53 protein-coding genes and 2 pseudogenes (2 of these 55 cut by a window edge) are annotated in these 55,798 nt (G+C 66.3%); 27 read left to right on the top strand and 28 right to left on the bottom strand.

Translation table 11 applies throughout. The annotated features are described in order from the left end of the window. The 3 genes from TGR7_RS00775 to TGR7_RS00765 all read left to right on the top strand — a co-directional run. A protein-coding gene (locus TGR7_RS00775) for a DEAD/DEAH box helicase (protein WP_012636744.1) crosses the window boundary here: on the top strand, window positions 1–238 show its 3' portion. Its footprint begins 4,193 nt before the window's first position; only the last 238 of its 4,431 coding nucleotides appear in the window; its start codon lies beyond the left edge, outside the window; it ends in the stop codon at window positions 236–238. Between the two features lie 407 nt (window positions 239–645). Beyond that, window positions 646–921 (top strand): BrnT family toxin, encoded by a 276-nt coding sequence (locus tag TGR7_RS00770; protein ID WP_041442203.1) that lies wholly within the window; start codon window positions 646–648, stop codon window positions 919–921. Then, window positions 905–1,150, top strand: coding sequence for a BrnA antitoxin family protein (locus tag TGR7_RS00765; protein WP_012636742.1), 246 nt, complete (start codon window positions 905–907; stop codon window positions 1,148–1,150). Before TGR7_RS00770 ends, TGR7_RS00765 begins: the two co-directional genes overlap by 17 nt. Before the next feature lie 95 nt (window positions 1,151–1,245). Here TGR7_RS00765 and TGR7_RS00760 read toward each other — a convergent pair whose 3' ends face one another. Together TGR7_RS00760 and TGR7_RS00755 are read right to left on the bottom strand one after the other, a co-directional pair. Next, window positions 1,246–3,720 (bottom strand): cation-translocating P-type ATPase, encoded by a 2,475-nt coding sequence (locus TGR7_RS00760; RefSeq protein WP_012636741.1) that lies wholly within the window; start codon window positions 3,718–3,720, stop codon window positions 1,246–1,248. Between the two features lie 93 nt (window positions 3,721–3,813). After that, on the bottom strand, window positions 3,814–4,344 hold the full coding sequence (locus tag TGR7_RS00755) for a GNAT family N-acetyltransferase (protein ID WP_148211441.1): 531 nt from the start codon (window positions 4,342–4,344) through the stop codon (window positions 3,814–3,816). A gap of 84 nt (window positions 4,345–4,428) precedes the next feature. Here TGR7_RS00755 and TGR7_RS00750 point away from each other — a divergent pair, with 84 nt between their 5' ends. From TGR7_RS00750 to TGR7_RS00735, 4 genes and pseudogenes are all read left to right on the top strand, one after another. After that, window positions 4,429–4,842, top strand: coding sequence for a c-type cytochrome biogenesis protein CcmI/CycH (locus TGR7_RS00750; RefSeq protein WP_041440660.1), 414 nt, complete (start codon window positions 4,429–4,431; stop codon window positions 4,840–4,842). Window positions 4,843–4,938: 96 nt separating this feature from the next. Continuing rightward, on the top strand, window positions 4,939–6,345 hold the full coding sequence (locus tag TGR7_RS00745) for a DUF2868 domain-containing protein (protein WP_012636739.1): 1,407 nt from the start codon (window positions 4,939–4,941) through the stop codon (window positions 6,343–6,345). Beyond that, window positions 6,338–7,726, top strand: coding sequence for a GTPase/DUF3482 domain-containing protein (locus tag TGR7_RS00740; RefSeq protein ID WP_012636738.1), 1,389 nt, complete (start codon window positions 6,338–6,340; stop codon window positions 7,724–7,726). Before TGR7_RS00745 ends, TGR7_RS00740 begins: the two co-directional genes overlap by 8 nt. A gap of 18 nt (window positions 7,727–7,744) precedes the next feature. Further along, window positions 7,745–8,353, top strand: a pseudogene (locus TGR7_RS00735) (DUF2238 domain-containing protein). A gap of 8 nt (window positions 8,354–8,361) precedes the next feature. Here TGR7_RS00735 and TGR7_RS00730 read toward each other — a convergent pair. Both TGR7_RS00730 and TGR7_RS00725 read right to left on the bottom strand, forming a co-directional pair. Then, window positions 8,362–9,504: a patatin-like phospholipase family protein gene (locus TGR7_RS00730; protein ID WP_012636737.1), complete on the bottom strand. Its 1,143-nt coding sequence runs from the start codon at window positions 9,502–9,504 to the stop codon at window positions 8,362–8,364. A 218-nt stretch (window positions 9,505–9,722) separates the two neighbouring features. After that, window positions 9,723–11,072 (bottom strand): MFS transporter, encoded by a 1,350-nt coding sequence (locus TGR7_RS00725; protein ID WP_081434227.1) that lies wholly within the window; start codon window positions 11,070–11,072, stop codon window positions 9,723–9,725. A 97-nt stretch (window positions 11,073–11,169) separates the two neighbouring features. On the opposite strand from TGR7_RS00725, the gene TGR7_RS00720 reads away from it, so the two are divergent. The 5 genes from TGR7_RS00720 to ppk2 all read left to right on the top strand — a co-directional run bounded on the left by TGR7_RS00720 (window position 11,170) and on the right by ppk2 (window position 16,173). Next, entirely contained in the window at window positions 11,170–12,567 is a 1,398-nt protein-coding gene (locus TGR7_RS00720) for a dihydrolipoyl dehydrogenase (protein ID WP_012636735.1), read from the top strand. A 41-nt stretch (window positions 12,568–12,608) separates the two neighbouring features. Continuing rightward, entirely contained in the window at window positions 12,609–13,508 is a 900-nt protein-coding gene (locus tag TGR7_RS00715; protein WP_012636734.1) for a DMT family transporter, read from the top strand. A gap of 56 nt (window positions 13,509–13,564) precedes the next feature. After that, window positions 13,565–14,170, top strand: coding sequence for a DUF502 domain-containing protein (locus TGR7_RS00710; RefSeq protein WP_012636733.1), 606 nt, complete (start codon window positions 13,565–13,567; stop codon window positions 14,168–14,170). Between the two features lie 272 nt (window positions 14,171–14,442). Then, window positions 14,443–14,919, top strand: coding sequence for a macro domain-containing protein (locus tag TGR7_RS00705; protein ID WP_012636732.1), 477 nt, complete (start codon window positions 14,443–14,445; stop codon window positions 14,917–14,919). Between the two features lie 72 nt (window positions 14,920–14,991). Beyond that, entirely contained in the window at window positions 14,992–16,173 is a 1,182-nt protein-coding gene (gene ppk2 / locus TGR7_RS00700) for a polyphosphate kinase 2 (RefSeq protein ID WP_012636731.1), read from the top strand. 13 nt (window positions 16,174–16,186) lie between these two features. On the opposite strand, the gene TGR7_RS00695 is transcribed toward ppk2, so the two are convergent. Next, window positions 16,187–17,278 (bottom strand): hypothetical protein, encoded by a 1,092-nt coding sequence (locus TGR7_RS00695; protein WP_245523009.1) that lies wholly within the window; start codon window positions 17,276–17,278, stop codon window positions 16,187–16,189. Continuing rightward, on the bottom strand, window positions 17,241–18,080 hold the full coding sequence (locus TGR7_RS00690; RefSeq protein ID WP_012636729.1) for a hypothetical protein: 840 nt from the start codon (window positions 18,078–18,080) through the stop codon (window positions 17,241–17,243). Before TGR7_RS00690 ends, TGR7_RS00695 begins: the two co-directional genes overlap by 38 nt. Before the next feature lie 403 nt (window positions 18,081–18,483). Between TGR7_RS00690 and TGR7_RS00685 the strand changes: the two genes are divergently transcribed. The 5 genes and pseudogenes from TGR7_RS00685 to pgaD all read left to right on the top strand — a co-directional run bounded on the left by TGR7_RS00685 (window position 18,484) and on the right by pgaD (window position 25,437). Further along, complete coding sequence (locus TGR7_RS00685) at window positions 18,484–18,699, top strand: EAL domain-containing protein (RefSeq protein ID WP_049764578.1); 216 nt, start codon at window positions 18,484–18,486, stop codon at window positions 18,697–18,699. Window positions 18,700–19,192: 493 nt separating this feature from the next. Beyond that, complete coding sequence (gene pgaA, locus TGR7_RS00680) at window positions 19,193–21,589, top strand: poly-beta-1,6 N-acetyl-D-glucosamine export porin PgaA (RefSeq protein ID WP_012636728.1); 2,397 nt, start codon at window positions 19,193–19,195, stop codon at window positions 21,587–21,589. Continuing rightward, window positions 21,589–23,643: a poly-beta-1,6-N-acetyl-D-glucosamine N-deacetylase PgaB gene (pgaB, locus tag TGR7_RS00675; RefSeq protein ID WP_012636727.1), complete on the top strand. Its 2,055-nt coding sequence runs from the start codon at window positions 21,589–21,591 to the stop codon at window positions 23,641–23,643. Before pgaA ends, pgaB begins: the two co-directional genes overlap by 1 nt. A gap of 12 nt (window positions 23,644–23,655) precedes the next feature. Continuing rightward, a pseudogene (gene pgaC / locus TGR7_RS00670) lies at window positions 23,656–24,917 on the top strand (poly-beta-1,6-N-acetyl-D-glucosamine synthase). A gap of 4 nt (window positions 24,918–24,921) precedes the next feature. Beyond that, window positions 24,922–25,437 carry a poly-beta-1,6-N-acetyl-D-glucosamine biosynthesis protein PgaD gene (gene pgaD / locus TGR7_RS00665; RefSeq protein WP_012636726.1) on the top strand — a complete coding sequence of 172 codons (516 nt, stop codon included), beginning with the start codon at window positions 24,922–24,924 and terminating at the stop codon, window positions 25,435–25,437. A gap of 20 nt (window positions 25,438–25,457) precedes the next feature. Here pgaD and bioF read toward each other — a convergent pair whose 3' ends face one another. The 4 genes from bioF to TGR7_RS00645 form a co-directional block, all read right to left on the bottom strand. After that, window positions 25,458–26,636 carry an 8-amino-7-oxononanoate synthase gene (gene bioF, locus TGR7_RS00660; protein WP_012636725.1) on the bottom strand — a complete coding sequence of 393 codons (1,179 nt, stop codon included), beginning with the start codon at window positions 26,634–26,636 and terminating at the stop codon, window positions 25,458–25,460. Beyond that, window positions 26,629–27,399, bottom strand: a complete 771-nt coding sequence (locus TGR7_RS00655) for a class I SAM-dependent methyltransferase (RefSeq protein ID WP_012636724.1) — start codon at window positions 27,397–27,399, stop codon at window positions 26,629–26,631. The genes bioF and TGR7_RS00655 overlap by 8 nt, the downstream gene beginning before the upstream one ends. A gap of 531 nt (window positions 27,400–27,930) precedes the next feature. Then, window positions 27,931–28,935 (bottom strand): biotin synthase BioB, encoded by a 1,005-nt coding sequence (gene bioB / locus TGR7_RS00650; protein ID WP_041440650.1) that lies wholly within the window; start codon window positions 28,933–28,935, stop codon window positions 27,931–27,933. Between the two features lie 14 nt (window positions 28,936–28,949). Beyond that, complete coding sequence (locus TGR7_RS00645) at window positions 28,950–29,336, bottom strand: hypothetical protein (RefSeq protein WP_012636722.1); 387 nt, start codon at window positions 29,334–29,336, stop codon at window positions 28,950–28,952. A 59-nt stretch (window positions 29,337–29,395) separates the two neighbouring features. On the opposite strand from TGR7_RS00645, the gene TGR7_RS00640 reads away from it, so the two are divergent. Then, entirely contained in the window at window positions 29,396–30,109 is a 714-nt protein-coding gene (locus TGR7_RS00640) for a ComF family protein (protein WP_012636721.1), read from the top strand. 161 nt (window positions 30,110–30,270) lie between these two features. Here TGR7_RS00640 and ubiA read toward each other — a convergent pair whose 3' ends face one another. Further along, window positions 30,271–31,140, bottom strand: coding sequence for a 4-hydroxybenzoate octaprenyltransferase (gene ubiA, locus TGR7_RS00635; protein ID WP_012636720.1), 870 nt, complete (start codon window positions 31,138–31,140; stop codon window positions 30,271–30,273). A gap of 67 nt (window positions 31,141–31,207) precedes the next feature. Here ubiA and gorA point away from each other — a divergent pair, with 67 nt between their 5' ends. From gorA to TGR7_RS00615, 4 genes are all read left to right on the top strand, one after another. Next, the gene (gene gorA / locus TGR7_RS00630) at window positions 31,208–32,554 is read left to right on the top strand and encodes a glutathione-disulfide reductase (protein ID WP_012636719.1); all 1,347 of its coding nucleotides are present in this window, start codon (window positions 31,208–31,210) and stop codon (window positions 32,552–32,554) included. Between the two features lie 75 nt (window positions 32,555–32,629). Further along, window positions 32,630–33,151, top strand: coding sequence for a gamma carbonic anhydrase family protein (locus tag TGR7_RS00625; RefSeq protein ID WP_245523008.1), 522 nt, complete (start codon window positions 32,630–32,632; stop codon window positions 33,149–33,151). Between the two features lie 117 nt (window positions 33,152–33,268). Next, window positions 33,269–35,116, top strand: coding sequence for an ATP-binding protein (locus TGR7_RS00620; RefSeq protein ID WP_012636717.1), 1,848 nt, complete (start codon window positions 33,269–33,271; stop codon window positions 35,114–35,116). Then, complete coding sequence (locus TGR7_RS00615) at window positions 35,091–35,447, top strand: Hpt domain-containing protein (RefSeq protein WP_081434226.1); 357 nt, start codon at window positions 35,091–35,093, stop codon at window positions 35,445–35,447. The genes TGR7_RS00620 and TGR7_RS00615 overlap by 26 nt, the downstream gene beginning before the upstream one ends. Window positions 35,448–35,455: 8 nt before the next feature. Here the strand turns inward: TGR7_RS00615 and TGR7_RS00610 are convergent, their stop codons facing one another. From TGR7_RS00610 to hemB, 6 genes are all read right to left on the bottom strand, one after another. Beyond that, the gene (locus TGR7_RS00610; protein WP_012636715.1) at window positions 35,456–36,022 is read right to left on the bottom strand and encodes an isochorismatase family protein; all 567 of its coding nucleotides are present in this window, start codon (window positions 36,020–36,022) and stop codon (window positions 35,456–35,458) included. Between the two features lie 165 nt (window positions 36,023–36,187). Then, window positions 36,188–37,585, bottom strand: a complete 1,398-nt coding sequence (locus TGR7_RS00605) for a nicotinate phosphoribosyltransferase (protein ID WP_012636714.1) — start codon at window positions 37,583–37,585, stop codon at window positions 36,188–36,190. 18 nt (window positions 37,586–37,603) lie between these two features. Beyond that, window positions 37,604–38,140, bottom strand: coding sequence for a macro domain-containing protein (locus TGR7_RS00600; protein WP_012636713.1), 537 nt, complete (start codon window positions 38,138–38,140; stop codon window positions 37,604–37,606). Window positions 38,141–38,398: 258 nt separating this feature from the next. Continuing rightward, window positions 38,399–39,055 carry a YiaD family glycine zipper/OmpA-like lipoprotein gene (locus TGR7_RS00595; RefSeq protein ID WP_012636712.1) on the bottom strand — a complete coding sequence of 219 codons (657 nt, stop codon included), beginning with the start codon at window positions 39,053–39,055 and terminating at the stop codon, window positions 38,399–38,401. A gap of 108 nt (window positions 39,056–39,163) precedes the next feature. Beyond that, the gene (gene aroE / locus TGR7_RS00590) at window positions 39,164–39,985 is read right to left on the bottom strand and encodes a shikimate dehydrogenase (protein ID WP_012636711.1); all 822 of its coding nucleotides are present in this window, start codon (window positions 39,983–39,985) and stop codon (window positions 39,164–39,166) included. A 70-nt stretch (window positions 39,986–40,055) separates the two neighbouring features. Beyond that, window positions 40,056–41,060, bottom strand: coding sequence for a porphobilinogen synthase (hemB, locus tag TGR7_RS00585; protein ID WP_012636710.1), 1,005 nt, complete (start codon window positions 41,058–41,060; stop codon window positions 40,056–40,058). Between the two features lie 495 nt (window positions 41,061–41,555). Here hemB and TGR7_RS00580 point away from each other — a divergent pair, with 495 nt between their 5' ends. Next, entirely contained in the window at window positions 41,556–44,093 is a 2,538-nt protein-coding gene (locus TGR7_RS00580) for a GGDEF/EAL domain-containing response regulator (RefSeq protein ID WP_012636709.1), read from the top strand. A gap of 97 nt (window positions 44,094–44,190) precedes the next feature. Here the strand turns inward: TGR7_RS00580 and hemF are convergent, their stop codons facing one another. The 4 genes from hemF to TGR7_RS00560 form a co-directional block, all read right to left on the bottom strand. Further along, a complete protein-coding gene (gene hemF / locus TGR7_RS00575; RefSeq protein WP_012636708.1) occupies window positions 44,191–45,105 on the bottom strand; it encodes an oxygen-dependent coproporphyrinogen oxidase in 915 nt (304 codons plus the stop codon). Window positions 45,106–45,759: 654 nt separating this feature from the next. Then, a complete protein-coding gene (locus tag TGR7_RS00570) occupies window positions 45,760–46,266 on the bottom strand; it encodes a gamma-glutamylcyclotransferase family protein (protein ID WP_012636707.1) in 507 nt (168 codons plus the stop codon). After that, the gene (locus TGR7_RS00565) at window positions 46,263–46,589 is read right to left on the bottom strand and encodes a Rieske (2Fe-2S) protein (protein ID WP_012636706.1); all 327 of its coding nucleotides are present in this window, start codon (window positions 46,587–46,589) and stop codon (window positions 46,263–46,265) included. The genes TGR7_RS00570 and TGR7_RS00565 overlap by 4 nt, the downstream gene beginning before the upstream one ends. After that, complete coding sequence (locus tag TGR7_RS00560) at window positions 46,586–47,458, bottom strand: PfkB family carbohydrate kinase (RefSeq protein WP_012636705.1); 873 nt, start codon at window positions 47,456–47,458, stop codon at window positions 46,586–46,588. The genes TGR7_RS00565 and TGR7_RS00560 overlap by 4 nt, the downstream gene beginning before the upstream one ends. Before the next feature lie 351 nt (window positions 47,459–47,809). On the opposite strand from TGR7_RS00560, the gene TGR7_RS00555 reads away from it, so the two are divergent. Next, window positions 47,810–48,226 carry a YybH family protein gene (locus TGR7_RS00555; RefSeq protein WP_012636704.1) on the top strand — a complete coding sequence of 139 codons (417 nt, stop codon included), beginning with the start codon at window positions 47,810–47,812 and terminating at the stop codon, window positions 48,224–48,226. Then, entirely contained in the window at window positions 48,226–48,675 is a 450-nt protein-coding gene (locus TGR7_RS00550; RefSeq protein WP_012636703.1) for a YybH family protein, read from the top strand. The genes TGR7_RS00555 and TGR7_RS00550 overlap by 1 nt, the downstream gene beginning before the upstream one ends. 46 nt (window positions 48,676–48,721) lie before the next feature. Here the strand turns inward: TGR7_RS00550 and TGR7_RS00545 are convergent, their stop codons facing one another. Together TGR7_RS00545 and TGR7_RS00540 are read right to left on the bottom strand one after the other, a co-directional pair. Continuing rightward, window positions 48,722–50,080 carry an AmpG family muropeptide MFS transporter gene (locus tag TGR7_RS00545; RefSeq protein ID WP_012636702.1) on the bottom strand — a complete coding sequence of 453 codons (1,359 nt, stop codon included), beginning with the start codon at window positions 50,078–50,080 and terminating at the stop codon, window positions 48,722–48,724. A 191-nt stretch (window positions 50,081–50,271) separates the two neighbouring features. After that, window positions 50,272–51,057, bottom strand: coding sequence for an exodeoxyribonuclease III (locus tag TGR7_RS00540; RefSeq protein WP_012636701.1), 786 nt, complete (start codon window positions 51,055–51,057; stop codon window positions 50,272–50,274). Between the two features lie 90 nt (window positions 51,058–51,147). On the opposite strand from TGR7_RS00540, the gene pyrE reads away from it, so the two are divergent. Further along, window positions 51,148–51,789, top strand: a complete 642-nt coding sequence (gene pyrE / locus TGR7_RS00535; RefSeq protein ID WP_012636700.1) for an orotate phosphoribosyltransferase — start codon at window positions 51,148–51,150, stop codon at window positions 51,787–51,789. 48 nt (window positions 51,790–51,837) lie between these two features. Here pyrE and TGR7_RS00530 read toward each other — a convergent pair whose 3' ends face one another. Beyond that, entirely contained in the window at window positions 51,838–52,221 is a 384-nt protein-coding gene (locus TGR7_RS00530; protein ID WP_012636699.1) for a VanZ family protein, read from the bottom strand. Then, window positions 52,218–52,973: a sulfite exporter TauE/SafE family protein gene (locus TGR7_RS00525; protein ID WP_012636698.1), complete on the bottom strand. Its 756-nt coding sequence runs from the start codon at window positions 52,971–52,973 to the stop codon at window positions 52,218–52,220. Before TGR7_RS00525 ends, TGR7_RS00530 begins: the two co-directional genes overlap by 4 nt. 83 nt (window positions 52,974–53,056) lie before the next feature. On the opposite strand from TGR7_RS00525, the gene TGR7_RS00520 reads away from it, so the two are divergent. Beyond that, window positions 53,057–53,680, top strand: a complete 624-nt coding sequence (locus tag TGR7_RS00520; RefSeq protein ID WP_012636697.1) for a DUF4124 domain-containing protein — start codon at window positions 53,057–53,059, stop codon at window positions 53,678–53,680. 86 nt (window positions 53,681–53,766) lie between these two features. Here TGR7_RS00520 and argB read toward each other — a convergent pair whose 3' ends face one another. The 3 genes from argB to coaBC form a co-directional block, all read right to left on the bottom strand. Beyond that, a complete protein-coding gene (gene argB / locus TGR7_RS00515) occupies window positions 53,767–54,654 on the bottom strand; it encodes an acetylglutamate kinase (protein WP_012636696.1) in 888 nt (295 codons plus the stop codon). 142 nt (window positions 54,655–54,796) lie between these two features. Then, window positions 54,797–55,249, bottom strand: a complete 453-nt coding sequence (gene dut / locus TGR7_RS00510; protein ID WP_012636695.1) for a dUTP diphosphatase — start codon at window positions 55,247–55,249, stop codon at window positions 54,797–54,799. Window positions 55,250–55,330: 81 nt separating this feature from the next. Beyond that, window positions 55,331–55,798, bottom strand: partial view of a bifunctional phosphopantothenoylcysteine decarboxylase/phosphopantothenate--cysteine ligase CoaBC gene (gene coaBC, locus TGR7_RS00505; RefSeq protein ID WP_012636694.1) — the 3' portion only. Its footprint extends 762 nt past the window's final position; the window shows 468 of its 1,230 coding nt (coding positions 763–1,230); the start codon falls outside the window, past its right edge — the gene reads right to left on this strand; its stop codon occupies window positions 55,331–55,333.

Here is a 55,798-nt window from a genome sequence, read left to right as displayed (position 1 = left end):
CGATGGCCTGCCGGTGCTCTACCTCGGACCCGGCGGCAAGCACCTGGTGACCCTCGACCAGGAACCCCATCGCCTGCGCGCCGCCTGCCGCGCCCTGCACCAGATCCCGCGCACCGGCCGGAGACGCCTGATGATCATCGAACAGGTGGACGGCGTGCCAGTGAACGAGTCGCCCCATGCGGGCATGCTGCTGGAAGCGGGATTCGTGCGGGACTATCGGGGCTTCAGCAGGGCCTGAGGTCTCAAGGTACCCGGGCAGAAAACCTGTCCTCTCACGGGGCCACGGGGGCACGGGGATTTCATAACAGGACTTTCCCTTCGCCTCCGCGAGAGCATCATGCCTTTGGTTTTATTCCCGGCAGAAAACCGATCCTCTCGCAGAGACGCGGAGGCGCAGGGAGTTTCAAAATGAAGTCCTTTGCTCCGTGGCGCCGTGCCTCCGTGAGAAGACAGGCTTTACAGTCAAAATCATGATCTCTCGCCAAGACGCGAAGCCGCAAAGGCAAAACTTCCAATAGGTTTTCTTTGCGACTTCGCGTCTTGGCGAGAGCAAGAGTTTTTTATTTTCCCTGGCGAGCACCTCAGGCAACTCCACCGCTGGCGTCCAGGCGCACCCAATGCTATGCATATATAATGCATATCCACATGGACGTAGAGTACGATCCGGATAAGGCTGCCCGGAATCTCATGAAGCATGGTGTGAGCTTCGCACATGCCGAGCAGGCGCTTCGGGATCCCTGGGCGATCACCATTGATGATCCGGACGCAATGGGTGAGCAACGTTTCATCACGCTCGGCATGAACCCTCTGGGTCACGTGCTGGTCGTGATGCACACCCCGCGCGGACAACACACACGCATCATTTCGGCGAGAAAAGCGAGCCGTTCAGAGGTTAAGCAATACCATGCGCAAGGAATATGACTTCAGCAAGGGCAAGCGCGGTGCGGTCATCAAGTCACCCGGGAAAACCCGCATCACGATCATGCTAGACAACGATGTGATCGAGGCATTCCGCGAACACGCGGAGAAACTCGGCATCGGCTACCAAACGGCGATCAACGAGGCCTTGCGGCAGCACCTCACACAGGACCACGAACCGCTCACGGTGGAAAAGCTGCGCGAGGTACTGCGCGAAGAGCTGCAAGCCTGATGCCGACATCGCGATGCTTCGCTGATCATTCAGGGTCAGCGGAGCCCTGAATAAACCACAGCACCCGGCGCGCAGCACACCAGGCCGGACCCGCCTCAGGCGCGGCGATCCTTCCCAGACACACCCACAATCACAAGCACCGCCGCGAGCAGTCCGCCGCCCAGGGCGATCAGCCAGTCGTCCCAGTGCAGGGGATGCAGGTGCAGCAGCACGCGCAGGGCCGGGGTGTAGATGAAAACCGCCGACAGGAGCGGGGGCCCCACGACCATGACCCACGCCATGAGCCCGCGCATCCGGCTCAGCGCGCCGGTGATCCCGGCGCCGGCCATGATCAGTACGAGCAGGGCCATGGTTCGCGCATGGTCCACGGCGTAGTCGGCACCGAGGCTGCGGATGTAGGTGCCCAGCACCAGCAGCGTGACGACAGCCCCCACCACCACGATCGTCATCCACTGCATGTTGTCGAAAAACCTCGCCCGCGCCCCCTTGGCGGGCGGCGGGCCGAGGGGGCGGCGCGAGCGCAGGTTCTGAAACACCAGCAGCGCGGTGGGGTGGATGATCAGCTCCAGCCACACGATGTGAATCGGCAGGTAGAGCAGGGGATAGCCCAGCATGGGGATCAGCGCCGCGGTGGCCACCAGCGGCATGTGGATCATGAGCAGGTACTGGAAGCTCAGTTGCAGGCTGGTGAACAGCTCACGCCCCTCGGCAACCGCGCCGGCGATGCTGCGGAAGTTGTCGTCCATCAGCACCACCGAGGCCACCTCCCGCGCGCTCTGGCTGCCCCGCTCCCCCATGGCGATACCCACATCGGCGGCCTGCAGGGCCGGCACGTCGTTGACGCCGTCCCCGGTCACCGCGACGATCTCCCCGGCCGCCTGCAGTCCGCGCACCAGGGCGAGTTTCTGTGCCGGCACCGCCCGGGCGATCACGTCGAAGGCCCGCAGCGTGAGTGCCCCGCCGTGGCCCGTGTGCTGCGCCAGTTCGTCTCCCGTGATCAGCCGGGGCTCGCCCTCCCCCAGCCCGATCTCACGGGCGATGGCCGACGCAGTGCGCGGATGATCACCTGTGACCATGATGACGTGGATGCCGGCCGCCCGGCAGGCCTGCACCGCCTCGCGCACGCCCTCGCGCACCGGATCCTCGAACGCCAGCAGGCCGATGAACGCCAGCCCCCGATCCGGTTCGCCGCCCGGCCAGTGCTCGGCGTCGAGCTCGCACCCGGCGCAGGCAATCACCTTGTGGCCCGAGCGGGCGTATTCGTCCACCCGCTCCATCCAGTCCCGCCCGGCATCTTCGGAAAGCCCGCACAGCCCAAGCACCACCTCGGGCGCACCCTTGACCGCCACCAACAAACCCTCCGCCTGCTCCCAGACACCCGTCTCGCGACGCCGGTCCTCGGTGAATGGAAAACGGGCGCGCAGGGCTGCAACCGGCTGCCCCGGCGCCAGGATGAGTACTGCCTGATCCACAGGATCGCCGCTGTCCGCCCGCGAGGCCGCGGCGGCAGTCTCCAGGAGTCTGGCTTCAGAAACCCCGGGCGCAGGCTGCAGGTGTGTCAGACGCAGCCGCCCTTCGGTGAGGGTGCCGGTCTTGTCCGAGCAGATGCAGGTCACACGGCCGATGTTCTCCACCACCACCGCCCGGCGAACCAGGGCACGGCGCCGGGCGAGGCGATAGACACCGGCACCGAGGAAGATGGCGAGCACTACCGGAAACTCCTCAGGCAAAGCGGCGATGGCAAGCGTGAGCGCGCTGAGCAGTGCGTCGAGCAGGCCGTGACCCTGCTGGTAGCGCAGCCAGGCCAGCGCCAGACAGAACACGCCGGCCACGACCACCAGCGCCCGCACCAGTTGCCCGACCGCACGCTGCAGCGGCGTCAGGGGGTGGACACCGGCGATCGCCGAACGGACGATCTCGCCGTACAGGGTTCCGGCGCCGGTGAAGACCACCCGAACACCGGCACACCCGGTCAGCACCCGCGTGCCGGCAAGCCCCCAGTGCTGATCCGCCACCAGGGCCTGCGCACCGGCTCCAGGCAGTGCATCCAGGGCCTGCTTGCGCACTGGGTAGGCCTCGCCGGTCAGGGTGGATTCATCCACCTGCAAGCCGTCGCAGCTCACCAGCAGGCCATCTGCCGGGAACGATTCCCCGGACCGGACCATCACCAGATCTCCCGGCACGATCTCCTCGGCGGGCAGGGCTCGCTCCACGCCGTCGCGCACCACTCGGGCCTGCACGGCGAGCCGTCCGCTCAGGCCCTGCACCGAGGCCTGGGTACGCCGGTGCAGCCAGAGATCCATGCCAATCAGGGGAATGAGGGCCAGCAACAGCACAAGGGCCTCGGCATACTGTGCAACGATCCAGAAGAGCCCACTGGTGGCCAGCAGGAACCACAGCATCGGATCCCGCAGCGTGTCGCGCAGGGTGACCGTCCAGGCCCGTCCCGTGCCCGGGATGATCATGTTCGGGCCATACCGGCGCAGCCGCGATTCCGCCTCCGGTCCGCTGAGCCCGGCCTGTGCGTCGTGGACCCCCTCCAGCCGTTCCCCCGGCACACCGCGTCGCATCTCTTGTCCTCTTGGGTTGCGCACAGGGAGCAGGGTGACAGACGATTCCCGTCGCGAGAGAACGGGTCTCTCGATGATCGTAGAAACTGCCCGCTACTCCCGCCAGTATTCCGGCCTGGTCATGACATCCGCGCATACCACCCGGCCATGTACCGAACCCAGCAGGCCCGGGCGCAGGGCCCGCACCATCCAGGCCGCTTCCGGTTCGATGGGATAGGGCGCGGTCAGGCCCCGGGGCGTGGCGGGCTCGAAACCGTGGCGGGTGTAGTAGCCGGGATGGCCCAACACGAAAACCAGGTCCACGCCGCGCTGCCCGAGCAGCGCCAGGCCTTCCCGGATCAGCGCAGCGCCGATCCCACGCCCCTGGACGTCAGGCACCACGGCCAGAGGCGCCAGGATCATCCCGGAGACCGGCGCCGTGGCATGGCCCATGCGCACGGTGGTGAAGAGCACGTGCCCGACGGCGCGCCCCGCATCCCAGGCGAGCAGTGAGAGCATCGGCGCGGCACTGGGGTCCGCCAGCAGGTCGCGCACCAGGCCCGCCTCCACGTCACTGCCGAAGGCGGCGCGTTCCACCGTGAGCACATCGTCCAGATCCGACGGACGAGCTTCATAAATCTGCATGGGTCTATTCACTCTGAGGATCATGAGGCTGATGGCCGTATACGTTACACTGCGGCTCCCTCTCATGTCCTGACGGTGACCCCAATGCGCGCACCCCTGATCCTCGCCCTGCTGCTCCCCCTCCTGCTGGCGGCCTGCGGGGGTTCGGGCCCCGCCACGGGCATCAGTGGCACGATGAGCCTGGATCCGCAACTGGCCGACCAGGTCTCCGGCGAGGAGACCGTGTTCCTGTTTGCCCGGCGCCCCGCCGGCCCGCCCATGCCCCTGGCCATCCAGCGCCTGCAGGTCAGCGATCTGCCGTACCGTTTCCATCTGGACGACAGCCACGCCATGACCGACGTGATGCTCTCTTCCGTAGACGAGGTGATCGTCGTGGCCCGCGTCTCCCGCTCCGGGCAGGCCATGCCGCAACCCGGCGACCTGGAAGGGCAGAGTGGGCCGGTCAGCACTGCCGGCACCACGGATCTGGAAATCGTGATCAATCACGTGCGGCCTTGAGTTCCAGGCTCACCCACAGCCCCCCCGGACACACTCACATCCCGGCGCGTGTCCGCTATCCTAAGGCTTTGTTTTGTCCGCCAACCGGAAGCCCTTTTGAACCACCCTCGCCCCCCGCAGACCTCCGGCTTCGACGCGCGCTGGCTCGCGGAGGCCGTGCGCCTGCGTGAAACGGCCTCTGGCGCCCTCGAGGATGCTGACGCGGTGCGCGCCGCGCGCACCCGGGCAAACGATACCGAGCAGCGCGTCCTGATCCGGGCCGCCCTGCTCGGGGAGCGCGAAGGGCTGGCGCAGGCCATCGCCGCCTGGCAGCCACGCGCGCGCCTTTTTTTGCTGGTGCTGGCGGTCATCGCGCTGCTCAGCGGCTTCGGTGCCGCGCTCGCGGTGCTCGGCGACGGCAGCCGGCCGGTGAACGTGGTCTGGGCGCTGGGCGGGCTGCTCGGGGTGCACCTGTTCAGTCTGTTGCTGTGGCTGCTCAGCCTGTGGCAGGGCGGGCGCGATGCCGGCGGCGCGCTCGGCCAGGCGTGGCTTTGGTTGTCCACGCGTCTGGGCGGGGATCAAAACGGCCAGGTTGCCGCCGCGCTGGCCGCATTGCTGGGCCGTGCCGGCCTGACGCGCTGGTGGCTGGGCACGGTCACCCATGGCCTGTGGCTGCTGGCCCTGCTCGGCGCGCTGGCCGGGCTGCTGGTGACACTGGCTGCGCGGCGCTATGGCTTCGTCTGGGAAACGACCATCTTGCCCGCGGAGGCGTTTATACGCTTCATCCAGGGCCTGGGCTGGCTGCCTGCACAGTTCGGGTTTGCCGTGCCCGATGCATCGGCGGTGCATGCCGCCGGCAGTGGCGTGGCGGCCAGCGAGGACGCACGCCTGGCCTGGGCGTCATGGCTGATCGGCAGCGTGGTCATCTACGGACTGATGGTGCGGTTGCTGTTGTGGCTGCTGTGCGTGACGCTGTACCTGAAAGGCCGCCGAGGGCTGCGCCTTGATCTGGGCCTGCCAGGCTACGCGGTGCTGGCGGCGAGACTGGCGCCGTCCAGTGAACGCATCGGCGTCACCGATGCCGCGCCGGGGGTACTGCCCCATACCCCTATCGACAAGGCTCATGGGGTCTCCGGCCATGAGGCGCTGCTGCTCGGCCTGGAACTGCGTTCCGATCCGGCCTGGCCACCGGCATTGCCACCCGGCGCGCGCAACGCCGGCATCATCGACACCCGTGAGCAACGACGGAACATCCTCGCGCAACTTGCCAGCGCCCCACCGCGGCGCCTGCTGATCACCTGCGATCCGCGCCTGTCGCCGGACCGCGGCAGCCTGGAGTTCATCGCCGAACTGTCCCATCACGCCGGTGAGTGCCGTGTGTGGCTGCCTCGCCTGCTTGCGGACGGTGACCCCGAACGCCGCAGCCACTGGCGCGAGAGCCTGCGCGAATCCGGCCTGGACACGCGCGCCGTGTTCGAGGACGACGCAGCCGCCCTTGCCTGGCTGGGGAGGGGTCATGACTGAGCGCGCATCCGACACCGTGCGCATCGCGGTGGTCGGTCATACCAACACCGGCAAGACCTCGCTACTGCGCACGCTGCTGCGCGACACGGGTTTCGGCGAGGTCTCCAGCCGGCCGAGCACCACGCGCCACGTCGAAGGCGCGCGCCTGATCGTCGATGGCGAGGTGCTGGTCGAGCTCTACGACACCCCCGGGATGGAGGACCCCATCGCGTTGCTGGAACTGATCGAAGGCTTCGTTTCGAGTGATGGCGGTCGTCTTGACGGTCCGGCGCGCATTGTCCGTTTTCTTGACAGTCCGGAGGCGGCCACGCGTTTCGAGCAGGAGGCGAAGGTCCTGCGGCAATTGCTCGCCAGCGACGCGGCCTTCTATGTCGTCGACGCGCGCGACCCGCTGCTGGCCAAGCACCGCGACGAACTGGCGGTGCTTGGCAGCTGCGGCAGACCGCTGCTGCCGGTACTGAATTTCGTCTCCGACCCCGCCGCGAATGAATCTGTCTGGCGCGAGGCCCTGGCGCGTCTGGGCCTGCACGCGGTGGTGCGCTTCGACACCGTCGCCCCGGAGCGGGATGCCGAGCCGCGTCTCTACAGCGCGCTCGCGACACTGCTCGAACGCCATCGCCCGGCGCTTGATCGTCTGGTAGCCAGCCACGCGCGCGAGGCCGCAGCGCGCCATGCCGCGGCACTGCGGCTGATCGCCGACCTGCTGATCGACGTGGCCGCCTGCCGCCGTCAGGTACCCGGCAAGGCACCTGCCGACATCCAGGCGGCCGTCGGGGACCTCAATGGCCGCGTACGCGCCCGCGAGCAGGCCTGCGTCGATGCCCTGCTGGCCCTGTACGGATTTGGCAGCAGCGACCTCGATGCCACGCAGCTGCCGCTGATCGATGGCCGCTGGGAGGATGACCTGTTTCATCCCGAAACCCTGCGCGTTCTCGGCATCAGGATCGGTAGCGGCGCCGCCGCCGGTGCCGCCGCGGGTGTCGGTATCGACCTGATGGTCGGAGGCATCACCCTGGGCGCGGCCGCCGCGCTCGGCGCGCTGATTGGCGGCGGCTGGCAGACCCTGCGGCATGCCGGAGACCGCCTGCTCGGCAAGGTCACCGGGCGCATGGAACTCACCGTCAACGACGCCATCCTGCGCCTGCTCGCGCTGCGACAGCTCTATCTGCTCTCGGCGCTCGAAGCCCGCGGCCATGCCGCACCCAGACCCATCGGTCAGTTTGCCGATGCATCCTCCGCGCTTCGCGAAGGCAGCCTGCCCGATGCGCTCAAACGCGCGCGAGCGCATCCATCCTGGTCGGGACTGTTCGGGGATGTGCCCAGGGCGTCGGATCGCCAGGTGGCCGTCGACGCCCTGGCCGGCGAGTTGGAACAGGCATGAAGCTCCCGGGCACATCCCATGACCACGCCTAAGCTCCCTGCGATCCTGCTTACCATGTACTTTGTGGTCTTTTCCGTGGCAGGCATTTCGCCGCACAACCACCCGGACTGGTGGCTTGAGAACGTGATTCCGCTGGCGGCCATTAGCCTGCTGGTGATCACCTACAGGAAATTCCGCTTCAGCAACCTGGCCTACACGGCCGCGTTCCTCTTCCTGGTGTTCCATACACTGGGAGCACATTACACCTATTCAGAAGTCCCCTTGGGGCACATGGCTGCCGAACAGTTCGGCTGGGAGCGCAATCACTACGACCGCTGGCTCCACTTCCTGTATGGCTTTCTGATTGCCCCGATGGCGGTGGAACTGTTTGACACCAAGGCGCCCGCGCGCGGGATCTGGGCCTTGCTCCTGCCCACCCTGTTTCTTGCGTCCCACTCCATGATCTACGAGATCATCGAGTAGTGGGTTGCGGCAACACTCGGCGGGGAACTCGGCGCTGCCTACCTAGGCACACAGGGCGACGTCTGGGATGCGCAGAAGGACATGGCGCTCGGCCTTCTGGGTGCTGCATCGGGGGTCGCTGCCGTGCGGCTGGCGCGCAAGCCCCAGGACCTGAATCGCGACTGATTCAGGTCCTAACGCCGCGCACAGGGATGGGGAAAGTCCGCATCCGTCTCCCTGGGTGATGGCAGGGCATCGAGCCCTTCGAGCCAGGGAGATTCGACGGACACTGCGGTCCGGTAGCCGTACTCGTACTGGCACTGCATGAACGCGGGATTGAAGTAATCATCCGGTGGCGGATTAGGCTGGCAGGGCGTGCCGCTGGCCACCACGTAGCGCGTGCGCCAGCCTCGACGCTCGGCCTGCACGATGGTCAGGGCCACCGAGTCCACGGAGCGTTCACCGGTCCAGACATCGCCGGTCCGCAGGGCGATCAGGAGCACGTGATCCCGGATGCACTCCGGGATGGTCATGAGCGGGCTGTTTACGATCAGGTAGAGATTGACCTGCTGCGGGGCCTCTGAGTACACGCTCATCAATTCCTCGATCTGCCCAGGCGACGGGATGTGCTGGCGCAGCGCGCCATCCACGAGCATGCGCCCTTCCAGGAACACCGGCGGGAACGCCACGGGGCTCGCCGAGGACGCCATCAGGTAGTCGATGTAGCGGGATATCCGGTCCGGCCGGTCGCGCTCCAGGGCAACCGCCGTTAGATCAAGCAGCTCCGGGTTGCCGCAGTCCATGTCCACGGCGATCACGGCCACGCGCCGCCCTTCCCGTTCCCACGCCTCTGCCACCTGATCCAGCAGTTCGCGGGTGATCACGGCCTCCAGCATGCCACGCAGGGGGCGGGTGTCCGCGAGCGAGTCACCCAGCAGGATCGCGGGCAGAGAACGACGATGGAAAACATCACGCGTTGTCATCGATTTGATCTGCTCACGGATCAGATCGTCGTATTCGGGTCCGAGGAAGGCATGGGTCACGAACATCGCGCCCGTGGAGACGCCCACTGCGATGTCGAACTGCGGTCGTCGACGTTCGGGCGGTTCCTGGGCTTCCGACCAGCCGTTCAGAAAGCCGATGCCGTATGCGCCCCAGGGACCTCCTGCCGAGAGCGCGAGGACGTTGATCTCCTCCCGCGCAGCGACGGGACTCGGACCGACAAGGCGGGGCTCGAAGGATGAGCACGTCGGCTGGTCGACCTGCCGCGGCGTGACGCAGCCTGACAGCGACACCACGAGCAGCAGCAGGCAGACGCTGATGAGACGCTTACCCATGTCGAAGTGTCCTGCGCAGCGACCAGCGTGACTCTTCCAGCGGCAAAGAGGCCGCGCCCTCGATCACACCTTTGAGCTTCACGAAATCACCTCGGCTTGGAACGACCTTGTATCGAACCGGCTTCTACCCACCACCACATCCCACGGGCTCCGCGCATGGCGGATCGCCACCCCTTGAGCCTAACTGACCGGCCTGCCGAAACAAGCCCCCCCGCTTTCTAATCCGCGACCTTCTTCCTGCCGCCGCGGTCCTCCACCTTCACCTGCCTCAGCACCAGCAGCCCGCCCGCGAAGAACACCAGCGTCGCCAGCACCGCCACCCGCAGGTCGAACACATCGGCCAGCACCCCCATGACCAGCGGTCCGGTGATCGCGGCCAGCTTGCCAAACACCCCCCAGAAACCGAAGAACTCCGCTGCCCGATCCCGAGGCGAGAGCAGGGTCACCACCGCCCGGCTCGCCGCCTGGCTCGACCCGATGGCCAGGCCCGCCAGGTTCCCCACCAGGAAGAAGGCCGTCTTGGTCTCCGCGAAATAGGCGCCCAGTGCCACCAGGCACCAGAGCGCCAAGGCCACCGACAGGGCGTTCACTGAACCGGCCCGGTCCTGCCACCAGCCGCAGAGCAGCGCCCCCAACGCACTGCTGAGCTGCAGCGTGGCAAACAGCACCAGGTTCTCCGCCGTGGTGAATCCAAGCACCTGCTGGGAATAGATCGCCGCAAAACCCACCACCGCGCCCAGGCCGCTCATGTAGAGCAGGAAGGAGACAAAGAACTTCAGCAACTCCCGGTGCCGGGGCAGGCCTCGCGCCGCCCGCCCCATGCTCTCCCAGCCGAGCAGCCACCACGACCCGGCATGGGGTTCAGGCCGTTTGCGCTCCCGCAACAGCAGCACCACCGGGAGCGTGGCCAACACCATGAATACGGCCGTCGCCACGAACACCCACGGTACGCCGGCCGGTACCCGCGAGAGGACCAGCACGGCCATGCCCAGTGATGCCAGACCGCCCAGATAACCGAAGCCCCACCCGTAGCCCGAGATCCGCCCCACGTTCTCCGGCGTGCTCAGTTCGCTCAGGAAACTCGCGCAGAAATTCTCGCCGAAGGAGAACGCCGCATACGCCACAACCACCAGGCCCGCCGCCAGCCATACCGTCCCGGGTCCCGTGAACCACAGCGCCGCCGTGGCTGCCGCGCACACCCACATCATCCCCAGCAGGTAGCGCTTCTTCGTGGCCGTCACGTCCGCCATCACGCCCAGCACCGGGCCGGCCACGATCACGATGACCTGAGACACCGCCAGGATCAGCCCCCACAAGGTATTCGCCGCCGGGTCGCCTGCGGCGATCACGCCGATGAAGTAGGGTCCGAAGACCACCGTGATCACCACCGTGATGAATGCCGAGTTGGCGAAGTCGTAGAAGCACCAGCCGAAGATCTCCCTGCGTCGCACCCGTTCGCCCATGATGTCCTCACCCGCAGACCACAGCGCCCCAGCCTGAACCGCCCGGCAGCACCTGTCCGCGTCCTGGACCTGGTGGCCGGTGACACGCGCGGCTTTCTCAGGCATGCCCTCCACTTGCGCATGCCCCTCAGATTAGAGCCCACCGCACCCCCGGTGTACACTGGGTCCAAACCACCTGTCCGCAGCTCCCCTTGGAGATCACATGCCCAGACACGTCGACGTCGCCATCATCGGGGCCGGCACCGCCGGCCTTTATGCCCTCTCCCAGGTGCGCAAGGCCACGGACAGTTACGTGCTCATCGATGGCGGAGAGCTGGGCACCACCTGCGCGCGAGTGGGCTGTATGCCGTCGAAGGTGGCGATCCAGGTGGGCGAGGACTTTCACCGTCGCGGCATCTTCGAGCGCATGGGCATCGAGGGGGGCGAGGCCCTGGGCCTCAATGCCCGCGAGGCGCTGGAGCACATCCGCGACCTGCGTGACGTGTTCGTGGACAAGGTGCTGAGCGGCAGCACCGACGACATGGGCGAGGAGTTCATCCCCGCTCACGCCCGCTTCGTTTCGCCCACGGAACTGGAGGTGGACGGGGAGCGCATCCACGCCAAACGCATCATCATCGCCACCGGCTCCACGCCGGTGATCCCCGGCGACTGGAGAGCCTTCCATGATCGCGTCATCACCACCGATGAGCTCTTTGAACTGGAGGAACTCCCCGGCACCATGGCGGTGATCGGTCTGGGCACCATCGGTCTGGAGATGGGCCAGGCGCTCTCGCGCATGGGGGTGGAAGTCACCGGTATCGACCAGCTGGATCACATCGCCGGCCTGCAGGATCCGGAGGCGCAGAAGACGGCCCTGGAAATCCTCGGCAAGGAGATGCCCCTGTGGCTCGGCGAGGGAGCAACCATCAGCGAGGAAGACGGCAGGCTGCGCGTGACCGCCGGCGATCAGTCCGTGGTGGTGGACAAGGTGCTGGCCTCCATGGGGCGCCGTCCCAACGTGCAGGGACTGGGCCTGGAGCACCTCGGCGTGGAGCTGGATAAGCGCGGTCTGCCGGCCTTCGATCCTCACACCCTGCAGGTGGGCGATCTGCCCGTATTCATCGCAGGCGACGTGACCGGCGACCGGGCCATCCTGCACGAGGCGGGATGGGAAGGCCGCGTGGCCGGTTTCAACGCGGTACAGGACACACCCGTGGGCTTCCGCCGCCAGGTGCCGCTGGCCATCAATTTCTGCGATCCCAACATCGCCGTGGTGGGCCGGGCCTGGAATGATCTCGACCCGGACACCACCGCCATCGGCGAGGTCAAGCTCGGCCCCCTGGGCCGCGCCCTGATCATGGGCAAGAACAAGGGGATCATCCGCGTCTACGCCGACAAGCGCGACGGCCGCCTGCTGGGCGCGAGCCTGGTGGCGGTGAAGGGCGAACACCTGGCCCACCTGCTGGCCTGGTCCATCCAGCAGGGGCTCACGGTCTTCGACCTGATGCGCATGCCCTTCTATCACCCCTCCATCGAGGAGGGGCTGCAGTCGGCCCTCTATGACCTGAAGGGCAAGATCGAACAGCAGCCTGCGGAGCCGGTGGAACTGCAGCACCTCTAGCCCGCATATCTCACCACGCCACCGCTGACGAGACACTAGCCTTGCAGGGTTTCCACTTCCCTCCCACCCTGGCGCTGTCCCTGGCCTCCCTGTTCTGGGCGGGCAACTTCATCGTGGGCCGCGCCCTGCGCGACGCGGTACCAGCCATCGACATGAATTTCTGGCGCTGGACCATCGCACTGGTGATCCTGCTGCCCTTCGGCGCGCTGGCCCTGCGCCGGGACTGGGCCCTGATCCGCAGCCAGTGGCGCCTGGTGGTGTTTCTCGCGCTCACCGGCATCGTCGGCTTTCACGTGTTCGTCTACACGGCCCTGCAGACCACCACGGCGGTCAACGCCCTGCTGTTCCTGTCCGTCTCACCGGTGATGATCCTGGTGGGCAGCTGGCTGCGCTACGGCGACCCCATCTCCCGGGTGCAGGTGCTGGCCATGGGGATCTCGCTCGTGGGCGTGGTCGTGCTGGTCACCCACGGCGAGCTGGAACGTCTGCTGGGGCTGGAATTCAACATCGGCGACCTGTGGATGCTGCTGGCGGTGAGCCTCTGGTCCGCCTATTCCGTGGTGCTCAAGACCAAGCCCGCCGAGCTGAACCAGACGCCGCTGATCACCGGCACGGTGATCGTGGCCATGCTGGTGATGACGCCGGTGTATCTCGCCACCCTGCCCGGGGACGAACCGGTGGCGTTCACCGGCCCGGTGGTGGCCGGCCTGCTCTACATCGGCGTGTTCGCCTCGGTGATCGCCTACTTCTGCTGGAACTACGGCGTGGCGCGCCTGGGCCCCTCCCGGGCGGGGGTGTTCCTGCACCTCAATCCCCTGTTCGGCGCGGTGCTGTCGATCATCTTTCTGGGCGAAGGCATCGAGCCCTACCACCTGGCGGGCGCGGCCTTGATCGCCACGGGGTTGGTGTTCTCATCCCGCGGCGCTGTGAAACCCTGCTGAGTCGCGCGCCTGCAAATGCGCTAGCATCGGCCTGTCGAACCCACCCGGAGCCCAGCGTGCGACACCTGCCCAAAACCTTCTTCACCGGCCTGGCCGCCATCCTGCCCATCGTCATCACCCTCGCCGTGCTGTGGTGGCTGGGCAGCACCACCGAGCAGGTGCTGGGCGGGCTGTTGCGGGCGATGCTCCCGGACCTGCTGTATTTCCCGGGGCTTGGCATCATCGCGGGGATCGGACTGGTGCTGGTGGTGGGTGTGCTGCTTCGGGCCTACGTGGTACGCGGGCTGTTCGACTGGATGGAGCGGCAGATGCAGCGCATCCCGGTGGTGAAGACCATCTACGGCATGGTGCGCGACATCACCCGACTGATGTCCGGGGACATCAAGGAGCAGTTCGGCCAGGCGGTGCTGATCACCCTGCCCGGCACCGACTTCAAGCTGGTGGGGTTCGTCACCCGGGAGGACTTCGCCGGACTGCCGGCCAACCTGGGTGATGAGCAGACCATCGCCGTCTACCTGCCCATGAGCTACATGATCGGCGGCTACACCCTGATGCTGCCGCGCTCGCGGATCGAACCCCTGGACCTGTCACTGGAGGACGCCATGCGCTTCGCGCTGACCGCCGGCGTCTCGGCGCGCAAGGACAACGGCACCACATCCTGAACATCCACGCACGCAAGTGTTGTTCGTAGGTCGGCCTTCAGGCCGACGGCCGGTGCCCGCCGAAGCTGCGTTGTCGGCCTGAAGGCCGACCTACGGGGAACAGCATGGATCCGCGCGGTACATTCAGCGCGGCGCGCCAGCACCCCCGCAGGCGGTCCACGGGACGCAGGCTGGCCTGCACGGCCCTCTCATGATTTGGATCAATACCGGGGTGCTGTCCCGGCGAGATGATGGTTTAAAGACATCCAACATCATCCGGGAGCAAAGACAGCATGATCAAATACGTGAAGGGCGACATCCTGCTCGACAAGGCACAACTGGTCGCCCACGGGGTCGCACCCAATGACCATTTCAACCAGGGCCTGGCATTGTCCCTGCGCGAGAACTGGCCGGGCATGTACAAGGACTTCCGTCATTACTGCCAGACCCAGCACCCGGCCCCGGGCACCCTGTGGGTCTGGGTGGCTGCCGACGGCACGCGCTTTGCGAACCTGCTGACCCAGGAAGGCGTCCAGGAGCACGGTGCGAAACCCGGCAAGGCGAGCGTCAGCCATGTGAACCACTGCCTGCGCGAACTGCGCAAGCTCGTCGAATCGGAAGGCGTAAACACGGTCGCGTTGCCGCGCCTGGCCACCGGCGTGGGCGGGCTGGACTGGCAGGACGTCAAACCCCTGATCGAAAACCACCTGGGTGACCTGGGCGCCACGGTCCACGTCTACGAGACCTACGTCCCCGGTCAGGCGGCCTGAACCCCGGCGCCGCGGCCCGAATGCCGGGCCGCGACCATATGTACCCATTCCAGCAAGTGCAGGGAGACCCTCATGGCACTAAAAGACCCGAAGGCCAGCGATGGCAACGAGACCCTATCCACGGCCACCAGCCGCAGGGGCGCGCCGCGATCCCGCGTGCGACGCGCAACCGGGGGTGATGTGTCGCCCGACCAGTCGACTCAGGGCATCGAGCAGTACGTGACGAACGAGGCGATGCGCGCTGCCCGGACCTCAAAACAGATTGCCCTCGAGGACATCATCGAGACGGGTGCCCAGGGGGACATACAGTCCCTGGCCGATCACCTGGGCGCCATCCTCCAGGGGGCATCCCCCGACGACATCTCGGTGCTGCGTCGCACCCTGTTCCAGGATGAACTGGCGGCCACCTTCAGGACCGGCGTCAGGGCCGACGACGAGCTGGCCGACGACTGGCGCAGCGGCGGCTATCCGTACAAGAACCTGATGAGCCGCAAGAACTACGAGAAACAGAAATACCGGCTGCAAGTGGAATTGCTGAAACTGCAGAAGTGGGTGCGCGCCACGGGACAGCGGGTGGTGATCCTATTCGAAGGCCGTGACGCGGCGGGCAAGGGCGGCACCATCAAGCGTTTCATGGAACATCTCAATCCGCGCGGCGCACGGGTGGTGGCCCTGGAGAAGCCCACGGAGACTGAAAGGGGTCAATGGTACTTCCAGCGCTACATCCAGCACCTGCCCACCGCCGGCGAGATCGTGCTGTTCGACCGCTCCTGGTACAACCGCGCCGGCGTGGAGCGGGTCATGGGCTTCTGCACCGACGCCGAGTACGCCGAGTTCATGCGCCAGGCGCCGGAGTTCGAACGCAACCTGGCGCGCAGCGGCATCCACCTGATCAAGTTCTGGTTCTCCGTAAGCCGCGGGGAACAGAAGCGGCGTTTCAAGGAACGCGAGGCCCACCCGCTCAAGCAGTGGAAACTCAGCCCTATCGACCTGGCTTCCCTGGACAAGTGGGAGGATTACACCCGCGCCAAGGAGGCGATGTTCTTCTACACCGACACGGCGGACTCGCCCTGGACGGTGGTCAAGTCGGACTGCAAGAAACGCGCGCGGCTCAATGCCATGCGCTACGTGCTGCACAAGCTGCCCTATGCGGACAAGGTCCAGGCGGACATCGGCCCCATCGACCCGCTGCTGGTCGGACGGGCGAACGTGGTGTACGAACAGGGGGAAAAAGAGGGCGTGGCTATCCTCTAGGAGCCGGTGCTGTTCAGCGCTGCACCCCGGCACCGCGCAAACGATCCACGGGACGCAGGCTGGCCTGCACGCCCTCGGCCAGGATGTTCACGTCGGACTCGAACAGGGCAAGGAACGGCCGCGCGTATTCCACCTCCATGGTCCCGCGCAGGGCGTCCACGCTGGCGTGCAGCGCCCGCTCCAGGTCGTCGCGGTTGAGCGCCTCGTCGGCCTTCAGGAGTACCCACTCGGTGCCCAGGATGCCGCCCACGAACACCACCACGCCGCAGCCGATGGCCAGAGGGCCGGTGAAGCCGCAGGCGGCGGTGCTGGCCCCGGCAGTGCCCCGGCCTGCCAGGCGGGCGGCGGCCCGGGCGCTGGCGGCGGCGGCATTTACCCGGGTGATCGCCGCCCGGGCGAGCAGGGCGCCGGCGCCGGCACCCGCGGTCATCTGCAGGCCGATCGAGTCCCCATCCAGTAACCCGACCACGTGGCCCCGCAGGCGCTGCTGCACGTCGATGGGTTCGCCTGCCGCCGCAGAGCCCTCCTGGCGGAAGGGGGCAAGCTCCCGGGCCAGCCAGGCAAGCCAGCCGGCCTCCAGGGTGGCCAGCTCGCGGCTGTGCAGGGCCGCCACCGCCCGGTCCAGGGCCGCCAGTTCCTCACGCCAGATATCCTCGGGAAACAGCCGCTCAGTCACGGCGTCCACCAGCACATCACCCCTGCCAGTCCAGAACGGGTTTGGCACGGCGGCCAGCAGGCGCAGGGTCACGCCGGGCACCGAGTAGTACCACTCCGCGAACTCGGGCACACGCCCGTGCACCCGTTCGAACAGCAGGTCCAGCTCCCGGCTCACGCCCAGGGACAGGCGTTCCAGGGCCTCGGCTTCGGCCTGGTCGAGCCACGCGGGCCGGGTGCGGGACAGACGTTCGAGCTCGCGCTCCGGGACCCGGTAGACCTGCGCCTGGATCTCCACCTCCAGGTATCGGGGCATCAGCCAGCCCCAGGGATCCTCGGCGGTGAGCGTCCACAGCAGGGCGGCCATGGCGGCGAGCACCGCCAGCAGGTAGGGAAGGTGGAAACGGTTGGCGTCAGGCGACGCCGGGGCCGGACTCGGGACGGGCTGCATGTCCATAGACTACATGAGAGACGGCCTCCCACAGCAGCAGGCAGGGCCACACGAACAGCCATTCCTGGACCAGCACCACCATCCAGGCGACAAGACGCAGCCCCACACCCGGCAGACCCTCGAACCAGTGCTGGGCCAGCCAGTGACGCGCCCCGTCCAGGGCGGTGGTCAGGGTCAGCAGAAAGCGCAGCAGGGGGCTTTCCGCCTCCTGGCTGGCGGCGAAATGCCGCACCGCTTCGAACAGGCTTAGCTCGCCCAGATCCGGGAGCGGCCGCCACAGTCCCCAGGTGGCCAGCCCCAGCAGCAACAGGCCGGCGGCGCTCCAGACCAGCAGTCGCGCCGCGGTCACGGGCAGGAACTCCTCGCTGGCATGCCGATCCAGATACGTCTGAAGGCCGCGCCAGGCCATGGCCCAGAGCGGCACGCACAGCACCAGCACGATCCAGGTCAAGGGAGGGATCCCCCGGGCCAGGGACACCAGCAGGGCCAGGGCCAGGAACGCGGCCAGCAGGGCCTGGGTGATGAGCATCAGCAGGCCGCCGCGCAGGCGCCGCGTCCAGGGACTCTCGGGGCGCAGGTGCACCCGCAGCCAGGCACGGCGGGCCATGCGTCGGCGCCAGAACAGCAGGGCCAGCACGGGCAGCCACAGGACTGCGGCACTGAGCAGCACGGCGCCGTCGGCCATGCCCGGCAGGGCCCGCTCCAGGATCAGCAGCAGGGTGATCAGGGCCAGCAGCCCGAGCATCAGGCGCAGTTCGCGCTGGCGGACCAGCCAGCCGCCGGAGGATGGAGATTCGGACATCCCTACTCCCACAAGTGAGTTCCGATCACGGTATGCGAGTCCCGCCGCCGATACCAGGGCCCGGGGTCCGCATTAGGGGCGGCTCTCGGCGTCCGCCGGATAACTGGAATTTCTTTATGGTCAACAGCGATTACGCCCAGGGTGGCCAGATTTCTTAACTCAAGCCTGATAGACACCCTGCTTCGTTCGGCTGTCTTCGACCCAGAGACAGCCCAATCCCATAATCCAACCATCTGTCGCGTAGTTGTAATAGACACGAAAAATTGTATTTCTGCTGCTCCTTGAAGCCTGCTATAAGATTCCGAGGAGCAAATAACAAGAATCCAGCGCAAGCGGACAGGGACGTGGGACCAGGCAGGCCGCGACGACGGCGCCCTCCACCCCCGGGAGCACAACCCACACCATGCCAGTCTCTGACCTCAAGCCGCGTCTGCACAGCCTGGGCCTGGAGGTGGTGGCGGAGGGCGTGGAAACCCGCCAGACCTGGAACTTCCTCAGGGATCACGGCTGTGACGCCGCGCAGGGCTATCACATGAGCAAGCCGCTGCCCGCCGAGGAGCTGGAGATCTGGGTGAAATCCCGCAAGTCTCAGCGGCCGTCAACGGCGGCGAATCTCTGACCTGGATAGCGCACATCAAGGATCACGAATGCCGGCGACCAGGAACGCCTGACCACCACCACCTCACGGCCGCACAGGCCGATTGATGGCACTCACTCATCAACTCGCACTCCGCCGCATCCCCCCCGCCGTCCGGGCTCATTCACCCGCCATGCCAATTCATATAAATCTCGCATTGTCAATGACATGAAATTCATTCTGTGACGGGGTACACTTTCTCACCGCAGACCTCGCCCCCCTCGCGTTTAGTAAGTGCATGTGAAATATAGCTTTATTGCTCTACGCGCTGAGGCAGAGGGAATCCCCCATCGTATCGGTGAGATATGTCCTGGTACCCGACAGCCAATCCCGAGGCCCGCATCTCCCGCATGGCGCCCTCATCAAACGTGAACGATCTCGGGCAGCCGGGCTGATGGACGCGGCAAGGGAACATCGCCGGGGGCGGACACACCTTCGCTCGATCGCGGGATTCGCGCGGATCACCTGCGTGCTAATGCTGCCATGGGCCCTGTTGGCTCCCGGGTATGCCAGCAGCCTTGACCAGCAGCGGGAATCGGCCGTCGAACTCGCCCGTGAGGGACGCATAGACGAGGCCGCAGATCGACTGCGGACGCTGGATAATCAATTCCCGAACCAGCCTCTTCTGCAGGCAGACCTGATCGTCGTGCTGCGCCTGTCTGGCGACAATGCCGGGATTGCGGCACGAACGGCGGGCCTCGATCCCGAATCCGTGCCGGACTATGCCCACATGAGCTGGGCTGCTGCCCTGCGTGACCAGGGTGAATTCACGGCGGCGGCGGATGTCCTGCGCGAGTCCAGGAAGCGGGTGGGCACCTCCGCGCAGATCCTCTTTGCCGTGACCAGCGCCGAGGCTGGCGACATCCCGGCGGCACGCCAGGCCATTGCACACATTCACCCCTTGCCCGAATCGGCCCATGAACTGGCCCTGATGGCCTATGCCCTGCGCCAGTCGGGTGCATCGCACGAGGCACTGGCGCTGGCCAATCGAGCGCGTGCCCGCGACCCACAATATGCCCTGGCCTTTCAGGAACAGGCCATGGCCCTGTGGATGCTGGGGGCCAGCAACCGGGCGTTTGCCGCGATGCAGGAACGTCCGGATCTGTTCGAGGATGACATTCGCCATCAAGCCGATGCAGAGGCAATCGCAACGGACATCCGGCAGGCGCTCGACATCCGCGCCGAGATGGAGGCCGCAGGCCGCCACCGTGAGCGAAACCGGGCGCTGGATCAGGCCCTGGCGAGGGTAGACGGATTTCTTTCGCGTGTCCCTGATACGCACCCTCAACACCTTCGGGTCCGCTTCGACCGGGTTGCATTACTGCGCGAACTCGAGCGAATGCCCGAGGCCATCGATGCATTCGAGGCATTACCGGAGCCGACAGCAGCCCCGCCCTTTGTGCGCCGGGCAGCAGCGGATGCCTATCTGGCCGAGCAACAGCCGCGAGCGGCCCTGCCCCTGTACCAGTCCCTGATACCGGAGGATGAGCCGCCGGAGGCCTCGCTGTTGCTGGATCTCTATTACACGCACATCGCACTCGAGGATTATGCGGCAGCAGCGGATCACCTGGATGAGGCCTACCGTCACACCCCGGTGTGGCTGAGTGTTGGCCCGGACCGGGACCCGATCCCCAACTGGGAGCGGGTAGACATTGATCACCTTCACGCCTACGACGCAGCCTATCGGCAGGATCTTGGCCTGGCCTGGGAACGCAGTAGCGAATTGGTGCGTCAGGCGCCTGCGCACGCGGGGCTGCGCAACACCCAGGCACGCATCGCCCGCTGGCGAGGCTGGCCGGCCCGCTCGCGTGAGATCACCGAAATCGCCGAACGCTGGGCGCCCGATGCGCGGGATACACGGCTGAATCGGGCGGAAAATGCGCGGGACCTGGGTGAGCACGATGCCTGGAAGCAAGAGCTTGCCTCCCTGAGGGCCGACTACCCGCGCAGCCGGGATGTGCAGCGTCTATCCGCAGAACTGGAGGACCGTGACCGCCCCTCCATCGAGAGCGAGCTGATTTTTGGCCGAACCTCGGGTGGCGATGGCCTGGTCAGCGGCGATCGCGACCGGACGTGGCGTACGCGGCTGAATTCGCCCTGGTCCGCTCATGCGCACCGGGTCTTTCTGGAACACCGTGACTCTACAGCTACCTTCGATGAGACGCAGGCACGTCATGAACGCATCGGCGCAGGTGTCGAGTGGGCTGCCCGACGCAAGCAGGCCTGGGTACGTCTCGATCGTGATTTGACGAACGACACCAACCCCGGTGTCGCGGCCGGGTGGTCGCAGTGGCTCAATGACCACTGGCGTTTCGGCATCGAAGCCGACAGCGTCTCGATGGAAACACCCTTGCGTGCAATCGATGCGGGCCTGGAAGGCTGGGCGGTCTCGGCTTCCGTGGACTGGCGTGCCCACGAATCGCTGTCAGCCTACACCAGGCTCGGCCTGCTCTCGATCGATGACGGCAATCGCCGCACTTCGCTGGGCACTGGGGTGACCCATCGGGTGTTCGCCAACGCCCACCATGCCACCGACCTGGGCGCCGATGTCTATTTCCAGAACAACAGCCAGCCGGGCGGGCCCTATTTCAACCCGGAGCAGTCCGCCAGCCTGTCCATCCGGGTGGACCACCAGTGGATAACCTGGCGCCACTATGACCGCTCCTTGACCCAGCACTTCCATGCCGCAGCAGGGGCCGGCTACCAGTCCGGGTTCGGCAGCGATCCGGCCATCGCACTGCGCTACGAGCATCGCTGGAGCCTGGATCGCCGCTGGGGCTTCGATTACGGCGTGGGCTGGGGCTCCACCACCTACGATGGCGACCGGGAAAACCGTCTGTTCGGGCTTGTGCGCCTGCGAGGGATCTTCTGATGCGCCGTCTGCTCATGATCCTGATGGTGCTCCTGGGCCTTGGTCACAACCCTGTAGTTGCCCAGCAAACCTTCACCATCCCGGAGGGGCACTTCCTCGCGCTGTCCTATCACGATGTGCGTGACGACCTGGTGCCCGGGCTCGATCCGGATCCGTATGCCGTCAGCACGCGGAGACTGGCGGAATGGTTTGACTGGATGAAGCGGAACGGCTGGCAACCGGTTTCATTCCAGCAGATTGTCGATGCGCACGAAGGCAAACAGCCCTTACCCGAGAATGCTGTCCTGCTGACCTTCGATGACGGTCTTGCGAGCGTCTACAGCCATGTGTTCCCGCTGCTTCAGGCCTATGGCTATCCCGCGCTGGTCGCACTGCAGACCGGCTGGCTGGAGACTGTCTGGGCTGGCCAGGATATCACCTACAACCCCGATACCTTCGCCGTTACGGCCGTTGACGGCGTTGCGATGGGCCCGCTCCCGCCCGGGACGGTCGAGTACAACGAGGCGCCGCTCGGGGCGGAGGGCTTTCTGTCCTTGTCCGAGCTGCGCGAAATGCAGGCATCCGGACTGGTGGAGTTCGCCAGTCACAGCCACGACCTGCATCGGGGCATCCTGGCAAACCCGCAAGGCAATGTGCAGCCGGCGGCGATCACGCGCCAGTATGACCCCGATACGTTCCAATACGAGGATCACGAGGCATTCCGTCAGCGGATCCTCGAGGACCTGCTCACCAGCAGTGCCTCGCTGGAGGCGATGGTGGGCATCGCGCCGCGGGCCATCGTCTGGCCATACGGTGCCCACAGCCTGGAGGTGGATGCGCTCGCGGCCCAGGCTGGCATGCCCTGGTCGATCTCGCTGGGCTCGAACCCGGTCAATCACACCCAACATTTGCGCTTTGATCGTCTGCTGATCAGCCAGGATCCCGGCCCGATCGAGATCGCACGGAGCGCACTGCCAGAATCCGCGAGGCGCGCGGCATCCCCCCAACCGCAGCGCGTGATCCATATCGACCTGGACTACGTCTACGATCCCGATCCGGAGCAGACCAACCGCAATCTCGGTGTACTCCTGGACCGCATCCAGCGGATGCAGGTGCGCACGGTCTACCTGCAGGCCTTTGCGGATCCGAACGGCGATGGCAACGCGGATGCGCTGTATTTCCCGAACCGTCATCTGCCGGTGCGTGCCGACCTGTTCAATCGAGTCGCCTGGCAGTTGCGCACGCGTGCCGGGGTACGCGTATACGCCTGGATGCCGCTGCTCGCATTCGACCTGCCCGACACGGAACTTCATGCCGAGCTGTCGGTGCAACGACCGGGACCCGATGGCAACCCGGTGCCGTCCGATCGCGACTATCGCCGCCTGAGTCCATTTCTTCCCCGGTCACTCGAGATCGTGAGCGAGATCTATGCCGATCTGGGCATAGCGGCCAGTGGCATTGCCGGCATCCTGATTCATGACGATGCCTACCTGGCGGCCGACGAGGACTTGGCTGCTTGCCGAGACGAGGCACGCTGGCCCGGCACCGACCGCCGCCTGCCGACTTGTGATCTGGATCCGAAAGAGAAGACGCAAGCCTTGATTGATTTCGGAGAGGCGGTGATCGATCGCCTGCGCTACCACACCAACGCATCCATGGATTTTCGCACCGCGCGCAACCTCTACGCCCGCGTCATCCTGGATCCCGCGGCCGAAGCCCGTTTCGCCCAGTCCCTGCCCGCCTTCGTTGACGCCTATGACGAGGTCGCCATCATGGCCATGCCCTGGCTGGATGGCACCGATCTCGCGCCAGAGGTCTGGCTCGCCCAGCTCGCGGATGCGGTGGAACAGAAGCTCGGTGGCTTCGACGACGTTGTCTTCGAATTGCAGGCGCGCGACTGGCGTGGCGACGGGCGCTGGCTGGAGGCCACGCTACTGCGCGACTGGATGGAACAGCTGGTACGCCGTGGCGTTATGAATTTTGGCTATTACCCGGACGACTTTCTTCGGGACCAACCGGAATTCGGCCCCACCTTCGAGGGCATTTCGCTCAATGCCTTCCCGCACCGCCGATAGGGTGTTATCCGCATGATCCCCAACACCCTGATGCACTTTGTCTTTTTCTATCCGCTGATCATGGCCTGGGTCTGGATGATCGGCGGCATCGTGTTTTACTTCCACTGGGAACGCCGCAACAAGAGGGATCCCGACCACCTGCCCTACACCGGCCGCTCAGCACCGTGCAGCATCATCATCCCGTGCTTCAACGAGGCCGAAGTGATCCGCGACACCATCCACTACGCGCATTCGAGCGAGTACCCGGACTTCGAGGTCATCGCCGTCAATGACGGGAGCACGGACAGCAGCGCCGAGATCCTCGAACAACTGACCCGCGAGTACCCCGCCTGCGCGTCGTTCACCTGGCCAGCAACCAGGGCAAGGCCGTTGCCCTGCGCACAGGTGCGCTGGCCGCCAAGCACGATTTTCTGATCTGCATCGATGGCGATGCCCTGCTGCATCCCAATGCAGTGGCCTGGATGATGCATCACCTCACTTCCGGCCCCCGGGTGGGCGCCGTCACCGGCAATCCGAGAATCATCAATCGCAGCACCCTGCTGGGCAAGCTTCAGGTTGGGGAATTCTCGGCCATCATCGGATTGATCAAGCGCGCCCAGCGCATCTATGGACGGATCTTCACGGTGTCCGGTGTGATCGCGGGATTCCGTCGAACCGCGCTCGACCGTATCGGCTACTGGAGCAGCGATATGGTCACCGAGGACATCGACATTTCCTGGCGTCTGCAGCTGGACCATTGGGATATCCGCTACGAACCCAATGCACTTTGTTACATCTACATGCCCGAGACCTTCAAAGGTCTGTGGCGCCAGCGTCTGCGCTGGGCACAGGGCGGCGTGGAGACGGTGATGCGTCATGGTGCCAGCCTGTTCCACTGGCGCAAGCGCCGCTTGTGGGGTGTCGCTCTCGAGTACCTGACCAGTGTCCTCTGGGCGTACGTGATGTTTGCCGTCATCCTGTTGGCCCTGACGGGGCTGGTCATCGATCTGCCAGAAGGATGGGTCCGTCCTGGGCTCATTCCGCAATGGGCGGGCGTTATCCTCGGCCTGACTGCGCTCATGCAGTTCTTAGTCAGCTTGATGATCGACCGCCGCTATGAACCTGATCACCGGCTCTTCCGCAATTACTTCTGGGTGATCTGGTATCCACTGGCCTTCTGGTTATTATCCATGGCCACCACTGTCGCTGCCGTGCCCATCGCACTCATCAAGCGTTCCGGCAAGCGTGCCCGATGGGTCAGTCCGGATCGTGGACTTCGGCCCCCGGAAACTTAAGCACATGACACACGCCCGACCACGCCTGCCCAGGATCATCGAACGCGCGGATCTTGAGCCCAAGGGAAAACGCTATCTCGGCCGATTCATCAATCTGCTGGGATGGGCGATCTGGACCTATCTGTTTACGCCCCTCATCGCGCTGATTGGCTGGTTCCTGGGCTTTGAGCTGTTCCAGCGGCACATCCTGGATGACCCGATGGGGACCTTACGTGCGATCCAGACCTACGCGATCATCATCGTCTCGGCGGCCGTGATCTTCGTCGCCTGGGCGGGCTATAACTGGTTTCGCTATCACGGCAAGCAACGCCGGCACGCGCCCGCGGCGGTGGGGACCGAGGAGCTCGCCCGACATTTCGGCATTGCGCGCGACGATGCCCGGAAGATCGCCAGGGAACCCATCGTGACCGTGCACTTCGACGACGATGCGCGCATCATCAAGGTGCAGACCGGGCACACGTTCGATTCCACGGGAGAACCCGATTCCGAAGTGCAGGTGGCAGAACGCACTGGGTCATGACTCGGCGCGAACGCACCGGATCAGCGACTGCCGACGTCTTCACTCCCCCGCATCGATCGATCCAGGGCCTCCAGCAGCCGATCCACCTGCGCCTCCGTGTGGGCAGCGCTCAGGGTCACTCGCAGGCGGGCGGTGCCCTCGGGCACCGTGGGCGGGCGGATGGCGGGCACCAGCAGGTCCTGTTCCAGCAGCCGCTCGCTCAGCCGCAGTGCCTCCACCGCATCGCCGATCACCAGGGGCTGGATGGGGGTCTGGCTGTCCATGAGCCTCACACCCAGCTGCCCGGCGCCCGCACGGAAACGGGCCACCAGCGATCTGAGCTTCTCCCGGCGCTTGCCCTCGGCCTGCACGATCCGCAGTGCCGCCCGGGTGGCCTCGGCCATGGCGGCGGGCATGGCGGTGGTGTAAACGTAAGTGCGGGCGGACTGGATCAGGGTCTCGATCAGGGCCTCGCTGCCCGCCACGAAGGCCCCGGCGGTCCCGAAGGCCTTGCCCAGGGTGCCCATGAGAATCGGCACCTGCTGCTGGCTCAGTCCGAAGTGCTCCAGGCTGCCGGCCCCGGTCTCCCCCAGTACCCCCAGGCCGTGGGCGTCGTCCACCAGCAGCCAGGCCTGGTGGGCGGTGCAGATACTCGCCAGTTCCGGCAGTGGGGCCAGGTTGCCGTCCATGCTGAACACCCCGTCGGTGAGCACCAGGCGCTCACCGGTCTGGCCCAGGCCCGCCAGCCGCTGGGCCAGGTCCACGGCGGTGGCGTGGCGGTAGCGCTGGAAACGGGCCCCGGAGAGCAGGCCCGCATCGATCAGGGAGGCGTGGTTGAGCCGGTCCTCCAGCACGTGGTCGCTGCGCCCCAGCAGGGCCTGGGCCACGCCCAGGTTGGCCATGTAGCCGGTGGAGAACAGCAGCGCACGTTCGCGGTTCGTGAATGCCGCAAGCTCTTCTTCCAGTTGATGATGTGCCCGGGTATGGCCATTGACCAGGTGGGCCGCGCCGGCACCCGCGCCGTATTCCGAGGCCCCCTTGCGCAGGGCGGCGATCACCTTGGGATGACTGGCAAGCCCCAGGTAGTCGTTGGAACAGAAGGCGATCACCTGGCGCCCGTCCACCACCTGTTCCGGTGTCTGGCGCCCCTCCAGCACCCGGCGACTGCGGTACAGCCCCTTGGCGCGGCGCTGCTCCAGTTCCGTCTTCAGGTCACGCATGGGCCGGGGCTCCCGAGGCGCGGGTCACGCGCAGGCTCAGGGGCCAGCGCACAGTGCGCGATTGTTCGGGATCACCCCAGCGGGCGGCCAGTGCTGCGGCAAGATCGGCCAGCGGATCCTGGCCGGTGGCCTGCCGGCAACGGGCCACGGCGGACCAGGTGCTCAGGTAGCCCAAGAGTTGCGGCAGGTTCCAGTGGCAGTGCATGGCGAAGTCCGGTGTCTCCAGGGGTTCGAAGGGGAGTGCCAGGTCCCGGTAGCCGTTGAGCACGTGGCGGCGCTCCGACGGCCACCAGGGACCCAGGGTCTCGTCGTGCAAGGCGCGCAGCAGCGCATCCAGCGCCGGCTCGCCGGTCTCCAGGCGCCCGTAGCTCCAGGCGGCCAGCAGGCCGGCGGGAGACAGCACCCGGCGCAGCTCCCGGTGAAACGGGTCCCCATTGAACCAGTGCAGGGCCTGGGCCACCGTGACCAGGGCCACGCTCCCGTCATCGGCGGGGCACTCGGTGGCCGGGGCGACCCGGTAGTCCACGCCCGGCACCGCTTCGGCGGCGCGGATCTGCGCATTGGAGGCATCGGTGGCGAGCACGCGCTGGAAATGCTCCGCCAGGCCTCGGGCCGCCTGCCCGGTGCCTGTGGCGCAGTCCCAGGCGAGCGCCTGGTGGGGGGCGAGGCTCGCAAGCCAGGCGAACAGTGCCGGCGGATAACCGGGCCGGTGGCGACCGTAGTCCGCGGCGACGGGGGCGAAGTGATCGGTGAACGAGGTCATAACGTCGGCCATCCCGCAGGCGCGGCGACCCCGCCGCGAACGGCTAGCCCGCATAATTCATCAAGGATCGCGAATGATTGTGGTCTCTGGGCCTGTCACGCGCCGTCTCTGGAAGGAGAAGCGTAGCCGTCTCTACGGTTCGACTGAAGAGCAAGTGAGACAGGCCCAGAGGCCGCAAGCATCGCGATAGGCCGGCGGCGGTGGTACAAAGTCTCACCTCAGAATTCGGGCCAGATGTGTCGATTCATGCCGCGTATTCAGAAGCTTACACGAAGCCGACGGCCGCCTTGGTGAAATATGCGGGCTTGAGATCCAGCGGGCGTTGCTGATCGCGCAGAGGACGCAAAGCCGCGGAGAGCGCAAAGAGACCTTGTTCTAAAAATCTCCGCGCTCTCCGCGTCTTTGCGTCCTCTGCGTACCCCCGATCGGCCCGGTCGGAGCCCGGCCGTGGTTCGGCCCGGGGTCGGGCCTCCTACGGTGGTAGCTGTGTTCATCCTTCGTGAGCCGGATGAGGCGCAAGCCGAATCCGGCTCACGCCGCGTGGATGTCCACGCCACCGCAGGTCTCGCAGGAGGCCCCTTCGTCGCTGTGTTCCAGGGGATGGATGCCCAGGCGCTCGAACAGCGCGCGGTCGTGGTTCTCGCCGGGGTTGGGGGTGGTGAGCAGCTTGTCGCCGTAGAAGATGGAGTTGGCGCCGGCGAAAAAGCACAGGGCCTGGAGTTCGTCGTGCATCTCAGTGCGTCCCGCGGACAGGCGCACGTAGGAGGCGGGCATGAGGATGCGCGCCGTGGCGATGGTGCGCACGAACTCGAAGGGGTCCAGGGCCTCGGTGCCGGCGAGCGGCGTGCCTTCCACCTGCACCAGGTTGTTGATAGGCACCGACTCCGGGTGCCTGGGCAGGTTGGCCAGCTGCTGCAGCAGGCGCGCCCGGTCGCGGCGGGACTCGCCCATGCCCAGGATGCCGCCGGAGCAGACGTTGATGCCCGCCTCGCGCACGTGGGCCAGGGTCTCCAGGCGATCCTGGTAGGTGCGGGTGGTGATCACCTGGCCGTAGAACTCCGGCGAGGTGTCCAGGTTGTGGTTGTAGTAGTCGAGGCCGGCGTCCTTGAGGCGCCTGGCCTGGGCGTCGGTGAGCATGCCCAAGGTCATGCAGGTCTCCAGGCCCAGCTGCTTGACCCCCTCCACCATCTCGATGACCCGCTCCAGGTTCCGGTCCGTGGGGTTGCGCCAGGCGGCGCCCATGCAGAAACGGCTGGCACCGTGGGACCTGGCGTTGCGCGCGGCCTCCAGCACCTCCTCCAGGGGCAGCAGGCGTTCGCGCTCCAGCTCCACCTCGTGGTGGGCGCTCTGGGGGCAGTAGCCGCAGTCCTCGGGACAGGCCCCGGTCTTGATGGACAGCAGGGTGCTCACCTGCACGGCGTTGGGGTCGAAGTGGGCCCGGTGCACGGTGTGGGCGGCGAACAGGAGGTCATTGAAGGGCCGACCCATCAGCTCCAGGATCTCGTCCACCTGCCAGTCGTGGCGGATCTCGCTCATGGGACTCGCGGGGCTCATGGGGTCTGCTCCTCGGGGATGGCGACGTCCTGCCAGTTCTCCCGGTTGATGCGAATGATGTCGTAGATGGACCAGGGGATGATCACCGCGGCGGTAAGGGCCCAGTACACCAGGAAATAACTCAGCTTGGGCGGGAAGAAGGTGCCCACCACGATCAGGGCGCCGATCACGCCATAGAAACGGTAGGCCGCCTGCTGGGTATAGTGGCCCACCCGCTCGTTGGGGTGATGCCGGTTCATGGCGTACAGGAACATGGAGGCGCCGAACCAGAAGATGATCAGCGGGAAGGGCACCAGCACGGCCACGATGTTGCCGTAATTGAACAGCTTGGCGGCCGAGCGTGCGGACTTGGCCGTGACGACGCGGGATTCGGACTTCGACATCGATGTTCTCGGTGAGGCAGAATCTTGCGGAAGGGACGAATCAATATACAGGAAGGCTTATGGAGGATACAGGGAAGGTGTCCGCGGGCGGCCTGCTCGGCGCCCTGCTGCGCTGGCTCTATCCGCCGGTGTGTCTGCTGTGCCGGGCGCCGGGCGCGGGCGATCTCGACCTCTGCCCCGGCTGCCGGGGTGATCTGCCCTGGTTCGGCCACGGCTGCCCCGCCTGCGCCCGTCCCCTGCCGCCCGGCGCCGGCCCCCTGTGCGGCGCCTGCCTGAAACGGCCGCCGCCCTTCGACGCCACCCACGCCCTGTTCCACTACGCCGCCCCCGTGGACCGGCTGATCACCGGCCTGAAGTACCGTGGCCGCCTCTCCCACGCCCGCCTGCTGGGCGAACTCTGGGCGAGCCACGCCCCCGTGACGGACCCGCCCGACCTGCTCCTGCCCGTGCCCCTGCATCCCGAGCGCCTGCGCGAGCGGGGCTTCAACCAGTCCCTGGAACTGGCCCGCCCCCTGTCCCGGCGGCTGGGCATCCCCCTGGAAACCGGCCTGCTGCAACGGGTGCGCCCCACCCGGGCCCAGCAGGGACTCAAGGGCAAGGAGCGGCGCCGCAACGTGCGCGCTGCCTTCGAGATCGCTGCGGGCACGGTGCCCGCGCACGTGGCGATCATCGACGACGTGATGACCACCGGCTCCACGGTGGGGGAAATCGCCAGGCAGCTGAAACGGGCGGGGGCGGAGCGGGTGGAGGTTTGGGTGTTGGCCCGCGCTTGAGCGCAGGCCAGCACCCAAACGAAGAGAGAGGTGGGAATTCAAGTGCGAAGTGTGAATTGGGAAGTGCGAAGTAAGGCCATATTCCAACTTCTCACTTCTCACTTCTCACTTCGCACTTCTCACTTCTCACTTCTCACTTCTCACTTCTCACTTCTCACTTCTCACTTCAAAAGGTAGTGCAGGAAGATGCCCGCAAACACCGCCGCCCCGAACCAGTGGTTGTTGAGAAACGCCTGAAAACAGGCCCTGGGTTCCCGTTGCACGATCAGGTACTGCTGGTACAGGGCCAGTCCCGCGGCCACGGTCAGGCCCAACCAGTACCAGGGCCCGAGGCCCGCCTCCCGGCCCACCAGCCACAGGCTCCAGAGCACCAGCAGCTGCAGGATGCCGGTGATCATGCGGTCCGCCTCGCCGAACAGGATGGCGCTGGATTTCACACCGAGCTTCAGGTCCTCCTCCCGGTCCGCCATGGCGTAGAAGGTGTCGTAGACCACGGTCCAGAGCAGGGCGGCGATGAAGATCAGCCAGGCGATGGGCGGCGGGAACTCGCCGGTCTGGGCGGCGAAGGCCATGGGCACGGCCCAGGCGAAGGCGGCGCCCAGATGCACCTGGGGCAGGTGGTGGAAGCGCTTCATGAAGGGGTAGCTGGCGGCGAGCAGCACCGCCACCAGGGACAGCAGGATCGTGAGCCGGTTGAGGAACAGCACCAGCACGAAGGCCACCAGGCACAGCACCGCGAACACCGCCAGGGCCTCTTTCGGCGAGACCCGCCCTGCGGCGATGGGCCGGTCCCGGGTGCGCGCCACGTGGGGGTCGATGTGCCGGTCCGCGTAGTCGTTGATGGCGCAGCCCGCCGAGCGCATCAGCACCACGCCGGCCACGAAGATGAACAGGATGCCGAGATGCGGCCAGCCCTCGGCGGCGATCCACAGGGCCCAGAGGGTGGGCCAGAGCAGCAGGTAGATGCCGATGGGTCGGTGCAGGCGCACCAGCAGGGCGTATTGCTTGAGCCGTTCCAGGGCCGGGTGCATGGGCTTTCATCACGGGTGGCAGGGGCCGTAGAGTGTAGCAAACCACCGTTCAACGTAAGGAGTGACCATGTCCGAGCATTTCGATCTGATCGCCATCGGCGGCGGCAGCGGCGGCCTGTCCGTGGCCGAGCGCGCGGCCCGCTACGGGGCCCGCTGCGCGGTGGTGGAGTCGGGACGCCTGGGCGGGACCTGCGTCAACGTGGGCTGCGTGCCCAAGAAGGTGATGTGGTACGGCGCCGAGCTGGCCCACGCCCTGCACGATGCCGCCGACTACGGCTTTGATCTGGACATGCGCGGCTTCGACTGGGGTGCCCTGGTGCGCAAGCGCGAGGCCTACATCAGCGGCATCAACACCTGGTACCACACCTATCTCGAGGATTCAGAGGTCACCGAGATCCCCGGCCGCGCCCGCTTCGTGGACGCCAACACCCTCGACGTGGATGGGCGCCTCATCCGCGCGGATCACATCGTGGTGAGCGTGGGCGGCCGGCCCCTGATCCCGGATGTGCCCGGCGCGGAGCTGGGCATGGACTCGGACGGTTTCTTTGCCCTCGAGGAACGCCCCCAGCGGGTGGCGGTGATCGGCGCCGGCTATATCGCCGTGGAACTGGCCGGCGTGCTCAATGCCCTGGGCTCCCAGGTGAGCCTGTACCTGCGCAAGGAGACCTTCCTGCGCAGCTTCGACGCCATGCTGCGCGACACCCTCATGGAGCAGATGCTCGCCGACGGGGTGAACGTGCTGCCACGCACCGCCATCACGGGCCTGAAGAAGACCGAGGGCGGCATCGGCCTGGACTGCGAGCAGGGTGAATGCGGCGGCGAGTTCGACGCAGTGATCTGGGCCATCGGCCGGGTGCCCAACACCGATGATCTCAACCTCGATGCCGCCGGGGTGATCCAGGACGGCGAGGGCTTCATCCCCGTGGACGGCTTCCAGAACACCAACGTGCCCGGCATCTACGCCATCGGCGATGTGACCGGCGGGCCGGCACTGACGCCGGTGGCCATCGCCGCCGGACGGCGCCTGGCGGACCGGCTGTTCGGCAATCAGCCGGAACGACACCTCAGCTACGAGAACATCCCCACCATCGTGTTCAGCCACCCGCCCATCGGCACCGTGGGACTCACCGAGGACGAGGCTCGGGAGACCCACGGCGAAGCGGTGAAGGTCTACACCACCCGCTTCACCGGCATGTACCACGCCATGACCGAGCGCAAGGTGATGACCGCCATGAAGCTCATCACCGTGGGCGTCAAGGAGAAGGTGGTGGGCGCGCACATCATCGGTCCGGGCGCCGACGAGATGCTGCAGGGCTTCGCCGTGGCCATCCGCATGGGCGCGACCAAGCGGGATCTGGATGACACGGTGGCGCTGCATCCGACCAGCGCGGAAGAGCTGGTGACCATGAAGTAGGGCTCTAGAGGCAAGTGGCTAGAGGCAAGTAAAACCGGGTTGGGGCTGAATGTGATTCGCACGTTTGAGAAATTTGTGCCGGACATCGATGCCAGCGCGTGGGTGGACGAGACTGCGTTGGTGATCGGTGAGGTACGCATCGGGGCGCAGAGTTCCGTCTGGCCCATGACCGTGGTGCGCGGCGATATCAACCGCATCGAGATCGGCGCGCGCAGCAACATCCAGGACGGCTCGGTGCTGCACGTGACCCATGACAGCCGCTTCAAGCCGGGCGGCCTGCCGCTGGTGGTCGGCGATGACGTGACCGTGGGCCACAAGGTGGTGCTGCACGCCTGCAGCATCGGCGACCGCTGCCTGATCGGCATGGGTGCCATCGTCATGGACGGCGTGGTGATCGAGCCGGGCACCCTGCTCGGCGCCGGCAGCCTGGTCACGCCCAACAAGCACCTGGAAGGCGGTTACCTGTGGCAGGGCAGCCCGGCGCGCCGGGTACGCCCGCTCACCGACCAGGAGCGGGAATACCTGGAATACTCGGCCGCGCACTATGTGCGCTTGATGGAACGTCACCGGCGCGCATCCGCCGGCCCCGTCGGCTGAGGCAGCGCGCCGACCTCATAAACCTTGCTTTTTGTGTGGTCTAGGTCTAGGTTCACTCCTAGAAAAAACCACTCTTTGGATTCCGCCCGTCCACCAGAGGCGGGGGCAAGGCGCTTCGTGGACAACAAAAATAATAATCACGGCGATCTCGACAAAGTCACCCGTGCCCTGGCGATCGGCTTCGGCGCGATGCTGTTCATCATCATCGCGGTGCTGATGCTCACCCTCGTGCAGCACCGTGCCCACATCACCACCATCTCCCAGATCGCCCACGTCAACTACGAGAAGATCGCCCACGTGGAGACCATGCGCGAAGGCATTCGCCAGCGCTGGAACAGTGTGCGGCGCATCCTGGATGCGGACGACCCGTTTCTGCGGGACGCCGAGATGCTCAACTACTTCGATCAGGCGCGCATCTACCGAGAGGCCCGTGAGCAACTCCAGGGCCTGCCCATGGACGCCGCCGAGACCGCCCTGCATGAGCGCCTCAACCGCATGGCCATCGAGTACCAGGCACGATTGGACCTGGTGGTGACCCAGCTTTCAGAAGGCGTGCCCCTTGGACAGATGCGAGAGGCTTTCGAGCTGGGCATCGAGGGACAAGACCGCATCCTGCTTGAACTGAACACCCTGAGCGAGATGCAGCGGACCGCGGCGGTTCGTGCTGCCGAGCAACTCCAGCAGCAATACCAGCGGCAATTTGTGATCATGAGCCTGCTCGGGTTGCTGCTGGTCATGCTTGCGGCGAGCATCGCCCACTATGTCTCGGGCTATGTCACCCGGCAAAACATCCGGCTCAGCGATGCCATGGCGGTGAAATCGCGCTTCCTGGCCACCATGAGCCATGAGATCCGCACCCCGTTGACCGCCATCACCGGCTTCGCCGAACTGTTGCTGGACCCACGCACCCGGGTGCGTCAGCGCGAGGAGGCCATCCGCACCATCCTGCGCAACGGCAACCACCTGCAGCAGGTGGTCAACGAGATCCTGGACTTCTCCAAGCTGGAGGCCAACAAGCTGCACGTGGAACCCATGGAGATCCGCCCCCTGGAATTGATCGAGGAGGTGGCCTCCGTATTGCGCATGCAGGCCCGGGAAAAGGGACTCACGCTGGAGCTGGAACACCGGTTTCCCCTGCCCGCCGTGATTCACACCGACCCGGTAAGGCTCAAGCAGATCCTGTTCAACCTGGGCAACAACGCCGTGAAGTTCACCGAACAGGGCATGATCCGCATCGTGGTGAGCGCGGATCCAACCCAGCAGCGCATGCGCATCGACGTGATGGACACCGGCATCGGCCTGAACCCGGAACAACTGGCCCGCCTGTTCAACCCCTTCACCCAGGCGGACGCCAGCATCACCCGGCGTTTCGGCGGCACCGGCCTGGGCCTCTACCTGTCCCGCGAACTGGCGCGGATGCTCGGGGGCGATATCCAGGTCGACAGCGTGCCGCGTCACGGCTCACGGTTCAGTCTGCACCTCGACACGGGTCCCATCGCGCCAGAGACGATGCTGCACGACCTCCCCAGCCTTGACCCCACGGTGCAATCCGCCACGCCATCGACAGATTTCAGCGCCCTCGGCGGGCGCATTCTGCTGGCCGAGGACGCACCGGACAGCCGCCTGCTGTTTACCACCTACCTGAAGAAGACCGCCGCACAGGTGCACAGCGTGGACAATGGCAAGGCGGCGGTGGAAGAGGCTCTGGTCGGCGATTACGACCTGGTGTTGATGGACATGCAGATGCCCGTGATGGGGGGTATGGAGGCGGTTGAACGTCTGCGTGACGCGGGTTTCGACAAACCTATCGTGATGCTCACCGCCAATGCCTTCCGGGAGGATCGGGAACGCTGTCTGAAGGTCGGCTGCACCGGCTTCATCCCCAAGCCGGTTCGCCTCTCGGCCTTCCTGGAGGCCATCGCCCCTTACCTGCCGCTGCATGAACCGGATGTCTCAGGGGGATGAGCCCCTGGTGTCGGAACTGGCCGCCGAGGACGAACTTTTCCATCCTGCCATCGAATGCTTCATCCAGGGCCTGCCGCAGATCCGTGAATCCCTGCGGCGGGCCATGGACAGCCGCGCCTGGCACGAGGTCGCCGAACTGATCCACCGCCTCAAGGGGGCCGGCGGCGGTGTGGGCTACCCCCAGGTCACCGAACTGGCGCAGCACATCGAGGCATTGCTGCGCGCAGGCCATCACGACCGGGCCCATGATCTGCTGACGCAGATGGACCGGCTCCTCGACCGTATCCTCGCCGGCGCCCACCTGAGCCTGTCATCGGCGCGCACCGGCTGACTGATCCTTCACGCATCCACCACGTGGGCGCCCGAGGCTGACATGCGGCGGCGCGCCTGCTGTCCACCCTCGACGGTGACCGGCCGCGTGCCTGCGCCGATCAGCAGCACATCGAAGCCTTCATCCAGGGCATCGCGCACCGTCGCCGCCACGCACACGTCCTCGGCCAGGCCGCCCACCCAGAGGCGCCGGATCTGGCGACGGCGCAGTTCGGTGGCCAGGCCGGTCTGATCAAAAGCGGAGTTCTGGTCCTGATCGAAGCGCGTGCCCTTGGTGATCAGGATCGTGTCCTGCGGCAGACACAGGTCGGGATGGAATCTCGCCCCCTCGCTATCCTGCAGGCAGTGCACCGGCCAGGGGCCACCCTGGTCCTTGAAGCTCGGGTGCCCTGCCGGGTGCCAGTCCCGGGAGGCGTAGACCGGCACACCCCGGGCGACCGCCGCATCGATGTAGCGGTTGAGCACCGGCACCACCTGGTCACCCTCCTCGATGGGCAGGGCGCCGCCGGGGCAGAAATCGATCTGCACATCCACCAGCAGCAGGGCGTCGCCGGGTTGGAATTCGGGTTTGGACATGGCTGTACCTCGTGTTGATAACGGCATTTTTTAGTCACAGAGGACACAGAGGTCACAGAGAAAAACACCGTGAAGACAATCAAGAATATTCATTGCCTGATCACCAGCGTCTCATCCTGAATTGCTCTTGCTTTGATTCCTCTGTGCCCTCTGTGTCCTCTGTGGCTAACCATCAGTCTTTGAACCGCGTACAAGATGTCGCCCGGTGATTGCCTCGCGCACCGATCGCTGGTGATCGGCGAGCGCCGCGCTGATCTGCACGGGGTAGGGTGCGTCTGCCGGGGTGATGGCCCGGATATCCGCGGGCAGGCGCTTGAGACAGTCCGCGGCATGGTCACGGAGGCACTTCAGGTCCCGCAGGTGGCTGTCCAGACGCTGCCCGTGTTCCATCACCTTCACCAGCAAGGGTTCTCCCGGCAGGTCCTCGCCCAGGCGGCCGATCACGTCGCCCGCGTAGAGCCCGTCCCGAAGTTCCCGGAAGACCTGCTTGCGCCCGGGCAGGATGGGCTTGCCGCTGGAGAGCTTGAGCCGGCCTTCACCGGCGTACTCGGCCAGCTTGTAGGCGATGTCCAGGTCCGGCACGTCGCTGGAAATCCCCATGCTGGTGCCGACGCCAAAGCCGTCGATGGGTGCGCCGCGCAGCAGCAGTTCGGCGATCACGTCCTCGTTCAGTCCACCGCTGGCGAAGATGCCCACCCGCGAGAGACCCGCCTCGTCCAGCCGTGCGCGCCCTTCCCGGGCGAGACTCGCCAGGTCGCCGGAATCCAGGCGCACGGCGCTGACGTGAAACGCCTCGCCCATCTCCTTTGCCAGCGCGATCACGCGGTCGATGCCTGCGATCGTGTCGTAGGTGTCCACCAGCAGCACGGTCTCGGGATACAGCCGTGCAAAGGCGGCAAAGGCGGCGGCCTCGTCCACGTGGGCCTGGATGTAACTGTGGGCCATGGTGCCGCGCACCGGCAGGCCGTAGAGCCGGCCCGCGAGCACATTGGAGGTGGCGGCCACGCCTGCGATGTGAAACGCCCGGGCGCCCTTGATGGCGGCATCCAGGCCGTGCATGCGCCGGGCACCGAAATCCACCACCGGCCGCCCGCCGGCCGCCTCCACCAGGCGCGCCGCCTTGCTGGCGATCACGGTCTGAAGGTGAATCTGGTTCATCACCAGGGTCTCGATCAGCTGCGCCTCGGGCAGGGGCGCGATCACTTCCAGGATGGGCTCGTTGGCGAACACCGGCGTGCCTTCGGGCACGGCGTGCACGTCACCGGTGAACCGGAAGTCCTCCAGCCAGCGCAGGAATCCTTCCTTGAACGGTCCAAGACCGGCCAGGTAGTCCAGGTCCGCGCGGGTGAAACGCAGGCCTTCCAGCTGACCCAGCACCGTGTCCAGCCCGCAGGCAAGCAGGTAGTTGCGCCGCTTCGGCAGGCGGCGCACGAACAGGGTGAACACCGCCTCCGCGTGCATGCCCTCCTCCAGGTAGGCCTGCAGCATGGTGAGTTCATAGAGATCCGTGAACAGGGCCAGGCCCCGGTCACAGGGGGTCCCTGGTGTCGCCATCTCATCCATGGGGCAACTCCGTGGCGGTCAGTGAATCAGTTCGTCGAGCACGCGCACATGCAGATCCCGGTCGGCCTGGGTGTGCAGCACGAAGCGCAGGTGGCGCACGGACGATCGGGTCTTGAGGGTGTCGATCACGGTTCGCAGCGCCACCCGGGCCGCCTCTTCCATGGGATAACCGAATGCGCCGGTGGACAGGGCCGGGAAGGCGATGCACTCGATGCCTGCCTGGTCGGCCAGCTTCAGGGCATTGCGATAGCAGGCCGCGAGCAGCGCGTCTGCCGGCTCGTCATGACCGTAGACCGGCCCGAGGCAATGGATGACGAAGCGGTTGGGCAGGTCGTGCCCGCTGGTGATCACCGCCTGTCCCGGTTCGATGGGCGCGAGTGGCGCGCACTCGGCCTCGAGCCCCGGTCCGGCTGCCCGGTGAATGGCCCCGGCGACACCGCCGCCGCTGCGCAGCCAGGCATTGGCGGCATTGACCACGGCATCCATGTCCGACTGGTGGGCAATGTCGCCGCTGACGCATTCGATGATGACCCCGTGCACGGTCCTTGCTGTCATGGGCCGGCGTCTCCTCGTCGATGGCAGATCCTTGATAGGAGGATAGACGAGGATGGGGGTGTAGATGAGGGGTGAGGGGTGAGGGGTGAGGGGTGAGGGGTGAGGGGTGAGGGGTGAGGGGTGAGGGGTGAGGGGTGAGGGGTGAGGGGTGAGGGGTGAGGGGTGAAGGGTGAAGGGTGAAGGGTGAAGGGTGAAGGGCAAGGAGGAAAACATCACCGCCTTACTCCTCACCCTTCACCCCTTACGCCTTACGACCCATCAGGTCAGCGGAATCAGCGTCAGCTCCACGCGCCGGTTCAGGCTGCGGCCCTGGGCGGTGTTGTTGTCGGCTATGGGGCGGTGGGGGCCGAAGCCGATGGTGGCGATGCGCACGTTCTGGATGCCCTGGCCCAGGAGGTAGCCGGCCACGCTGTCGGCGCGGCGCAGGGACAGGGCCATGTTGTGCTCCACGGTGCCGGTGCTGTCGGTGTGACCGGCCACCTCGATGGCGGTCTTGTCGTATTTCTTGAGCACCTTGGCCACCGAGTTGAGCACCGGGTAGAACTCGGACTTCACCTCGTCGCGGTTGACGTCGAAGGTGATGTTGCCGGGCATGTTGAGGATCAGGTTGTCACCGTCGCGGGTCACGCTCACGCCGGTACCTTCCAGCTCGCGGCGCAGCTCCGCCTCCTGCTGGTCCATGTAGTTGCCCACGGCGGCGCCGGCCAGCGCGCCGATGCCGGCGCCGATCATGGCCCGCCTGGTGCGGTCGCGGCTGCCGGTGACGTTGCCGATCACCGCGCCGGCGGCGGCGCCGATCAGGGCGCCCTGGGTGGCGCGGCTGGTGCGCTGCTCACCGGTGTAGGGGTCCAGGGTGGTGCAGCCGGTGAAGCCGACCACACTGGCCAGGGCGAGTACGAGCAGGGACTTTTTCATAAACACTCTCCGGAAAGGACGATCCATGGTGACGGATTCAGGGTTCAAGTTGATACACCAAACCCTTTGAATTTTGAATTTTGGACATGAAACTGCGGTTTGTCTGAATCAGGGCTGAACGGGGCGCAGGATCTGTATCACCGGCCCGGTCTGCGGTCGCACGCCACGCCAGAGGGCAAAGGATTCCGCCGCCTGCTCCACCAGCATGCCCAGACCATCAGCCGTCCAGGCAGCACCGTGCGCAGCGGCCCAGCGCAGAAAGGCGGTGGGCCGGTCTCCGTACATCATGTCATAACAGCCGCCATCAGCGTGGAGCAGGTCATCGGGCAGGGGCGGCACCTCGTCATCCAACCCGGCGGAGGTGCCGTTGATCAGCACGTGGGCCTGGCGTCCCATGAGGCTGTCCAGGTCCCCGCCGGTGACCGGCCCCAGGTCGGCGAAGTCTCGCGCCAGCTGTTCGGCCCGGGCCCCGGTGCGGTTGGCGATATGCAGTGAAGCGGGCCCGAGCGCCAGCAGCGGCGCCAGCACGCCGCGCACCGCGCCGCCCGCCCCCAGCACCACCAGGTCGCGGCCGGCGATCGCCACGCCCAGGTTGTTCACCAGGTCCGTCACCAGCCCCGCGCCGTCGGTGTTCTCGCCCAGCAGCGTGCCGTCGTCCTGCACCTTGAGCGTATTCACCGCGCCCGCACAGCGAGCGCGGTCCGTGAGCGCATCGGCCAGTTTGAAGGCCTCGCCCTTGAAGGGCACGGTGACGTTGAAGCCCCGGTAGCCCTCGGCCACCAGGCGACGCACCGTGTCGGCGAACCCGTCCAGGGGCGCGAACACGGCCTCGTAGGCCATGTCCTGCCCGGTCTGCCCGGCAAACAGGGCATGGATGCGCGGGGACTTGCTGTGGCCGATGGGGTGGCCGATGACGGCGTATTTATCCATGAGAGACAAGATACAAGAGGCAAGATACAAGATGGGGTTTCACTTGCCTCTTGTACCTTGCCTCTTGCCTCTACTCCTTGATCCACTCTGCCACCTGGCGGGCATAGTAGGTGAGGATACCGTCGGCGCCGGCGCGCTTCATGCTGGTCAGCGCCTCCAGCACGCAGGCGCGCTCGTCCAGCCAGCCGTTCTGGGCCGCGGCCTTGAGCATGGCGTACTCGCCGCTCACCTGGTAGACGAAGGTGGGCGCGCCGAAGGACTCCTTCACCCGGCGCACGATGTCCAGGTAGGGCAGGCCCGGCTTGATCATGACCATGTCGGCGCCTTCCTCCAGGTCCAGGGCCACCTCGCGCAGGGCCTCGTCGCTGTTGGCCGGATCCATCTGGTAGGTGTACTTGTTGCCGGCGCCCAGGTTCGCGGCCGAACCCACCGCGTCCCGGAACGGGCCGTAGAAGCTGGAGGCGTACTTGGCGGAGTAGGCCAGGATACGGGTGTGGATGTGGCCCGCCTCTTCCAGGGCCTCGCGGATGGCGCCGATGCGCCCGTCCATCATGTCCGAGGGGGCCACCACGTCGGCGCCGGCCTCGGCGTGGGACAGGGCCTGCTGGATCAGGACCTCCACGGTCTCGTCGTTCATGACGTAGCCGGTCTCGTCGATCAGCCCGTCCTGGCCGTGGGTGGTGAAGGGGTCCAGGGCCACGTCGGTGATCACGCCCAGCTCCGGCACCGCCTGCTTCAGGGCCCGCACCGCCCGCTGGGCCAGGCCCTCGGGGTTGAAGGCCTCGGCGGCATCCTCACTCTTGGCCTCGGGTGGCGTGACCGGGAACAGGGCCATGGCGGGCACGCCGAGCCGGGCGCAGGCCTCCGCCTCGCGCAGCAGCAGATCGATGGACAGGCGCTTCACACCGGGCATGGACGGCACCGGCTCACGGCGCTCCTTGCCCTCCAGCACGAACACCGGCTGGATCAGGTCGTTGCAGCTCAGCTGATGCTCGCGCATCAGGCGCCGGGAGAAATCATCGCGGCGCATGCGACGCGGCCGTGCCATGGAGAAATAACCGGGATAGGGATGCATGGGACTCCAACTCCGAGTGCTTGGGCCCGCACAGGATAGCGGATCTAGCCCGCATGTCTCACCACCCTTCTACTGCGGCCGCCGATCTGCTCGTTGTGACGGGGCGTGCTCACTTCAGCCGGCTTGACGTAGTGTCGGCTACGCCGGCGCCGTCTTCCGCTCCGCGCGCCCCGTCACAGCGGCATCTCGACGCCCTCGCTACGAACGGTGGTGAGACATGCGGGCTAGGGGATCCGCGGGCAGGGAGAGCATTCGGCACGCAGAATATTCGCATGCACTGAATGTGCTTGTATGGACTGTCACACTGCTGTAAAAGCTGCAAAAACATACCGTTGGTCGGCTCGACGGCCATGATTCATGGCAGCTCGGGCGTCCAGGGTATAAAGCATCTCACGCACATAACCATCGATCCGCCGCACTGGCGCCCCCGCTCGGGAGCCGGGCGGGGCACTGCCACCTGCGACAGACAGGCACGGATCACCCAGGGGAGGAGCGATGACCCATCGCATCCTCGTGGTAGAGGAGTCTTCCACGCTTCGCTACATCCTGTGCCGTGGCCTGGAGCGCCATGGACTGGAACCGGTCGCCTGCGAACACACGCAGGCGGCTTTGTCGTGCCTCGATGACAGCCACTGCCTGGATGGCCTCGCGGGCATCCTGCTGGGCTGGCCCGGCATCCCCGGGGACCGGGACCATGAACTCCTCGATCGCCTGAACGCCCCCGACTTCAGCCACCTGGCCGTGGTGCTGCTGGTGCCCGAGATGCAGTCACGGCTGATGGCCTGGGCCCAGGGGCGGCGCCTTTCCGCCGTGGTGCCCTGGGACGAGCATGGCGAGGCGGCCGGTACCCTGGCCGTGCTGCTGAAACCCGTCCAGGAGACCCGCGAGTCCCCCAACCGTGACATCCGCGTCCTGCTGGTGGACGACTCCCCCAGTGTGCGCTTCTTCTACCAGCGGCTGCTCACCCGCGACGGCTACGAGGTGAAGGCCTGCGCCGATCCGGCCAGCGCCTTTGAACTGGCCTGCCGTGAACATTTCGACCTGGCGGTGGTGGACTACTTCATGCCCGGGGAGAACGGCGACCGCCTGTGTACCCGGCTCAAGTCAGACCCTCGCAGCCGCCACATGGAGCTGGCGGTCCTCACCGGCGTCTACAACGACGAGGTGATCCGCAACTGCCTGGATGCCGGCGCCGTGGAGTGCCTGTTCAAGAACGAGGCGGAACACCTGTTCCTGGCCCGCATCGGCGCCCTGTGGCGCTCCATCCGCGCCCACAAGGCAGTGGCCCTGAGCCACCAGCGCCAGGCCGCCATCCTGGAATCGGCGGGCGACGGCATCTACGGGGTGGACCGGGAAGGCCGCATCACCTTCATCAACCCCGCCGCCTGCCGGATCCTGGGCATCCGCGACCCGGACGAGGTGCTGGGCCAGTCGGCCCACGTGCTGTTCCACGGCATCAATCGGCAGGGGCGCCCCGTGCCGCCGGAACGCTGCCCGCTGAGCCAGGCCTACGCCAGCGGCGAGGTCATGGGGGGCTGGGAGACGGTGTTCCGGCATCGCTCCGGACGACTGATCCCCGTGGCCGGCAGCATCCACCCCCTGAGCGACGCGTTCCGCGAATCGGGCTCGGTGGTGGCCTTCCAGGATGTCTCCGAGCGCAATGCCATGGAGGCCCAGCTGCACTGGCAGGCGGAGCACGACGAACTCATCGGCCTGTACAACCGGCGCTACCTGGAACGGTCCCTGGAGGCGGAGCAGGCGCGCTGCCAGGCCACCGGCCATCGCAGCGCCCTGCTGCTGCTGGACCTGGACCGCTTCAAGTACATCAACGACACCGCCGGCCACCCGGTGGGCGACAGCCTGCTGGTGGAGGTCTCCCACCGGCTGCGGGCCCACCTGGGCGAAGGCCCGGTGCTGGCGCGCCTGGGCGGTGACGAGTTCGCCGTAATCCTGCCCCAGACCGACCCGCAGGCGCTGGAGAAGCTCAGCGGCGGTCTGCGGCGGCTGCTGCACGAGAGCACCTTCCGGGTGGACGAACGCAACTACCGGCTCAACCTGAGCATCGGCGCCGCCTGGCTGGGCAACGCCCGGGAGACCGCGGCCGACGTGCTGGCCAGTGCCGACATCGCCTGCCACGCCGCCAAGCGCGCCGGGCGCAACCAGTTCCATGTCTACGATCCGAACCGGGACGAGCGCGCCTTCATGGGCCGGGACCTTGCCTGGGCCGACCGGCTGCGGGAGGCCCTGCAGCAGAACCAGTTCCAGCTCCATTACCAGCCCATCCTGCCGGTCATGCCGCAGACGACCAGCCGGGAACACTACGAGGTGCTGCTGCGCCTGGAGATCGCCCCGCAGGTGCTCACCCTGCCCGGCGACTTCATCCCGGTGGCGGAGCGCTTCGGCCTGATGCCGGAGATCGACGCCTGGGCCCTGGACCGGGCCCTGGCTGTACTGCGCGACCTGCACGGCCAGGGCCGCGAAGTGGTGTTCAACCTCAACCTCTCGGGACGCACCCTGAGCGACATCCCCACCCTGGAGCGCATCCGCGACCGGGTGCTCGGCTCAGGACTCGATCTCACCTGCCTGGTGTTCGAGATCACCGAGACCTGCGCCATCCTCAACCTGGCGGCGGCGCGCGCCTTCATCGACCGGCTGCGGGCACACGGGGTGCGCTTCGCCCTGGACGATTTCGGCACCGGCTTCTGCTCCATGTCGCACCTGAAGCAGCTGCCCGTGGACGTGGTCAAGTTCGACGGCCAGTTCGTGCGCGAACTGCACCTGGATGCCACCGACCGGGCCATGGTCGCGGCCATGAACGACATCGTGCATGCCATGGGCCTGAAGAGCGTGGCCGAATACGTGGAAGGCCCCGAGGTGCTGGCCTGCCTGCAGGCCATGGGGGTGGACTATGTTCAGGGCTTCTACCTGGGCCACCCTGTGGAGTCACCCACGCCACCCGCCAGGGGTGTCGAGATGCAGCCCGGGGCGGCTCCCGGCCGGGTCATTGCGGCGCCGAAACGCCCGTTGCACTGATGGGGCGATTCAAAATTCAAGATTCAAAATTCAAAGGGAAGGCGCAAAAGACGCGTGCCCCTACCTTTGAATTTTGAATTTTGAATTTTGAATCCTCCTACTCCACCCATTCCCTCGGCTTGAGGAAATGCTCATACAGCCGCGCCTCCGGCGTGCCCGGTTCCGGCTGCCAGTTGTAGCGCCAGCGCACCAGGGGCGGCAGGGACATGAGGATGGACTCGGTGCGCCCGCCGGACTGCAGGCCGAACAGGGTGCCCCGGTCGTAGACCAGGTTGAACTCCACGTAGCGGCCCCGTCGGTAGAGCTGGAAGTCCCGCTCCCTCTCACCGTAGGGGGTGTCCTTGCGCCGCGCCACGATGGGCAGATAGGCATCCAGGTAATGGTCGCCGACGCTTCGCATGAAGGCGAAACTCTTCTCAAAGCCCCACTCGTTGAGGTCGTCGAAGAACAGACCGCCCACACCCCGGGGCTCGTTGCGGTGTCTGAGGAAGAAGTACTCGTCGCACCACTGCTTGTAGCGGGGGTAGACCTCCGGGCCGAAGGGCTCGCAGGCGGCCTTCGCCACCCGGTGCCAGTGCACGCAGTCCTCGTCCTCGCCGTAGTAAGGGGTCAGGTCGAAGCCGCCGCCAAACCACCAGATCGGCTCGGCGCCCTCCTTCTCGGCGATGAAGAAGCGCACGTTGGCGTGGGAGGTGGGCACGTAGGGGTTGCGCGGATGGATCACCAGGGACACGCCGGTGGCCTGGAAACGCCGGCCCGCCAGTTCCGGGCGATGGGCGGTGGCCGAGGGCGGCAGGCTGGCACCGGTCACGTGGGAGAAATTGATGCCCGCCTGTTCAAACACCGCACCCTCGGTCAGCACCCGGCTGCGCCCGCCGCCGCCCTCCTCCCGGGTCCAGCTGTCCTCCTTGAACTCACCCGAACCATCGGCCCCGGCGATGCCCTGGCAGATGCGGTCCTGCAGACCGGTGAGGTAGTCGATAACGGGTTCGATGCGGACTTGTTCTGTCATATCGGGTTCTGTCTCTTTTTTCGGCGTGGATGCCCAGCAACAGGGTCTGCACGTTGACTTGTCTGGCAATGCTTAGCCTGTGGGTTGTGTCTGTCCCGTATGGCTCGCCGAGCACGGGGTTGTTTCGGGGTTAAAGCCCGTTAGGGGCGACGCAGGGATGCGGCGCGTCGATCGACAGGCCTTCCGTGGCCTGACGATCGACCTCCCCGGAACAACCCCGCGCACAGGGGACCCCGACAGGGGCGAGTCATCCAGGTGTCCTTCTTTTGGTTACTTTTCTTGGACAAGCAAGACAAGATCGCCGGGAGCGATCTTGCGCGCAAGCCCCAAAGGGGTGAGGCGCATGGAAGCGCCGAACCAAAGTAACTCGAGCCGGCGGAGAGCCGGCTCGAAACGCCTTTGAAATAGGCTTCACAGGCGCCGCTATATCGCTCCTAGGCAAGGGTATAGCCGCAGCACCTCCCTGTCTCCCCCTCATCAGGGAGACCGTCAGCGGGACAACCCCGCTAGGAGCCTGTCGGACTTAGGTGCCCGTAGCGAGCCGAGTGGGAGAGCGAGGCCATTTTTTCGATCGTTTGAGGAGAATAGCCGTCGCTATTTGACGAAAAGGATCGGAAAAATGGGCCGCTCTCCCACCGGCGCAGTAGGAGCAGCCTAAGTTCGACAGGCTCCTAGATCCTCCAGCAACCGGCGATTGAGCTCGGCCCGCGCCGGGTCCGGATCCGGCACACAGCCATGGGCCTCGATGCCCCGCACGTAGTCCTCGGGCACCTCCAGGAACCGGGCGCCGGTGGCGATCAGATCCCGGTACCAGTTATAGGGCAGGGCGGCGGGGTCGATGCGCTCCGGCAGGGCCAGGTAGGTGAAGGCCCGGCTGCCGTCGGGCAGGATCAGATCAGTGATCCCGTAACCGCGCTCCGCCTCGTCCAGCGGGCCGCGCTCCCGGGCCGGGAAGGTGTAGACGGCGCACCAGACCTGATCCGTCTCCAGGCCGGTGGCCACCATGTGGCCCTTGCCGGAACCATCGTAGCCGCGCTTGTGGAAGGTGAGCCGCCAGCCGGGGAGACACACCCGGTCCTGCAGTTCCGCCGAGGGCACCCGCCGGCGCAGCCGCTCCGGGTGCAGGTTGGAGCCGTAGGCCAGGTAGCGCAGCAGGCTCACGGCAGCAGCACTGCCTGTCCCTCCACCCGCACCGGCACGGGCGTCAGGGACTGGCGCTTGCAGGGCCCGGCCACGCACAGGCCGTCCTCGATGCGGAACAGGGCGCCGTGGGTGGCGCAGACGATCAGCGCACCCTCGTCGTCCAGGAACTGGTGGTCCTGCCACTCCAGGGGCGTGCCCCGGTGCGGACAGCGGTTGTGATAGGCGCGCACGGTCCCGCCCTGACGCACCACGAAGATGCCCACGGGTCCCTCGCCCAGGTCCACGGTCAGCCCCAGGGCGCCGGTGGCCTCCAGATCCTTGAGGTGGCACAGGGGCTTCACGATTCGACTCCCAGGCCATCCAGGCCCGCCTGGCCCACCTTGCGCCCGGCCAGTCGCACGGCGAATGCCAGCGCCTCGGGCACGGTGCGACCTGAGGCCAGGCCGTGGACGAGACCCGCGTTGAAGGTGTCCCCGGCCCCCAGGGTGTCCACCACCCGGGGCGGGGACACGGCAGGGGCGTGGTGCAGCCGCCCCGCCCCGTCCCGGGCCCAGGCCCCGGCCTCGCCCCAGGTGCACACCAGGATGGTCTTGCGGCAGCGCCCGCCCATATCCCTGAGAAATGCCTCGGCAGACTCGAAGCCGCGGCCCCGGGCAAAGGGCCGGGAGAACAGGATCACGTCGGGCAGTCCGAACAGCCGGTCCACCCCCGGGCGTTCCTTCTCCACCTCCAGGGACACCGGCTGATCCACCAGGCGTTCGCGCAGGGTACGCAGCATGGCGCCGGTGATGGCGCCGTCCCGGGCCTCCAGGTGCACCCAGTCCATGCGCTCCACGGACACCCCGGCCAGGTGCGCGGCGTCCAGTTCCGGCAGGTCCCGGTAGTGGACGATGGTGCGCGAACCGTTCCGGGCATTGACGGTGATGTAGGAGCAGGGGGTGCGCCCCTCGCGCCAGGCGCAGTGCTCCAGGCCGATGCCCCGCGCGCTGAGCAGACCCGCCAGGCGCTCGCCGTCGGGCTCCCGGGCCAGCACCGCCGCCAGGTCCACCCGGTGACCCAGCTGCGAGAGCACCCAGGCGCTGTTGGCGGCGTTGCCGCCGGGCACCACCCGCTGGGCGCTGGCGCGTAGTTCCTCGTCCTCGACCGGGTAGTGATCCACGGTGTTCACGATATCCAGGGTGGCGATGCCGATGGCGAGGATGTGGGACATGGGACGTGTGGTTGTGGGCGGGGGAACGGGGGCTTAACCCGCATATTTCATCAAGGATCGCGAATGATTGTGGTCTTAAGGGCCTGTCTCGCGCCGTCTCTGGAAGGAGAAGCGTAGCCGTCGCTACGGTTCGACTGAAGAGCAAGCGAGACAGGCCCTTAAGGCCGCAAGCATCGCGATAGGCCGGCGGCGGTGGTACAAAGTGCCACCTCAGGATTCAGGCCAGATGTGTCGATTCATGCCGCGTCATCAGAAGCTTACACGAAGCCGCCGGTCGCCTTGGTGAAATATGCGGGTTAACCTACCATGAAGTCCTCATCCATGTAGCCACCCTTCAAGTCCATCCCAGCCATGAGCCACTTTGACACCCCGGAACTGGCCGAAGCGGCCTTCTACGACGCCTTCGAACGGGCCGACCTGGACGCCATGCGCGCCGTCTGGGCGGACGACAAGGGCATCTGCTGCATCCACCCGGGCGGCGAGCGCCTGGACGGGGTGGCGGCGGTGATGGACAGCTGGGCCTCGATACTCGCCGGCGGACCGGTGCTGCGTTTTCGCATCAGCGACCGGCGTGTGCGGGTGAGCGGCGATCTGGCCGTGCACATCCTGCGGGAGAACCTCTACGTGGAAGGCGCCCTGCGGGGCGTGGCCCTGGCCACCAATGTCTATCGCCGGGACGAGTCGGGCTGGCACATGATCCTGCACCACGCCGCCGCCGACCCCAGCCCGCCCCGGGTGGAACCGCCCGCGCCCGGCGGGATCCACTGATGCCCCAGCGCTACGCCACCCCGGACGAGGCGGAAGCCGCCTATTACGCCGCCTTCCAGGCGGCGGACCTGGACGCCATGATGGACGTGTGGCTGGAGCACCCGGACATCGTCTGCATGCATCCCGTCGGCGGATACCTGCTGCGCGGCTACCCGGCGGTACTGGAGGGCTGGCTGCACGTGTTCGCCCGGGAACTGGACATCAAGCTGGAGCTCAAGCACGTGGTGCGCACCGTCACCGCGGACCTGGCCGTGCACAGCGGTGAGGAGCACATCACCCGCTCGGGAGACACCGGGGTGAGCGGCATCATCCGGGTCACCAACGTCTACCAGCGCACCCTGGACGGCTGGCGCATGGTGCAGCACCACGCCTCCCCCGGCCCCCGGGAGCCCCACGTGGAGGCACCGCCGGATTTTCTCTCGGGCGGCGGCGGGAATAGAACGCATTAGGAAAGCGCCAGAGGCAAGATCCAAGAGACAAGAGGGGGACGGCACCTCAGCCGGAGGGAGGCTCAGCCCGTTTCGGCTCGGGCCTGGGGAAACGCCACATCAGGATCAGCAGCAGCGGCAGGCCCACCAGGGCCAGGCCTGCGGTCATGGCGAAGAACACCACCCAGTCGCCATCCATCTGGTCCACCATCCAGCCGCTGGAGGCGGACAGCCAGATGCGCGCCAGGTTGCCCAGGGAGGCCAGCAGGGCGTACTGGGTGGCGGTGTAGGCCACGTTGGTGAGGCTCGAGAGGTAGGCCACGAAGGCGACGGTGGCGAGCCCCCCGGTGAAGTTGTCGCTCATCACCGCGATCTTGAACACGGTCATGTCGTGCCCGGACATGGCCAGCCAGGAATAGGTGAGGTTGGTGCTGGCGGCGGCGAAGCCGGCGAAGAGCAGGGACTTCATCACCCCCAGGCGGTAGACCAGGTAACCCCCCACCAGGATGCCGAAGGCGTTGGCGGCCAGACCGTAGACCTTGGAGACGTTGGCGATGTCCGTGAGGGAGAAGCCCATCTCCCGGTAGAACACCCCGGACATGCGCCCCAGCATGGCATCGCCGAACTTGAACACGAAGATGAACACCAGGATCAGCACCCAGCCGTCCCGGCGCATGAAGTCGGCGAACGGCGCCACCACCGCGCCGTAGAGCCAGGCGGCCAGGTCCGCCAGGCGCCCGCGCAGCCAGTGCAGGTGATGCAGGCGCTCGGAGACCCGCCGCTCCCGGGCCAGGGTCTCCTCGGTGGGCCGGGCCCTGGGCTCCGGTGAGACCAGGATGGCGATCACGCCGATGCCGATGGCCAACGCCAGCACCCCGTAGGCCACGTTCCATCCCAGGCTCGCGGCCAGGTACAGGCCGCCCGCGCCGCCCACCAGGGTGCCGCCCAGGTGCCAGCCCCAGATGGCGGCCGCCGAACCGGCGCCGTACTGGTGGGGCTCCAGCACGTCGATGCGATAGGCGTCGATGACGATGTCCTGGGTGGCGGAGACGAACGCCACGAACAGGGCTGCCAGGGCCACGGCCATGAGGTTGCCGGAGGGATTGGTGAGCGCCATCAGGCCGATGGCCAGGATCAGCCAGCCCTGGGCGAACAGGGCCCAGCCGCGCCGGCGCCCGAAACGGGCCGTGAGCCAGGGCAGACGCATGCGGTCCACCAGCGGCGCCCACAGGAAGTTGATGGCGTAGGGGGTGGTGGCCAGGGCGAACAGGCCGATGTCCGTGCGGCTGACGCCTTCGTCCCGCAGCCAGATGGACAGGTTGCTGAACACCAGCGGCGCCGGCAGACCCGAGGAAAACCCCAGCGCCAGCAGCGTGAGCATGCGCCGGTCGTAGTAGACCTTGAGACTCTCAAGCCAGGCGTTCATGGTCGATGTTGTTACCTATCAAGGGATTCGCCCCAGAGACGCCGAGGCGCAGAGGCTGCAAAACACTGGACAGGATTTACATGATTAACAGGATTCGAGCCAAGTCATTCAGTCCGTTTGAAATCCTGTAAATCCTGTGAATCCTGTCCAATTGATTTTCTCTGCACCTCTGCGCCTCCGCGGCAAATCCTTCAGAGATCCGGCGGAAACGGCAGATCGTAATCCATGCTCAGCGGCGCGTGGTCGGAGAAGCGCTGCTCGGTGTAGATGCTCGCCGAACGGATCTTGTCACGCAGGCCCGGGGAGACCACCTGGTAGTCCAGGCGCCAGCCCACGTTCTTGGCCCAGGCCTGGCCCCGGTTGGACCACCAGGTGTACTGGTCCGGTTCCGTGTTGACCACCCGGAAGGCATCCACCCAGCCCAGCTCGTCGAACAGGGTGTCCAGCCAGGCCCGCTCCTCGGGCAGGAAGCCGGAGTTCTTCTGGTTGCTCTTCCAGTTCTTTAGGTCGATGGGCTTGTGGGCGATGTTCCAGTCGCCGCACACGATGTATTCCCGGCGCTTGCGCCTGAGCGCCCGCATGTGGTCCAGGAACAGGTCCATGAAGCGGAACTTGGCGGCCTGGCGCTCCTCGCTGGAGGAGCCTGAGGGCAGGTACAGGGAGATCACCGAGAGCTTGCCGAACTGGGCCTCGATGTAGCGCCCTTCCTGGTCGAACTCCTCGGAACCGAGCCCGGTGATGATGCGATCCGGCTCGCTGCGGCAGAACAGGGCCACGCCGCTATAGCCCTTCTTCTCGGCGTCGTGGTAGTAGGTGAAGTAGCCCTGGGGCCAGAAGGTCTCGTCGCCGAGTTGATGCTCCTGGGCCTTGGTCTCCTGGATGCAGACCACGTCCGCGTCCTGCTGCTTCAGCCAGTCGAAGAAGCCCTTGCGGGCGGCGGAACGGATGCCATTGGCATTGAGGGTGATGATGCGCATGGCTGCGCAGCTTACTGGCACAGGGACGGAAGGGAAAGTCGCCACGCCCCCCCTTGTACCTTTGCCCTCTGACCTTGTACCTTGCACCCCATGAAAACCTACCAGTCCGAATTCCTCGCCTTCTGCCTGGAGCGCGGCGTGCTGCGCTTCGGTGAATTCACCCTCAAGTCCGGCCGGATCAGCCCGTATTTCTTCAATGCAGGCCTGTTCAACACCGGTTCCGACCTGGCCCGGCTGGGGCGCTTCTACGCCCAGGCCATCAGCGAATCGGGGGCAGCGTTCGACATGCTGTTCGGCCCCGCCTACAAGGGCATCCCGCTGGCCGCCGCCACCGCCATCGCGCTGGCCGAGCACCACGGCCGCGACCTGCCCTGGTGCTTCAATCGCAAGGAGGCCAAGGACCACGGCGAGGGCGGTTCCCTGGTGGGCGCGCCGCTCACTGGCCGGGTACTGATCGTGGACGACGTGATCACCGCCGGCACCGCCATCCGCGAATCCGTGGACATCATCCGTGCCGCCGGCGCCGAGCCCGTGGGCGTGGCCATCGCGCTCAACCGCCAGGAGCGGGGCAAGGGTGAACACTCAGCCATCCAGGAAGTGGAGGCGGAATACGGCCTCAAGGTGATCAACATCGCCTCCCTGGGGGATCTCATCGAGTTCATGCGCGAGCAGGGCGGCCTGGACGAACACCTCAAGGCCGTGGAGGCATACAGGGCACAGTACGGTGTTTAAGAAGGCGCCAGAGGCAAGTTGCTAGAGGCAAGAGACAAGAAAGGGCCTTCAATCGCCAAGTGATCGCCTCAGCCACCACACCAGGGCGAAGCCCAGCAGCACACCGGCGCCGTTGGCCAGCATGTCCAGCCATTCGAAGCTGCGGCTCGGGGTGAGGTGCTGGGCCAGCTCGATGGCCACGCCCAGGGCGAATACCCCCGGCAACACCCACCCTGCCCGTTGCGGATAGGCCAGCAGGCCCGCCAGGGTCAGCACGGCATAGCCCAGCAGGTGGCCCGCCTTGTCCGACAGGCCCGTGTCGGGGATGTGGGCGGCGGGCATGAGACTGCCCGCGATCAGCAGCAGCACCGTACTCCAGAAGACGAACCGGCGCGCCCCCGTCCAGGAGGCGTCGAACAGCAGCCGGTAGGCGAGGTTTCGGTGCGGCATCATTTCAGGATCAGGCCCAGGCCCACCAGCAGGGTCACCGCCTCGAAGGCGCGCTTGATCCAGCGGTTGCCATGGCGGATGCCCAGGCTCGCCCCCAGGTAACCGCCGATCAGCGAGCCCGCGATCAGGGCCGGCAGCCAGCTCCAGCGGATCTCCCCGAGCACGCCCAGCACCAGGGCCCCGGTACCGTTCCAGAAGATGCCCACCAGCACCAGCGTGTAGGCCACGGCGCGCTTGTAGTCCAGGCCGAACCAGTACACCAGCCACAGGGTGCAGAACAGTCCGGTACCGGAGGTGAGCGAGCCGTTCAGCACCCCGATCAGGAACAGCCCGACACCGCCCAGCAGGTAACCCCGCCGGCTGCGATTTCGCGGCAGATAAGCCTGTCCCAGGCCGGGGCTCAGCACCGAATAAAGCCCAAGCCCCATGGTCAGCAGGCCCAGGGCGATTTCCGCTGCCCTTTCAGGCACCTGCAGGATGAAACTGGCGCCGATCATCACTCCGGGCAGACCGGTGATCAGGATGAAGCCTGTAAAGCGGCGCTCGAGTGTGTTTTCCTTGAGGTGTCGCAGGGTTGCGCCCAGGCCCAGCGCGACGCTCGCCACCTTGTGGGTGGCCAGAGCCACGCCAAAGGGAAGGCCGAGAAAGATCAGTGCCGGCAACTGCACCAGTCCCGCACCGCCACCGGACAGCGCGGAGAGCAGATTGGCCATCAGGGCGATGACGAACAGCAGGGTCTGGTCCAGAATAGACAAGGTGCAGGGACGCCAGGCTGGGATATCAGGAAGTCGCACCCCGCAATCCAGCGGGCGCGATAGAGCGTAACACAGGGGTAACCATGAACATTGTACGCAACATGCTGATCGTCGGGAGCCTCGCGGCCCTCATGGCGGCAACCGCCGCCCAGGCCCAGATGTACCGCTGGACCGACGAGCATGGCGTCGTGCATTACACCGATTCACCACCGCCCGAGGCCGCGCGTCAGGAACGCCGCGTGCTCGACGATCGCGGCATCACCGTGCGTACCCTGGAGCGGGCGCGTACCGAGGAAGAACTGGAGCAGCAGCGCCAGGAACAGGCCCGCGCCGAGGCGGAGCGCCAGGCCCGTGAGGAACAGGAACGCCGCGACCGCGTGCTGCTGCAAAGCTTCGGCACCGAGCGCGAACTCCTCAACGCCCGGGACGATCGCCTGGCGATGGTGGACAGCCAGATCAGCATCACCCGAGAGAAGATCCGCACCCTGGAACAGCAGCAGACGAACCTGGAAGAACGGCGCCGCCGGCTTGCCGCCCAGGAGCGCGAGATTCCGGAAGGCCTGGAACAGGACATCGCCTCCACCCAGCGCCAGATCCTGGTACAGCAACGGCACCTGGAAGAACGCCAGCTGGAACGGGAGCGGCTGGTGGAACAGTTCGACGCCGATCTCAAGCGCCTGCGGGAACTCAAGGCGGCGGGAAGGTGATCACTGCGATTTAAAGTTCAAGATTCAACATTCAAAGGAATTGCCCCAGCTTTGAATCTTGAATTTTGAATTTTGAATTTCCCCATTCAACTCCGGATCAGCGTGCCCACGCCCTTGTCCGTGAACAGTTCCAGCAGCACCGCGTGCTCCACCCGCCCGTCGATGATGTGGGCGGTCTTCACGCCGGAATTCACCGCATCCAGAGCGCAGCGGATCTTCGGGATCATACCGCCGTGGATGGTGCCGTCGGCGATCAGTTCGTCCACCTGCCGGGCGGTCAGCCCGGTGAGCAGCTTGCCCTGTGGATCCAGCACGCCGGTGGTGTTGGTGAGCAGGATGAGTTTCTCCGCGCCCAACACCGTGGCCATCTTGCCCGCCACCAGGTCCGCGTTGATGTTGTAGGCGGCGCCGTCCTCACCCACGCCGATGGGGGCGATCACCGGGATGAAGTCCCCGGAATCCAGCATGTGCACCACTGCCGGGTCGATGCCCGAGACCTCGCCCACGTGCCCCAGGTCGATGATCTCCGGGGCGTCGGCGTTCTCGCTGGCGCGCACGTGTGTCAGTCGCCGGGCATGGATCAGCCCCCCGTCCTTGCCCGTGAGTCCCACGGCGCGGCCGCCATAGCGGTTGATGAGATTGACGATCTCCTTGTTCACCAGCCCGCCCAACACCATCTGCACCACGTCCATGGTCTCGCTGTCGGTCACCCGCAGCCCGTCCACGAAGCGGGATTCCTTGCCGAGTCGTTCCAGGAGCTTGCCGATCTGCGGCCCGCCGCCGTGCACCACCACGGGATTGAGGCCCACCTGCTTGAGCAGCACGATATCCCGGGCAAACCCCTGCTTGAGGTTTTCGTCCACCATGGCGTTGCCGCCGTACTTGATGACGATGGTCTTGCCGGAGAAGCGCTGGATGTAGGGCAGCGCCTCGATGAGGACGCGGGCGGTGTTGGTGGCGGATTCCTGGTTCATAAATCTTCGTTAGCCTGTGAGGGATGCCGACGCTTGGTGGCCATTGTAAAAGAGAAGTAGGGACTGAAGTACGAAGTGTGGATTGGGAAGTCGGAAGTAAACCACAACTTCTCACTTCCCAATTCACACTTCCTACTTCAGCTCAGTGCCTCCCGGAGGAGCCGAACCCCCCTTCCCCCCGGTGGCTCTCCTCGAAGGACTCCACCACCTGAAACTCCGCCTGCACCACGGGCACGATCACCAGCTGGGCGATGCGCTCGCCGGCCTGGATCACGAAGGGCTCGCGGCCCCGGTTCCAGCAGGAGACGAACAGCTGGCCCTGGTAGTCGGAGTCGATCAGGCCCACCAGGTTGCCCAGCACGATGCCGTGCTTATGGCCCAGGCCCGAACGGGGCAGGATCATGGCCGCCAGTCCCGGATCGGCGATATGGATGGCGATGCCCGTGGGGATGAGCTGGGTATCGCCCGGCGCCAGCGTGAGCGGCCCTTCCACGCAGGCGCGCAGGTCCATGCCGGCGGAGCCGGGGGTCGCGTGGGTGGGCAGGGGGATCTCCTTGCCGATGCGGGGGTCGAGGATTTTGACGTCGATCTTCATAAGTCCCATTCAAAATTTAAGATTCAAAATTCAAAGGAGATCGCTTCAGGGGATCCAATGAGATTCATCAAGCGGGCGTGCTCAGCCCTTTGAATCTTGAATATTGAATCTTGAATTTGCCTCTCCCATCCGTTGCGCGATCACCGTCACGAGCTGCCGCGCCAGCCGTTCCTTGGGCTGGCGTTCCAGGGTCGTGCCGCCGCCCGGCCAGAGCAGGGTCAGGGCATTCTCGTCCACGTCGAATCCCTGGCCGTTGGAGACATCGTTGGCCGCGATCAGGTCCAGGCCTTTCTTCATCAGCTTGGTGCGGGCGTGGCGCTCCAGGTCCTGGGTCTCGGCGGCAAAGCCGACGGTGAACGGACCCCCGGGCAGGGCGGCCACCGTGGCCAGGATGTCGGGATTGCGTTCAAGCGCGAGGCTCAGGTGCTCGGCCTGCTTCTTGATCTTGTGGGTCTCCACCGAGGCGGCGCGGTAGTCGGCCACGGCGGCGGCGGCCACGAACACGTCGGCCGTGCCGACCCGGGCCATGACCGCCTCGAGCATCTCCTG

The organism is Thioalkalivibrio sulfidiphilus HL-EbGr7 (assembly GCF_000021985.1).
GTDB classification, from domain to species: domain Bacteria; phylum Pseudomonadota; class Gammaproteobacteria; order Ectothiorhodospirales; family Ectothiorhodospiraceae; genus Thioalkalivibrio_A; species Thioalkalivibrio_A sulfidiphilus.
Note: the sequence above shows the minus strand (reverse complement) of the source record. Positions and strands in the feature narration are given on the sequence as shown.

What these genes read in the sequence shown, in the direction of transcription:
- TGR7_RS00545 (WP_012636702.1), bottom strand. Translation starts at nt 50,080, where the DNA reads ATGAACGCCTGGCTTGAGAGTCTCAAGGTCTACTACGACCGGCGCATG.
- TGR7_RS00560 (WP_012636705.1), bottom strand. Translation starts at nt 47,458, where the DNA reads ATGTCCCACATCCTCGCCATCGGCATCGCCACCCTGGATATCGTGAAC.
- TGR7_RS00750 (WP_041440660.1), top strand. Translation starts at nt 4,429, where the DNA reads ATGCGCGCACCCCTGATCCTCGCCCTGCTGCTCCCCCTCCTGCTGGCG.
- TGR7_RS00555 (WP_012636704.1), top strand. Translation starts at nt 47,810, where the DNA reads ATGAGCCACTTTGACACCCCGGAACTGGCCGAAGCGGCCTTCTACGAC.
- TGR7_RS00595 (WP_012636712.1), bottom strand. Translation starts at nt 39,055, where the DNA reads ATGAAAAAGTCCCTGCTCGTACTCGCCCTGGCCAGTGTGGTCGGCTTC.
- TGR7_RS00720 (WP_012636735.1), top strand. Translation starts at nt 11,170, where the DNA reads ATGCCCAGACACGTCGACGTCGCCATCATCGGGGCCGGCACCGCCGGC.
- TGR7_RS00600 (WP_012636713.1), bottom strand. Translation starts at nt 38,140, where the DNA reads ATGACAGCAAGGACCGTGCACGGGGTCATCATCGAATGCGTCAGCGGC.
- TGR7_RS00605 (WP_012636714.1), bottom strand. Translation starts at nt 37,585, where the DNA reads ATGGATGAGATGGCGACACCAGGGACCCCCTGTGACCGGGGCCTGGCC.
- TGR7_RS00685 (WP_049764578.1), top strand. Translation starts at nt 18,484, where the DNA reads ATGCCAGTCTCTGACCTCAAGCCGCGTCTGCACAGCCTGGGCCTGGAG.
- TGR7_RS00740 (WP_012636738.1), top strand. Translation starts at nt 6,338, where the DNA reads ATGACTGAGCGCGCATCCGACACCGTGCGCATCGCGGTGGTCGGTCAT.
- TGR7_RS00765 (WP_012636742.1), top strand. Translation starts at nt 905, where the DNA reads ATGCGCAAGGAATATGACTTCAGCAAGGGCAAGCGCGGTGCGGTCATC.
- pgaA (WP_012636728.1), top strand. Translation starts at nt 19,193, where the DNA reads ATGCTGCCATGGGCCCTGTTGGCTCCCGGGTATGCCAGCAGCCTTGAC.
- TGR7_RS00645 (WP_012636722.1), bottom strand. Translation starts at nt 29,336, where the DNA reads ATGTCGAAGTCCGAATCCCGCGTCGTCACGGCCAAGTCCGCACGCTCG.
- dut (WP_012636695.1), bottom strand. Translation starts at nt 55,249, where the DNA reads ATGAAGATCGACGTCAAAATCCTCGACCCCCGCATCGGCAAGGAGATC.
- TGR7_RS00610 (WP_012636715.1), bottom strand. Translation starts at nt 36,022, where the DNA reads ATGTCCAAACCCGAATTCCAACCCGGCGACGCCCTGCTGCTGGTGGAT.
- hemB (WP_012636710.1), bottom strand. Translation starts at nt 41,060, where the DNA reads ATGCATCCCTATCCCGGTTATTTCTCCATGGCACGGCCGCGTCGCATG.
- gorA (WP_012636719.1), top strand. Translation starts at nt 31,208, where the DNA reads ATGTCCGAGCATTTCGATCTGATCGCCATCGGCGGCGGCAGCGGCGGC.
- TGR7_RS00695 (WP_245523009.1), bottom strand. Translation starts at nt 17,278, where the DNA reads ATGCAGCCCGTCCCGAGTCCGGCCCCGGCGTCGCCTGACGCCAACCGT.
- TGR7_RS00730 (WP_012636737.1), bottom strand. Translation starts at nt 9,504, where the DNA reads ATGGGTAAGCGTCTCATCAGCGTCTGCCTGCTGCTGCTCGTGGTGTCG.
- TGR7_RS00655 (WP_012636724.1), bottom strand. Translation starts at nt 27,399, where the DNA reads ATGACCTCGTTCACCGATCACTTCGCCCCCGTCGCCGCGGACTACGGT.
- TGR7_RS00530 (WP_012636699.1), bottom strand. Translation starts at nt 52,221, where the DNA reads ATGATGCCGCACCGAAACCTCGCCTACCGGCTGCTGTTCGACGCCTCC.
- ppk2 (WP_012636731.1), top strand. Translation starts at nt 14,992, where the DNA reads ATGGCACTAAAAGACCCGAAGGCCAGCGATGGCAACGAGACCCTATCC.
- TGR7_RS00550 (WP_012636703.1), top strand. Translation starts at nt 48,226, where the DNA reads ATGCCCCAGCGCTACGCCACCCCGGACGAGGCGGAAGCCGCCTATTAC.
- TGR7_RS00760 (WP_012636741.1), bottom strand. Translation starts at nt 3,720, where the DNA reads ATGCGACGCGGTGTGCCGGGGGAACGGCTGGAGGGGGTCCACGACGCA.
- aroE (WP_012636711.1), bottom strand. Translation starts at nt 39,985, where the DNA reads ATGGATAAATACGCCGTCATCGGCCACCCCATCGGCCACAGCAAGTCC.
- TGR7_RS00690 (WP_012636729.1), bottom strand. Translation starts at nt 18,080, where the DNA reads ATGTCCGAATCTCCATCCTCCGGCGGCTGGCTGGTCCGCCAGCGCGAA.
- pyrE (WP_012636700.1), top strand. Translation starts at nt 51,148, where the DNA reads ATGAAAACCTACCAGTCCGAATTCCTCGCCTTCTGCCTGGAGCGCGGC.
- hemF (WP_012636708.1), bottom strand. Translation starts at nt 45,105, where the DNA reads ATGACAGAACAAGTCCGCATCGAACCCGTTATCGACTACCTCACCGGT.
- TGR7_RS00640 (WP_012636721.1), top strand. Translation starts at nt 29,396, where the DNA reads ATGGAGGATACAGGGAAGGTGTCCGCGGGCGGCCTGCTCGGCGCCCTG.
- TGR7_RS00725 (WP_081434227.1), bottom strand. Translation starts at nt 11,072, where the DNA reads ATGCCTGAGAAAGCCGCGCGTGTCACCGGCCACCAGGTCCAGGACGCG.
- pgaB (WP_012636727.1), top strand. Translation starts at nt 21,589, where the DNA reads ATGCGCCGTCTGCTCATGATCCTGATGGTGCTCCTGGGCCTTGGTCAC.
- pgaD (WP_012636726.1), top strand. Translation starts at nt 24,922, where the DNA reads ATGACACACGCCCGACCACGCCTGCCCAGGATCATCGAACGCGCGGAT.
- TGR7_RS00770 (WP_041442203.1), top strand. Translation starts at nt 646, where the DNA reads ATGGACGTAGAGTACGATCCGGATAAGGCTGCCCGGAATCTCATGAAG.
- TGR7_RS00755 (WP_148211441.1), bottom strand. Translation starts at nt 4,344, where the DNA reads ATGCAGATTTATGAAGCTCGTCCGTCGGATCTGGACGATGTGCTCACG.
- bioB (WP_041440650.1), bottom strand. Translation starts at nt 28,935, where the DNA reads ATGAGCGAGATCCGCCACGACTGGCAGGTGGACGAGATCCTGGAGCTG.
- TGR7_RS00520 (WP_012636697.1), top strand. Translation starts at nt 53,057, where the DNA reads ATGAACATTGTACGCAACATGCTGATCGTCGGGAGCCTCGCGGCCCTC.
- argB (WP_012636696.1), bottom strand. Translation starts at nt 54,654, where the DNA reads ATGAACCAGGAATCCGCCACCAACACCGCCCGCGTCCTCATCGAGGCG.
- ubiA (WP_012636720.1), bottom strand. Translation starts at nt 31,140, where the DNA reads ATGCACCCGGCCCTGGAACGGCTCAAGCAATACGCCCTGCTGGTGCGC.
- TGR7_RS00705 (WP_012636732.1), top strand. Translation starts at nt 14,443, where the DNA reads ATGATCAAATACGTGAAGGGCGACATCCTGCTCGACAAGGCACAACTG.
- TGR7_RS00540 (WP_012636701.1), bottom strand. Translation starts at nt 51,057, where the DNA reads ATGCGCATCATCACCCTCAATGCCAATGGCATCCGTTCCGCCGCCCGC.
- TGR7_RS00615 (WP_081434226.1), top strand. Translation starts at nt 35,091, where the DNA reads ATGAACCGGATGTCTCAGGGGGATGAGCCCCTGGTGTCGGAACTGGCC.
- TGR7_RS00580 (WP_012636709.1), top strand. Translation starts at nt 41,556, where the DNA reads ATGACCCATCGCATCCTCGTGGTAGAGGAGTCTTCCACGCTTCGCTAC.
- bioF (WP_012636725.1), bottom strand. Translation starts at nt 26,636, where the DNA reads ATGCGTGACCTGAAGACGGAACTGGAGCAGCGCCGCGCCAAGGGGCTG.